The 57,671-nt window shown below is 42.2% G+C and carries 54 protein-coding genes; 19 read left to right on the top strand and 35 right to left on the bottom strand.

Features of this window, described 5'->3' with window-relative positions; translation table 11 throughout:
* Window positions 1-71: 71 nt before the first annotated feature.
* From FB6_RS07205 to FB6_RS07190, 4 genes are all read right to left on the bottom strand, one after another.
* On the bottom strand, window positions 72-380 hold the full coding sequence (locus tag FB6_RS07205) for a hypothetical protein (RefSeq protein WP_174559359.1): 309 nt from the start codon (window positions 378-380) through the stop codon (window positions 72-74).
* Between the two features lie 202 nt (window positions 381-582).
* Window positions 583-1,902 carry an adenylosuccinate synthase gene (locus FB6_RS07200; RefSeq protein ID WP_174559358.1) on the bottom strand — a complete coding sequence of 440 codons (1,320 nt, stop codon included), beginning with the start codon at window positions 1,900-1,902 and terminating at the stop codon, window positions 583-585.
* A 76-nt stretch (window positions 1,903-1,978) separates the two neighbouring features.
* Window positions 1,979-3,145: an ATP phosphoribosyltransferase regulatory subunit gene (locus FB6_RS07195; RefSeq protein WP_174559357.1), complete on the bottom strand. Its 1,167-nt coding sequence runs from the start codon at window positions 3,143-3,145 to the stop codon at window positions 1,979-1,981.
* 309 nt (window positions 3,146-3,454) lie between these two features.
* A complete protein-coding gene (locus FB6_RS07190) occupies window positions 3,455-3,910 on the bottom strand; it encodes an Lrp/AsnC family transcriptional regulator (protein WP_174559356.1) in 456 nt (151 codons plus the stop codon).
* A gap of 143 nt (window positions 3,911-4,053) precedes the next feature.
* On the opposite strand from FB6_RS07190, the gene FB6_RS07185 reads away from it, so the two are divergent.
* The gene (locus FB6_RS07185) at window positions 4,054-4,800 is read left to right on the top strand and encodes an AzlC family ABC transporter permease (RefSeq protein ID WP_174559355.1); all 747 of its coding nucleotides are present in this window, start codon (window positions 4,054-4,056) and stop codon (window positions 4,798-4,800) included.
* Window positions 4,797-5,096, top strand: a complete 300-nt coding sequence (locus FB6_RS07180) for an AzlD family protein (RefSeq protein ID WP_174559354.1) — start codon at window positions 4,797-4,799, stop codon at window positions 5,094-5,096. Before FB6_RS07185 ends, FB6_RS07180 begins: the two co-directional genes overlap by 4 nt.
* Before the next feature lie 16 nt (window positions 5,097-5,112).
* Here FB6_RS07180 and FB6_RS07175 read toward each other — a convergent pair whose 3' ends face one another.
* The gene (locus FB6_RS07175; protein ID WP_174559420.1) at window positions 5,113-5,418 is read right to left on the bottom strand and encodes a hypothetical protein; all 306 of its coding nucleotides are present in this window, start codon (window positions 5,416-5,418) and stop codon (window positions 5,113-5,115) included.
* A 545-nt stretch (window positions 5,419-5,963) separates the two neighbouring features.
* Window positions 5,964-6,989 (bottom strand): type I glyceraldehyde-3-phosphate dehydrogenase, encoded by a 1,026-nt coding sequence (locus tag FB6_RS07170; protein ID WP_174559353.1) that lies wholly within the window; start codon window positions 6,987-6,989, stop codon window positions 5,964-5,966.
* 425 nt (window positions 6,990-7,414) lie between these two features.
* Here FB6_RS07170 and alaS point away from each other — a divergent pair, with 425 nt between their 5' ends.
* From alaS to csrA, 3 genes are all read left to right on the top strand, one after another.
* Window positions 7,415-10,108, top strand: coding sequence for an alanine--tRNA ligase (gene alaS / locus FB6_RS07165; RefSeq protein WP_174559352.1), 2,694 nt, complete (start codon window positions 7,415-7,417; stop codon window positions 10,106-10,108).
* 66 nt (window positions 10,109-10,174) lie between these two features.
* A complete protein-coding gene (locus FB6_RS07160; protein ID WP_174559351.1) occupies window positions 10,175-11,455 on the top strand; it encodes an aspartate kinase in 1,281 nt (426 codons plus the stop codon).
* Between the two features lie 252 nt (window positions 11,456-11,707).
* On the top strand, window positions 11,708-11,971 hold the full coding sequence (gene csrA / locus FB6_RS07155; protein WP_174559350.1) for a carbon storage regulator CsrA: 264 nt from the start codon (window positions 11,708-11,710) through the stop codon (window positions 11,969-11,971).
* Between the two features lie 102 nt (window positions 11,972-12,073).
* Here csrA and rnhB read toward each other — a convergent pair whose 3' ends face one another.
* Together rnhB and FB6_RS07145 are read right to left on the bottom strand one after the other, a co-directional pair.
* The gene (gene rnhB / locus FB6_RS07150) at window positions 12,074-12,652 is read right to left on the bottom strand and encodes a ribonuclease HII (RefSeq protein WP_174559349.1); all 579 of its coding nucleotides are present in this window, start codon (window positions 12,650-12,652) and stop codon (window positions 12,074-12,076) included.
* Window positions 12,653-12,724: 72 nt separating this feature from the next.
* Window positions 12,725-13,114 carry a hypothetical protein gene (locus tag FB6_RS07145; RefSeq protein ID WP_174559348.1) on the bottom strand — a complete coding sequence of 130 codons (390 nt, stop codon included), beginning with the start codon at window positions 13,112-13,114 and terminating at the stop codon, window positions 12,725-12,727.
* Window positions 13,115-13,346: 232 nt separating this feature from the next.
* Between FB6_RS07145 and FB6_RS07140 the strand changes: the two genes are divergently transcribed.
* Window positions 13,347-13,901 carry a cytochrome b gene (locus FB6_RS07140; protein ID WP_174559347.1) on the top strand — a complete coding sequence of 185 codons (555 nt, stop codon included), beginning with the start codon at window positions 13,347-13,349 and terminating at the stop codon, window positions 13,899-13,901.
* A gap of 66 nt (window positions 13,902-13,967) precedes the next feature.
* Here the strand turns inward: FB6_RS07140 and FB6_RS07135 are convergent, their stop codons facing one another.
* From FB6_RS07135 to yaaA, 5 genes are all read right to left on the bottom strand, one after another.
* The gene (locus FB6_RS07135) at window positions 13,968-14,327 is read right to left on the bottom strand and encodes a hypothetical protein (protein WP_174559346.1); all 360 of its coding nucleotides are present in this window, start codon (window positions 14,325-14,327) and stop codon (window positions 13,968-13,970) included.
* Window positions 14,328-14,412: 85 nt separating this feature from the next.
* Complete coding sequence (locus FB6_RS07130; protein ID WP_174559345.1) at window positions 14,413-15,414, bottom strand: adenosine deaminase; 1,002 nt, start codon at window positions 15,412-15,414, stop codon at window positions 14,413-14,415.
* 80 nt (window positions 15,415-15,494) lie between these two features.
* Complete coding sequence (locus FB6_RS07125) at window positions 15,495-16,817, bottom strand: NCS2 family permease (RefSeq protein ID WP_174559344.1); 1,323 nt, start codon at window positions 16,815-16,817, stop codon at window positions 15,495-15,497.
* 375 nt (window positions 16,818-17,192) lie between these two features.
* Window positions 17,193-17,351, bottom strand: coding sequence for a hypothetical protein (locus FB6_RS07120; protein WP_174559312.1), 159 nt, complete (start codon window positions 17,349-17,351; stop codon window positions 17,193-17,195).
* Window positions 17,352-17,581: 230 nt separating this feature from the next.
* Window positions 17,582-18,364, bottom strand: coding sequence for a peroxide stress protein YaaA (gene yaaA, locus FB6_RS07115; RefSeq protein WP_174559343.1), 783 nt, complete (start codon window positions 18,362-18,364; stop codon window positions 17,582-17,584).
* A gap of 124 nt (window positions 18,365-18,488) precedes the next feature.
* Here yaaA and FB6_RS07110 point away from each other — a divergent pair, with 124 nt between their 5' ends.
* Entirely contained in the window at window positions 18,489-19,118 is a 630-nt protein-coding gene (locus FB6_RS07110; RefSeq protein ID WP_174559342.1) for an alpha/beta hydrolase, read from the top strand.
* 162 nt (window positions 19,119-19,280) lie between these two features.
* On the opposite strand, the gene FB6_RS07105 is transcribed toward FB6_RS07110, so the two are convergent.
* The 4 genes from FB6_RS07105 to pheA form a co-directional block, all read right to left on the bottom strand.
* A complete protein-coding gene (locus tag FB6_RS07105; RefSeq protein ID WP_174559341.1) occupies window positions 19,281-19,658 on the bottom strand; it encodes a hypothetical protein in 378 nt (125 codons plus the stop codon).
* A gap of 109 nt (window positions 19,659-19,767) precedes the next feature.
* On the bottom strand, window positions 19,768-22,017 hold the full coding sequence (locus FB6_RS07100; RefSeq protein ID WP_174559419.1) for a bifunctional prephenate dehydrogenase/3-phosphoshikimate 1-carboxyvinyltransferase: 2,250 nt from the start codon (window positions 22,015-22,017) through the stop codon (window positions 19,768-19,770).
* Between the two features lie 3 nt (window positions 22,018-22,020).
* Window positions 22,021-23,127, bottom strand: a complete 1,107-nt coding sequence (gene hisC, locus FB6_RS07095) for a histidinol-phosphate transaminase (protein ID WP_174559340.1) — start codon at window positions 23,125-23,127, stop codon at window positions 22,021-22,023.
* Window positions 23,128-23,195: 68 nt separating this feature from the next.
* On the bottom strand, window positions 23,196-24,305 hold the full coding sequence (gene pheA / locus FB6_RS07090; protein WP_174559339.1) for a prephenate dehydratase: 1,110 nt from the start codon (window positions 24,303-24,305) through the stop codon (window positions 23,196-23,198).
* A gap of 605 nt (window positions 24,306-24,910) precedes the next feature.
* On the opposite strand from pheA, the gene FB6_RS07085 reads away from it, so the two are divergent.
* Window positions 24,911-25,429: a type 1 glutamine amidotransferase domain-containing protein gene (locus FB6_RS07085; RefSeq protein ID WP_174559338.1), complete on the top strand. Its 519-nt coding sequence runs from the start codon at window positions 24,911-24,913 to the stop codon at window positions 25,427-25,429.
* A gap of 87 nt (window positions 25,430-25,516) precedes the next feature.
* Here the strand turns inward: FB6_RS07085 and FB6_RS07080 are convergent, their stop codons facing one another.
* Both FB6_RS07080 and FB6_RS07075 read right to left on the bottom strand, forming a co-directional pair.
* On the bottom strand, window positions 25,517-26,659 hold the full coding sequence (locus FB6_RS07080; protein ID WP_174559337.1) for an acyl-CoA dehydrogenase family protein: 1,143 nt from the start codon (window positions 26,657-26,659) through the stop codon (window positions 25,517-25,519).
* 151 nt (window positions 26,660-26,810) lie between these two features.
* A complete protein-coding gene (locus tag FB6_RS07075) occupies window positions 26,811-28,157 on the bottom strand; it encodes a dicarboxylate/amino acid:cation symporter (RefSeq protein ID WP_174559336.1) in 1,347 nt (448 codons plus the stop codon).
* 440 nt (window positions 28,158-28,597) lie between these two features.
* Here FB6_RS07075 and FB6_RS07070 point away from each other — a divergent pair, with 440 nt between their 5' ends.
* Window positions 28,598-29,611 carry a glycosyl transferase family protein gene (locus FB6_RS07070; RefSeq protein WP_174559335.1) on the top strand — a complete coding sequence of 338 codons (1,014 nt, stop codon included), beginning with the start codon at window positions 28,598-28,600 and terminating at the stop codon, window positions 29,609-29,611.
* Between the two features lie 322 nt (window positions 29,612-29,933).
* Here FB6_RS07070 and FB6_RS07065 read toward each other — a convergent pair whose 3' ends face one another.
* Window positions 29,934-30,200, bottom strand: a complete 267-nt coding sequence (locus FB6_RS07065; protein ID WP_174559334.1) for a YeaC family protein — start codon at window positions 30,198-30,200, stop codon at window positions 29,934-29,936.
* Between the two features lie 3 nt (window positions 30,201-30,203).
* Window positions 30,204-31,145, bottom strand: coding sequence for an NAD(+) kinase (locus tag FB6_RS07060; protein ID WP_174559333.1), 942 nt, complete (start codon window positions 31,143-31,145; stop codon window positions 30,204-30,206).
* A gap of 408 nt (window positions 31,146-31,553) precedes the next feature.
* Between FB6_RS07060 and mrcB the strand changes: the two genes are divergently transcribed.
* Window positions 31,554-33,950 carry a penicillin-binding protein 1B gene (mrcB, locus tag FB6_RS07055; RefSeq protein WP_174559332.1) on the top strand — a complete coding sequence of 799 codons (2,397 nt, stop codon included), beginning with the start codon at window positions 31,554-31,556 and terminating at the stop codon, window positions 33,948-33,950.
* A 15-nt stretch (window positions 33,951-33,965) separates the two neighbouring features.
* The gene (locus tag FB6_RS07050) at window positions 33,966-34,568 is read left to right on the top strand and encodes a tetratricopeptide repeat protein (protein WP_254592208.1); all 603 of its coding nucleotides are present in this window, start codon (window positions 33,966-33,968) and stop codon (window positions 34,566-34,568) included.
* Between the two features lie 68 nt (window positions 34,569-34,636).
* Here FB6_RS07050 and FB6_RS07045 read toward each other — a convergent pair whose 3' ends face one another.
* On the bottom strand, window positions 34,637-35,536 hold the full coding sequence (locus FB6_RS07045) for a thiamine phosphate synthase (protein ID WP_174559331.1): 900 nt from the start codon (window positions 35,534-35,536) through the stop codon (window positions 34,637-34,639).
* Window positions 35,537-35,796: 260 nt separating this feature from the next.
* On the opposite strand from FB6_RS07045, the gene hemP reads away from it, so the two are divergent.
* Window positions 35,797-35,967 (top strand): hemin uptake protein HemP, encoded by a 171-nt coding sequence (gene hemP, locus FB6_RS07040; protein WP_174559330.1) that lies wholly within the window; start codon window positions 35,797-35,799, stop codon window positions 35,965-35,967.
* Window positions 35,968-36,094: 127 nt separating this feature from the next.
* Here the strand turns inward: hemP and FB6_RS07035 are convergent, their stop codons facing one another.
* Window positions 36,095-37,852, bottom strand: a complete 1,758-nt coding sequence (locus FB6_RS07035) for a GspE/PulE family protein (RefSeq protein WP_174559329.1) — start codon at window positions 37,850-37,852, stop codon at window positions 36,095-36,097.
* A gap of 257 nt (window positions 37,853-38,109) precedes the next feature.
* Between FB6_RS07035 and FB6_RS07030 the strand changes: the two genes are divergently transcribed.
* Complete coding sequence (locus FB6_RS07030) at window positions 38,110-39,360, top strand: MgtC/SapB family protein (protein ID WP_217427328.1); 1,251 nt, start codon at window positions 38,110-38,112, stop codon at window positions 39,358-39,360.
* Here the strand turns inward: FB6_RS07030 and tsaA are convergent.
* The gene (tsaA, locus tag FB6_RS07025; RefSeq protein ID WP_174559328.1) at window positions 39,357-40,079 is read right to left on the bottom strand and encodes a tRNA (N6-threonylcarbamoyladenosine(37)-N6)-methyltransferase TrmO; all 723 of its coding nucleotides are present in this window, start codon (window positions 40,077-40,079) and stop codon (window positions 39,357-39,359) included. The genes FB6_RS07030 and tsaA overlap by 4 nt on opposite strands.
* Window positions 40,080-40,184: 105 nt before the next feature.
* Here tsaA and FB6_RS07020 point away from each other — a divergent pair, with 105 nt between their 5' ends.
* Window positions 40,185-40,964 (top strand): ferredoxin--NADP reductase, encoded by a 780-nt coding sequence (locus FB6_RS07020; RefSeq protein WP_174559327.1) that lies wholly within the window; start codon window positions 40,185-40,187, stop codon window positions 40,962-40,964.
* Window positions 40,965-41,353: 389 nt separating this feature from the next.
* On the opposite strand, the gene FB6_RS07015 is transcribed toward FB6_RS07020, so the two are convergent.
* Window positions 41,354-41,992 carry a cation transporter gene (locus FB6_RS07015; protein WP_174559326.1) on the bottom strand — a complete coding sequence of 213 codons (639 nt, stop codon included), beginning with the start codon at window positions 41,990-41,992 and terminating at the stop codon, window positions 41,354-41,356.
* A gap of 82 nt (window positions 41,993-42,074) precedes the next feature.
* Between FB6_RS07015 and FB6_RS07010 the strand changes: the two genes are divergently transcribed.
* Window positions 42,075-42,488: a MerR family DNA-binding protein gene (locus FB6_RS07010; protein WP_174559325.1), complete on the top strand. Its 414-nt coding sequence runs from the start codon at window positions 42,075-42,077 to the stop codon at window positions 42,486-42,488.
* A gap of 1 nt (window position 42,489) precedes the next feature.
* Here FB6_RS07010 and arsH read toward each other — a convergent pair whose 3' ends face one another.
* The 4 genes from arsH to FB6_RS06990 all read right to left on the bottom strand — a co-directional run bounded on the left by arsH (window position 42,490) and on the right by FB6_RS06990 (window position 45,287).
* Window positions 42,490-43,194 (bottom strand): arsenical resistance protein ArsH, encoded by a 705-nt coding sequence (gene arsH / locus FB6_RS07005; protein ID WP_174559324.1) that lies wholly within the window; start codon window positions 43,192-43,194, stop codon window positions 42,490-42,492.
* A gap of 99 nt (window positions 43,195-43,293) precedes the next feature.
* Window positions 43,294-44,349: an ACR3 family arsenite efflux transporter gene (gene arsB / locus FB6_RS07000; protein ID WP_174559323.1), complete on the bottom strand. Its 1,056-nt coding sequence runs from the start codon at window positions 44,347-44,349 to the stop codon at window positions 43,294-43,296.
* A 125-nt stretch (window positions 44,350-44,474) separates the two neighbouring features.
* Window positions 44,475-44,948: an arsenate reductase ArsC gene (locus FB6_RS06995; RefSeq protein ID WP_174559322.1), complete on the bottom strand. Its 474-nt coding sequence runs from the start codon at window positions 44,946-44,948 to the stop codon at window positions 44,475-44,477.
* A 15-nt stretch (window positions 44,949-44,963) separates the two neighbouring features.
* Complete coding sequence (locus FB6_RS06990; protein ID WP_174559416.1) at window positions 44,964-45,287, bottom strand: metalloregulator ArsR/SmtB family transcription factor; 324 nt, start codon at window positions 45,285-45,287, stop codon at window positions 44,964-44,966.
* Window positions 45,288-45,451: 164 nt separating this feature from the next.
* Here FB6_RS06990 and trhP point away from each other — a divergent pair, with 164 nt between their 5' ends.
* Together trhP and FB6_RS06980 are read left to right on the top strand one after the other, a co-directional pair.
* Complete coding sequence (gene trhP, locus FB6_RS06985; protein ID WP_174559321.1) at window positions 45,452-46,849, top strand: prephenate-dependent tRNA uridine(34) hydroxylase TrhP; 1,398 nt, start codon at window positions 45,452-45,454, stop codon at window positions 46,847-46,849.
* A 9-nt stretch (window positions 46,850-46,858) separates the two neighbouring features.
* Window positions 46,859-47,113, top strand: a complete 255-nt coding sequence (locus FB6_RS06980; protein ID WP_174559320.1) for a YfhL family 4Fe-4S dicluster ferredoxin — start codon at window positions 46,859-46,861, stop codon at window positions 47,111-47,113.
* A gap of 243 nt (window positions 47,114-47,356) precedes the next feature.
* Here FB6_RS06980 and ahpF read toward each other — a convergent pair whose 3' ends face one another.
* From ahpF to FB6_RS06960, 4 genes are all read right to left on the bottom strand, one after another.
* Window positions 47,357-48,922 carry an alkyl hydroperoxide reductase subunit F gene (gene ahpF, locus FB6_RS06975; protein WP_174559319.1) on the bottom strand — a complete coding sequence of 522 codons (1,566 nt, stop codon included), beginning with the start codon at window positions 48,920-48,922 and terminating at the stop codon, window positions 47,357-47,359.
* Between the two features lie 242 nt (window positions 48,923-49,164).
* Window positions 49,165-50,076, bottom strand: a complete 912-nt coding sequence (locus FB6_RS06970; RefSeq protein WP_174559318.1) for a hypothetical protein — start codon at window positions 50,074-50,076, stop codon at window positions 49,165-49,167.
* Window positions 50,077-50,150: 74 nt separating this feature from the next.
* A complete protein-coding gene (locus tag FB6_RS06965) occupies window positions 50,151-51,278 on the bottom strand; it encodes a toxic anion resistance protein (protein WP_174559317.1) in 1,128 nt (375 codons plus the stop codon).
* A 62-nt stretch (window positions 51,279-51,340) separates the two neighbouring features.
* Window positions 51,341-52,129, bottom strand: coding sequence for a tellurium resistance protein (locus FB6_RS06960; protein ID WP_174559316.1), 789 nt, complete (start codon window positions 52,127-52,129; stop codon window positions 51,341-51,343).
* A gap of 356 nt (window positions 52,130-52,485) precedes the next feature.
* On the opposite strand from FB6_RS06960, the gene FB6_RS06955 reads away from it, so the two are divergent.
* Both FB6_RS06955 and FB6_RS06950 read left to right on the top strand, forming a co-directional pair.
* Complete coding sequence (locus FB6_RS06955; RefSeq protein ID WP_174559315.1) at window positions 52,486-53,736, top strand: YncE family protein; 1,251 nt, start codon at window positions 52,486-52,488, stop codon at window positions 53,734-53,736.
* A gap of 100 nt (window positions 53,737-53,836) precedes the next feature.
* The gene (locus tag FB6_RS06950; protein ID WP_174559314.1) at window positions 53,837-54,304 is read left to right on the top strand and encodes a hypothetical protein; all 468 of its coding nucleotides are present in this window, start codon (window positions 53,837-53,839) and stop codon (window positions 54,302-54,304) included.
* A gap of 98 nt (window positions 54,305-54,402) precedes the next feature.
* Here FB6_RS06950 and FB6_RS06945 read toward each other — a convergent pair whose 3' ends face one another.
* Both FB6_RS06945 and FB6_RS06940 read right to left on the bottom strand, forming a co-directional pair.
* Window positions 54,403-56,088, bottom strand: coding sequence for a ShlB/FhaC/HecB family hemolysin secretion/activation protein (locus tag FB6_RS06945; RefSeq protein WP_174559313.1), 1,686 nt, complete (start codon window positions 56,086-56,088; stop codon window positions 54,403-54,405).
* 3 nt (window positions 56,089-56,091) lie between these two features.
* The coding region (locus tag FB6_RS06940; RefSeq protein ID WP_254592207.1) for a YDG domain-containing protein at window positions 56,092-57,671 on the bottom strand (1,580 nt) is incomplete at its 5' end.

The following is a 57,671-nucleotide window of genomic DNA, read 5'->3' as shown; positions in this document are numbered from 1 at the left end:
AATTATATGTAATAGTGAATGAGGTTTAAATTAATAATATATCCATAATCATATCATTTATGTAAACGATCCTATTTAAGAACCTGAAAACTAAGCCAATAAATTAGACATAAAACATTGAGTCCCAAATATAGCCGACAAAGGGGTTTAATTTTCTGCTCCAATTCGTCATTTTTTCTCTTTAAAAATAAAAAGGCATTTTGTATCAGCACAACAGGAACCAAAATACATGCAATGATTACACTTAATCCTATAAAGGCTGCATTAATAATAGCAGGGTCTTGGGTTTGTGCCTGAATGATCAGCATGGCAATGGTCGGTGCACCCCCCATTGCAAAAAGTAATGAATAAAACATCGTGGCTGATATGTTTTTATGCATCATGCATAACCTTGTATTTCTTTTGTATTGGTTATTCTAGCAAGTGCCAATTCATTAAACAGTATGACTGAATGCAACTTTAGTCGGGCAAAACCCGAATTTTCGATGCACTTAATATATTCTTCCTCTATTTTCTATGTCTGATAGACATAAAAAAGCCCCGCAATGGCGAGGCTTTTTTGGCATCTAGTTAAAGCTGAAATTAAGCTTGAAATGGATGACGTAAAATCATGGTTTCTTCACGGTCAGGACCAGTCGAAATGATGTCGATTGGACATTCAATTAACTGCTCAATACGTTTGATGTAGTTGATCGCATTTTGTGGCAATTGATCTAAAGATTTTGCACCAAAAGTAGATTCAGACCAGCCTGGCATAGTTTCGTAGATTGGTTTTAAAGTTTCAAATGCAAGCGCATCAGAAGAACCAACACAGCCAGAATCTGCATCTTCATAACCTACACAGATTTTCACTTCTTCCAAACCGTCAAGTACATCAAGCTTAGTCAAGCAAATACCTGAAAGTGAGTTAACATCTACAGAACGACGTAGAATTTCAGCATCGAACCAGCCACAACGACGTTGACGACCAGTAGACGCACCAAATTCAGCACCTACAGTACCCAAGTGTTTACCAATCGCATCACCTGTGTCGTTCGCAGCATCATAAACCAACTCAGTTGGGAATGGACCTGAACCCACACGAGTCGTGTACGCTTTGGTAATACCGAGTACATAGTCTAGGTGTAATGGACCTAGACCTGAACCTGAGCTTACGCCACCAGCAGTGGTGTTTGAAGAAGTCACATACGGATATGTACCGTGGTCTACGTCAAGAAGTGAACCTTGCGCGCCTTCAAACATGATGTTTTGACCGTTTTTACGGTAGTTGTGAAGCTCGGTTGTAACATCAATCACAAGCGGAGCAACAACTTTACGCCATTCGTCACAAAGCGCTAAAACATCTTCAACTTTAACCGCTTCTACACCGAAGAATTGAGTCAACTGGAAGTTATGGTATTCAAGCAGCTCTTCAAGTTGAGCTTTAAGATGTTCACCACCACGAACCAAGTCAGCAACACGGATTGCACGGCGTGCAACTTTATCTTCATACGCAGGGCCAATACCACGACCAGTCGTACCAATTTTTGCATTACCACGTTTTTTCTCACGTGCTTGGTCAAGCGCGATGTGGTGTGGAAGAATCAATGGACAGTTTGGAGAAATACGTAAACGTTCACGTACTGGCACGCCTTCTTTTTCAAGAATGTCCATCTCTTTAATCAGTGCTTCAGGTGAAAGAACGACACCATTACCAATTAAGCACAGTACGTTTTCACGTAAAATACCAGATGGAATGAGGTGTAATACAGTTTTCTTACCACCAACCACAAGAGTATGGCCTGCGTTGTGTCCGCCTTGATAACGAACTACCGCAGCCGCTTGATCTGTGAGCAGGTCAACGATTTTACCTTTACCTTCGTCGCCCCATTGGGTACCGAGTACCACAACATTCTTGCCCATAATAGCCTCATTGCATCATGCTGTTAAAATTGAAAACCTGAATCTGCGACCCGTGAATGGATCCGTATTCAGATCATTAAATCTGTTCGACTTTCCATGCCCCGGCTGCATTCACCAATTGGTGAGTCGCACCTGGAACCGAGTTTAAATCATCATCACCTAACAATTGAATTACACTAAAGCCTTGGCCACGTGTATCTGCAATTGCTGCAAGCAAATCTGCTTGTGTACCTTTAGGTGCAACCACCACAGTCGCTGTTTCAAACTGGCCAGCACTGAGTGCATATAAGTCACAACTGAAACCGGTTGCCGGACGTGCACGACCAAAGTGCTCGCCAATGCCATCATAACGACCACCTTGAGCCAGTGGTGCTGCACGGTTGGGTGCATATACGGCATACATTAAACCAGTGTGGTAGTGATATGAACGCAGTTCTACAACATCAATACCAATATGCAAGTCTGGCCAACGAGCCTGAATTTCAGACTGGGTGGTTTTGACTGCATCAAATGCTTGCTTGAATGCATCATCCGCCAGAATTTCAGCACTTAAATTGGCTTGTAACGCTGCTAAATCACTGGCATAGCGACCGAGCGCGTAAAAATCTGCACCAAATTTTAATTCTTGAGTAAATTCAGCAAGTTCAGGCAGTGCTTTACGTTGATAAAGATCAGACAGTTGACGTTCAACTGCTTTGGTTAATCCCGCATGTTTCACCAGGCTACGGAATAAGCCGACATGACCTAAATCTAAATGGATGCCTTCAGCAAAACCTGCTGTCTTGAGCAAGTTCAGCATCACGTCAATCATTTCGACGTCAGCATCAATACTGTCTGAACCAAACAGTTCTGCACCTAACTGTAACGGTGCACGAGTGGTATTAAACCCTTGAGGTTTGGTATGTAAAACCGTTCCTGCATAGCAGTAACGAGCCACACCTGCTACTGGATGTACATGCGCATCAATACGAGCCACTTGTGGTGTCATATCGGCACGCACACCGAGCAAGCGACCTGAAAGCTGGTCGATCACTTTAAAAGTGGCTAAGTCTAAATCTTGATTCGATTCTGAAAGAGAAGATAGAGATTCGATGTATTCAATAAATGGCGTGTACACCAATTGATAACCTCGAGATGCGAGGAAATCGAGTGCGGCACGACGCAAAGTTTCAATCACTTGCGCCTGTTCTGGTAATACATCAGCTACACCATCAGGTAATAACCATGTCTCTGAAATGGGCATGTTGTAAACCTAAATTCTTGTCAGCGCGGAAGTAATCCGCATAAAAAAATCGGGAGCACACCCGATTTCTCCTAGTCTAGCACGATCACTTTAGCTGTGCACCTGACTTTTTTCAGATTTCTGCTATTTTTCCGAACAATTATAAATGCTGTGGAAAAGCACGTAGCTTGAATTTTAAGCATTGTCTGCAACACATACAAATTCAGGAAAAAGAAGGAAGAAGCTGAAGGTTCAAACTCAAATCACTTAAATCAAAATCTGCCGGATCAAGCGACCTATTCGCAAACAGTCGTCCATTAAATTGCCCTGTCAATCTAAGGGCAATTCCGTGGTCTGTTTAATCTTTTGCAAGGGAATTTCAGTTTTTACATTCTGAATACTGTTAATTTTATTTAAACGCTGAATCTGAAACTGCCGATAGGCATCCAAATCTGCCACCACAATGCGCAGAAAAAAATCACAATCGCCGGCCATCAACTGACACTCAACCACTTCCGGCATATCCTGAATGGCATCAACAAAAGCATTAACCGTTTTTTCATCCTGCCCTTTCAGCCAGATTCGGGCAAAGACTGTCAAACCCAGATTGAGTTTTTGCGGATGCAGTAAAGCCACATATTTTTCAATAATGCCATCGTCTTCAAGCTGTTTGACCCGGCGCAAACAGGGCGAAGGCGACAATCCAACCCGTTGTGCAAGTTCATTATTTTGCAATTTTCCATTGCGCTGCAAAGCCTGCAATATTCTTTTATCAGTCTGATCCATGTCAATTAAAGCACTTAATTTCAAATAATCTTCAATTTTAGCAATTTTATATTAAACTCAAAACATATTAAGCTAAATTCAACGCCAAATTTCAGCTCAACCTTTCTAAAATACTCTTCCGGTTTTGCACTTTGGACACAGTCATGTTGATGTTTAGAAATACCCGCTCTGATTTGACCTCAACTGAACATATGATTGAGTTTCAGCGCGGACTCAAAACATCCGTGCCGATGCTGCTGGGTATTATTCCCTTTGCGCTGGTTCTGGGCGCGCAAGCCACCCAAAAAGGATTGTCCTCACTTGAAGTGCCGCTATTAACTGGACTGAATTTTGCCGGAGGTTCTGAATTTGCCATCTTGGAAGTCTGGACCAATCCACCAAATGTTTTGATGCTGATGTTCATTACTTTTTTGGTGAATAGCCGACATTTGTTAATGGGCGCCAGTTTGGTGCCCTATCTGCGTCATCTACCGAATAAACAAGTTTTGCCGACCCTGTTCTTTATGGTGGATGAAAGCTGGGCGGCCGCCTATGCTGATGCCGAACAGAAAAAGCATTTGGGTTTAAATCGTGCGTTTAGCCTGCCCTACTACGCGGGTCTATGCTTTGCCCTGTATTTAATGTGGATCAGCTTCACCACCTTAGGTGCGTTGATTGGTCCACTGCTGGGGGATGTACATCGTTTTGGCTTTGATATGGCATTTGCGGCAGTGTTCTTGGTATTGCTAGGTGGTATGTGGAAAGGCGTGGCTGCCGCGCGTCCATGGTTGGTGAGCCTGATCACTGCTGCTCTAGCTTATCTATACCTGCCTGCAGGATGGTATGTACCGATTGGCGCTTTGTGCGGGATTGCTTCTGCATTTTTGTTTATTCAGGAAGACGCAGCATGATTCATAGTAGCACTGTCATCGCCATCATTCTGGTTGCAGCAACCACCTATTTAACCCGTATTCTCGGCTACTTATTGCTTAAAAATAAAACCCTCAGCAATAAGCAACGTAAAATTATGGAAGTTGTTCCCGGTTGTGTGCTGATCTCGGTCATTGCACCTTATTTTGTCAAAGACAATCCTGCGGACATGATTGCGATTATCATCACTTTACTGGCGGCTTCGCGTTTTTCACTTTTGCCGACCGTAATCATTAGCATGTTAAGTGCAGCCCTGCTCAGAGCAGTTCTGATTTAACTGCAACCCTACACATTTAAGGATCAGGCTGCACGGCCTTTGCCAAAATACCCACCAGTTCAGCATTTTGCTGTTCCACCTGTTTCAGTTTATGGCTGGTCTGATCAAGCACTTCTTGCTGGGTATGCATTTTTTTAGCCAAATCCTGCATGATTTCCAGCGTTTTCTTCAGATTCTCTTCCAGATGAATCACTTTTTCTTCGAGTTGTTGATTCAGCGGATTTTCAGGCGTCACTATATTTTGACTGGAAAATTGCGCCCAGATCAAAAAAATCACGGCTATTGCTAAAAGGAGAATAAATCCCCAGATAATCACTAACATAGACATTGCTCTTCTTAGAAAATCATGACTCACTATCATACTGAATCAATGAGATAAAATTAAAAAAAACTTATAATTTTAATCAGCTAATCAAAGCCCTAGATTCAACTTCACTTTTATTAGTTTTATAAGATTGTATTGTTATAAGTATTTATCCAGTCAAATGATCAGAAATTGGGTTATACCGTAGGTATCATGCAAATAGAACCAGATTTCTCAGCGATCTACATCAACCTAATTAACTCAACCATTCTAATCACTCAAATAACAAGTCTATATATTTATATAGACTTAAGAAATCAGGAACATCGAATCAACCATATCGATCCGATGTTTATTTTCAAAAAGCGCAAGCCTAAGCATTCATCCTACTAAAGCCATATGCCTGACTCAATGCTAAAACGATCGAGTCAGGAGAGTTTAATATAACTGCACTTCCGCACTTCAGGGCACGACCAAACGCTATCTCTGCAACAAAAAGCCATAAAGACCAGATGTGTATAGATTAAAAAATAATCATATAACAAATATAGCCCAGTTGAGTTTCAAGATGTAAATGATTCACACAAGTCTAGTAAACGGTTGGCATAGCCCCATTCATTGTCATACCAGGCAAAGACTTTAGCCTGATGCCCCACCACCATGGTTTGACTTAAATCTACAATCAAGGAATAAGGTGAATGGTTAAAGTCAGACGAAACCAAAGGCTCATCGGTCACATCCATAATTTCGGCATAATCGTACTGTGCGGACTTAATCAAAACTTCATTGATTGTATGTGCAGTGATATGTGACTGTGAAATAAAGGTTAAATCGATTGCCGCGACATTAATGGTCGGAACACGAATGGAAAAACCATCGATCCGGTCTTCCATTTTCGGCATCACCCGTTTTAATGCCCCTAAGGCTGAAGAGGTCGTCGGAATAATATTCTGTCCAGATGCACGGGCACGACGCAGATCACGATGCGCATGATCCAGAACCGACTGATCTGCGGTCACGGCATGAATTTCGGTCATCAATGCAGTGTCTATCCCAAAGGCATCATCAATGATTTTAACCAAAGGCACCAAAGCCTGAGTGGTACAGGACACGCTGGAAATAATCTGATCGGTGGCTTTGACTTCATGGTGATTCACGCCATAGACAATTGCAGCATCGACGCTGTCAAATGGTGCAGCCCCAATAATCACCCGTTTTGCACCTGCAGTAATATGCCCGGTGGCAGCGGCACGAGAACGGAATAAACCGGTACATTCCAGCACGACATCAATATTTAACAGATCCCACGGCAAACATTCCGGCTGTGCCTGACAGAATACCTGTACTTTTAATTGTGCGAGGCCTGCAGCAATATGCAGGAAAATCTGTTCATCTTCCACAAGCACATCGACTTTACCTTTAAAGCGTCCATGCGTGGTGTCGTATTTAAACAAATGCACCAGTGTTTCTACATCTGCAACATCGTTAATCGCTACGATATCAAAATGAAAATCCTTGGGATTTTCAAACCAAGCCCGTAATACATTGCGACCAATTCGCCCGAAACCATTAATGGCTACTCGTTGCATCAGATATCCTTAACTCTTGGGTAGATGTAAACACCTGCCTATGTTAATGGATTTTAACCAAATCCCGATACCATTTATTCATGTCTGTTGATCAATATCGTGACTTCCTAATCACCTATCTCTTTTCATCGGCATATTTCATGGCAAATCCTGACTAAAAATGATTAATTCAAATATTCACTCAACCCTTCATCAAAATTTTGCTATGACACTTAAGGAGAAATTCCAGAATTTAGCCCCAGAAGCCCGCACAGCAAATGCACAGAATTGTCATTAATTCACCTGAAAATGATTGGTGCATGCGGCTTTTTCCGTTATAATTTGGCGTTTTAAAATTTTAAGCCCAGTGTGCTGGGGCAGTTTATCTTCCATGAAAATGCCCGGTACACTACTAGCCAATACGAAATATATGGAGTGACTTGGTTGTGAGTACTCGTTTTATGACATCAGCTGAAATTCGCGAAGCTTTTTTAAGCTACTTTGAATCGCAAGGGCATACACGTGTCGCGTCGAGTTCACTAGTACCAGCCAATGACCCGACTTTACTGTTCACCAATGCCGGGATGAACCAGTTTAAAGACTGCTTCCTGGGTTTGGAAAAACGTGATTATGTGCGTGCTACAACTTCACAAAAATGTGTCCGCGCAGGTGGTAAACACAACGACTTAGATAATGTCGGCTATACCGCTCGTCACCACACCTTCTTTGAAATGTTAGGTAACTTTTCATTTGGTGATTACTTCAAACGTGATGCCATTAAATTTGCCTGGGAATTTTTAACCGGCGACAAATGGTTGGCTCTGCCTAAAGATAAGCTTTATGCCACTATTTATCATACTGATGATGAAGCATTTGATATCTGGAACAAAGAAATTGGTCTAGATGCCAGCCGCATTATCCGCATTGGTGATAACAAAGGCGAAAAATACGCATCAGATAACTTCTGGGCAATGGGTGATACCGGTCCTTGTGGTCCATGCTCTGAAATCTTCTTTGACCATGGCGACCATATCTGGGGCGGCCTACCAGGTACACCAGAAGAAGATGGCGACCGTTTCATTGAAATCTGGAACAACGTATTCATGCAGTTCAACCGTACTGCAGATGGCGTACTCCACCCTCTTCCAGCACCGTCTGTAGATACTGGTATGGGCCTTGAACGTATTTCTGCAGTTTTACAACACGTAAACTCGAACTACGAAATTGACCTGTTCCAAAACTTGCTTAAAGCTGCTGCTGAAATTATTGGTCTAGATACCCAAGCGCTTGAAGCTGCTGCAGCTGAGAAAAATACACCTGTTCAATATCCTGCATCACTTAAAGTGGTTGCCGACCATGCACGTTCATGCTGCTTCTTAATTGCAGATGGCGTGAATCCTTCGAATGAAGGTCGTGGTTATGTACTGCGCCGTATTATCCGTCGTGCAGTTCGTCACGGTAACAAATTGGGTGCAACCGGTTCATTCTTCTACAAAATGTTGCAACCGTTAATTGATGTTATGGGTGCTGCATATCCTGAACTTCAAGCCAACCAAGCACGTATTGAAGCACAACTGCTTAAAGAAGAAGAACAATTCGCGAAAACTTTAGAGCAAGGTTTGAAATTGCTTGAAGGCGAACTCGCTAATCTAAAAGGTTCAGTGATTCCGGGTGAAACCGTATTTAAACTGTATGACACTTACGGCTTCCCGACTGACTTGACTGCTGACATCGCACGTGAACGTGATTTAAGTATTGATGAAGCCGGTTTTGAAGTGGAAATGGCAGCACAACGTCAACGTGCACGTGATGCCGGTAAATTTGCCATCGACTATAACAGCATTGTGAAAGTTGAAGGTGAAACTCAATTTGAAGGCTATGAAGCCACTCAAGGCCAAGGTCAAATCGTTGCCATTTATAAAGATGGTGAGCAGGTTGCCGAAGTGGTTGAAGGCGACGAAGCCCTCATCGTATTGAACCAAACCCCTTTCTATGCAGAAAGCGGCGGTCAAGTAGGTGATACAGGGATCTTCAAAAACGAAACCGGTATTTTTGAAGTTCAAGACACGAAAAAATCTGGTGGGGCATTTGTCCATCAAGGTATCGTGACAATGGGTAACCTCAAAGCTGCTCAAAATGTTGAAGCAATTGTGAAAGCAGACATCCGTGAAGCAACTTCACGCAACCACTCTGCAACTCACTTGTTACATGCTGCCCTTCGTCAAGTATTGGGTACGCACGTACAACAAAAAGGTTCATTGGTTGCCAGCGAGCTTCTACGTTTCGACTTTGCCAACGACCAGCCTGTGACTTTCGAACAGCTTCAAGAAATTGAGCGTATTGTTAACCGCGAAGTGATTGCCAACACTGCTGTTTCAACTGAACTTTTAGACATCGAAGCTGCCAAAGAAAAAGGCGCTATGATGTTGTTCGGTGAAAAATATGGTGATGAAGTACGTGTATTGTCTATGGGTTCAATGATTGACGAGAAAAACTTCTCGATTGAACTGTGTGGTGGCATTCACGTAAAACGCACTGGCGATATCGGCCTGTTCAAAATTACTTCTGAAGGCGGTGTTGCAGCAGGTGTGCGTCGTATTGAAGCGGTGACAGGTACCAAAGCGGTTGAAGTTGCACAAAAAGCGGATCGAGACATTCATGCAATTAACGACTTATTGAAAGCACAAAAAGATCAAACTTTGGAAAAAGTTGAATCTTTGGCTCACACCGCTTCTAGTTTGCAAAAGCACATTGAACAGCTTAATCAAAAATTGGCGAACTTCCAGGCTGCTGAACTTTTAAGCCAAGTTCAAACTGTGGCAGGTCGTCAAACTTTAATCACCACCGTTCAAAATATGGATGCGAAATCACTTCGCAACCTGCATGATGGTGTGAAATCTAAATTGGACAATGCAGTGATCGTGCTTGCAGGTGTAGAGGGTGACAAAGTCAGCCTGCTCGCTTCTGTAGCAAAAGATTTCACTGCAAATATTAAAGCAGGTGACATTATCAAACACTTGGCTACCGAACTCGGTGGTAAAGGTGGTGGTAAACCTGACTTGGCACAAGGTGGCGCGCCACTTGACGAGAAGTTTGCATCAGTAATGGCAGGTTTAACAGCTTGGCTTGAAGCAAAATAAAACTTCACCTTTTGTGTAACTGATCCTGAAAAGGTAATTCAGGATCATGGCTTTTATGGAACAACTATGGCATTAATCGTTCAAAAATATGGCGGTACCTCTATGGGCACTCCCGAGCGCATTCTCAATGTTGCTCGTCGTGTAAAGCGCTGGCATGACCACGGCCACAAGGTGGTGGTAGTTGTATCAGCAATGAGTGGCGAAACCAATCGCCTGCTTGCTTTAGCGAAGGCCATTACCGAAACCCCTGATCCACGTGAGCTTGACCAAATGGTCTCTACCGGGGAACAGGTTACGATTTCTATGTTAGCAATGGCGCTCAACTCTATTGGTGTTGAAGCAAAGTCGCTTACTGGTCGCCAAGTTGGCATCAAGACAGACAGTGCATTCACGAAAGCGCGTATCGAAGCAATCGATACCGATGTGTTAACTGAAAATTTAGATGCAGGACGCGTGCTGGTTGTTGCCGGTTTCCAAGGTTTTGATGCTGATGGCAACACCACTACTCTAGGTCGTGGTGGTTCTGATACTTCTGGTGTAGCCCTTGCTGCCGCATTAAAAGCAGATGAATGCCAGATTTATACAGACGTTGATGGTGTTTACACTACTGACCCTCGTGTTGCACCAAAAGCCAAAAAAGTTGATCGTATTTCTTTTGAAGAAATGCTGGAAATGGCATCACTTGGTTCTAAAGTTCTGCAAATTCGCTCTGTAGAATTTGCAGGTAAATACCAAGTGCCTTTACGCGTATTATCAAGTTTTGATAATGACGATGATGGCGCATTCGACGAAGAATTCAAACAGAACGTCGGTACACTAATCACCACTGAAGCGGAAGACAACATGGAACAACCAATCATCTCAGGTATCGCGTTTAACCGTGACGAAGCAAAATTAACTATTCTTGGTGTACCGGATAAACCGGGTATTGCTTCAAACATCCTTTCACCTATTGGTGATGCCAATGTTGAAGTGGATATGATTATCCAAAATGTTGAAGAAGATGGTACAACTGACTTCACATTTACAGTGAACCGTGGTGAGTTACCAAAAGCAAAAGCCATTCTTGAAGCTACTGCACAAGAAATTGGTGCACGTGAAGTAGCTACCCGTTCTGATATTGTTAAAGTGTCAATCGTGGGTGTAGGCATGCGTTCACACGCGGGTGTAGCAAGTAAAATGTTTACTGCACTTGCTAAAGAAGGCATCAACATCTTAATGATCTCTACTTCAGAAATCAAAATTTCTGTGATCATTGACGAAAAATATCTTGAACTTGCAGTTCGTGCCCTACACACCGCTTTCGGTCTAGACCGTGAATCCGGCGAATCAAGCGCACGTGCTTAATTTGTAGGACAACAAATTTTAGTCATTGTTTGACAAAATTTGCGAAATACTACAAAAAGAACAGAGCCACTATAGTTTTTCTTATAGTGGCTCTGTTATATTTGTAACCGAGGATTTTTGAAAATATTAACAGAATTGTTTGTGGTCAGCTTCTTGACACATGATTCTGATAATATTATCTATGATACTAAGGTTGTGTCTTTTAAATTTTTAAAATCAATTGCACGTTTAGCGTTTTGCAAGGAGATAAACATGCTGATTCTAACCCGACGTGTCGGTGAAACATTAATGATTGGGGATCAAGTCAGTGTTACTGTACTTGGCGTAAAAGGTAATCAGGTACGTATTGGCGTAAATGCTCCAAAAGAAGTATCCGTTCATCGTGAAGAAATTTACCAACGAATTCAACATGAACGCGCTATGCACGAACACCTTCAGCATCTCGATCAGGATTATCAACCTTCTTATGAAGAAGATAATTTCCAACAGAATACCTCGAATGACTTTAATCGTTAAAACATTAAATGTTGTTCTAATAAAGCGGCTATCTAGCCGCTTTAAATTTATCTGGCCCTAGATTTATCTGATCCTAGATCGTAAGAATTCACTGTTTAGGACTTAATTTTGCTCTAGCAAGGCCAAGGCTTTTTTCACCGGTGCATAGCTGCGACGATGCTGGTCAATCACTCCATGTTCAGCAATCGCATCAAAATGTGCTTTGGTCGGATAGCCCTTATGTTTAGCAAAGCCAAATTGTGGATACTGCTGATCCAGCAACACCATTTCACGGTCACGGACCACTTTTGCCAGAATGCTGGCTGCTGATATCTCCGCATGAATCGCATCTCCGCCTACCACTGCATCACAGCTTACAGTAAGACCCTGCGGGACTTTATTACCATCAACCAGTACATGTTCAGGTTGGATATTTAAAGCCTCCACAGCGCGTCGCATGGCCAGTAATGATGCTTGCAGAATATTGATCTCGTCAATTTCCTCATGACTGGCTTCTGCAATCGCCCAAGCCAAAGCTTTCTCTTGTATCTCTACGAATAATTTCTCACGTTTTTTTTCAGTGAGCTTTTTAGAATCATTTAAGCCTTCAATCGGGTTATTCGGATCTAAAATAACAGCAGCAGCAACCACCGAGCCCACTAAAGGGCCACGCCCTGCTTCATCCACGCCAGCAATTTTCATGACTTGTTTATCCTAAATTTTTACTAAAAAAACAGGCTGAACAAGTCAGCCTGTTTATTACATTACTGATTATTAATTTACTGCTTCAGCAACACAAGCATTAATCGTTTTAGTCACTGCATTTGAAACAATGGTATTACGTGCAGCCGGATCAATTGCCGCAGTCGCCAAATCTACCGCAGTCACGCTTTGTGGTGCTTTATCACTCACACAACCACAAATTTCTGTTTGAATATTTTGCTTTTGAGTTGCAGTCATTAATTTGGTTGCATTTTGCCATGCAGCAATATTATTCAGTTCAGTTGTACATTTTGCATTGATTGCGATTTTAATCGCAGCAGTACCAAGTTGTTGTGTGGTTGATTGCGCTGTTGTAGATGTCGTACCTGTAGTTGTATTAGTTGCTACACATGCAGTTAAAGCCAAAGATAAAGGAGCGAGCACAGCAATAAGTTTTTTCACAGTTTAGTCCTGAGTTATAAATCTGTTGGGCATATTTTGCCGAAACTTTTCTCAGGAAGAAATGTATATTTCAAATGAATTTTTATTGCATGAATTATCTGTTGAAAAAAACAACAGTCTTCAGTGTTGCAAGAATTATACGCTTCGTTCTATATTCATTATTTTTAAAGATGTGCTATTTGATTAGCATACCCTCCAACTTTCACTTTTAAAATAACATGTTGGTTATGACATGAAAAATACGCCACAATACTATACCCGCACCGCACAGCTACTCCACTGGCTCATGGCTGTAATTTTTATCGCTGCTTGGGGAATCGGTTTTTATAGCGGAAACTTTTTAAGTTATGATGTGGATGGCAGTTTTAAAGGTCAAGTGATAGGCCTGCACAAAAACATTGCGACTACCATTATCTTTTTAGTTGTAATTCGCATCTTCTGGCGCTATACCCATCCTGTTCCAGCCTTGCCCGGCACCATGTCTCCACTCATGAAAGTCTTGGCACATCTGGGCCATTTAGCCCTCTATTTAATGTTGTTAGCCTTACCAATTACCGGCTGTTTATTTAGCTGGAGCGCAGGACATCCTGCACCGGTATTATATTTATTCGAAATTCCACGTTTAGTACAAGAAGACCCGGATATTTTAGAAATTGTAAAACCTGTACACATTTATTTGTCCTGGTTTGCCGGTTTACTTGTTGTCGGCCATATTGCCGCAGCCTTGAAACATCATTTTATTGATAAAGATAATGTCTTGCGCAGCATGACCCGCCAAGCCAAATAATTTATTTCCATTCATAAAAAAGCCGCATCTGTATATCAACAGATGCGGCTTTATTAGATTTGAATCTTAATTCAAGGCATCTTGAGCACAGCCTTTTATGCTGTTCATCACTGCCTGTTTCATCAGACTATTTTTGGCAGATTCACTCATCGATGCCATTGCTAACTCTTTGGCTGAGATATCCTGCAATGCATGTTCACTTACGCAACCACACACTTGTTTTTGTACTGTTGCTTGCCGCTCTGAGCTCATAAACAACGCTGCGGATTGCCAAACTTTTGAATCATTTAATTCACTTTTACAGCCTTGCTCAATTACTGGTTTCAACATTTTTTGGGTTAATGAAAAATTTTTATCTGTGGCAAAGACCGATACAGAACAAGCCAGCAGACTGATAATAAATACCCAACAAACACTCTTTTTCACATTAGAACCTAATATTTAACACCCGGTTATTCAGCCACCCCATACATGAAGCCGCTGAATCCAAAGCATATATCCAGACCATCAATTACATCAAAGCATCAATTTCTTTAGCCCATTTCTGTTTTTCAGCAGCCGAAATAAACGATGCTTCAAATGAATTTTTAGCCAATTGCTTCAACTCATCATTGGACAGATCCAAGGCTTTTGTAATTGCAATGAAATTATCATTCATATAACCGCCAAAATAAGAGGGATCATCTGAATTGACGGTCACATGTACGCCTTGCTGCAACAGACGACGAATATTGTGCTGTGACATATCATCAACGACGCAAAGCTTTAAGTTACTGAGCGGACATACAGTCAGTGGCATTTTCTCAGCAATTAAACGTTGCATGAGTTTCGGATCGTCTTCTGAACGCACGCCATGATCCACACGGTTTACTTTGAGCAAATCCAGTGCTTCCCAGACATACTCAGCTGGACCTTCTTCACCTGCATGTGCAACCACCAAGAAACCATGTTCACGGGCTTTGGCAAATACACGTTCAAATTTAGATGGTGGATGCCCAACTTCACTTGAATCCAGTCCCACAGCAATAATTTTGTCTTTATAAGGCAAAGCCTGTTCAAGAGTTTCAAATGCCGCTTCTTCGGACAAATGACGTAGGAAGCACATGATTAAATGCGAACTAATACCAAACTTCGCTTTTGCATCATCACAGGCACGTTTTAAACCATTAATCACGGTTTCAAAAGCAATACCACGATCGGTATGGGTTTGCGGATCAAAGAACATTTCAGTATGCACAACTTTATCTGCCGCACATTTTTCAAAATATGCCCAAGCCAGATCATAAAAGTCCTGTTCATGAATCAGAACATTGGCACCCGCATAATATATGTCTAAAAATGACTGTAAATTATGGAAGTTATAAGCTTGTCTAACTTCCTCTACAGATTTATACGGAATATCAATATAGTTACGTTGAGCAATCTCGAACATAAGTTCAGGCTCAAACGTTCCTTCAATATGTACGTGTAACTCTGCTTTGGGCAGCGCTTGAATAAGCTCAAGTTGATTCATATCTTATCCTTATAAAATCTTTTTTCAAAAAATAAAAAAGGGTGCAAACTGAGTTTACACCCTATCCTGAATATGGTGAATTAGCCACCAAATACAGCAAATTTCAATGCCCAAAGTGCAGCAACAATCCATACCATATAAGGTACAGTTTTCGCTTGACCTGTCAGCAGTTTGATTAATGCGTAGCTAATAAAGCCCATCGCAATACCATCTGCAATTGAATAGGTAAATGGCATGCATACGATGGTTAAAAATGCAGGAACAGCTTCAGTGATATCATCCCATTCAATGTTGACGATACCTTGAATCATTAACACACCCACAAATAACAATGCAGGTGCTGTCGCAAAACTTGGAACTGATTGTGCCAAAGGTGCCAAGAATAAGCACAGTACAAACAATACAGCCACAACCACAGCAGTCAAACCTGTACGACCACCGGCAGCAACACCTGCAGACGATTCAATATAAGGTGTGGTTGAAGATGTACCCAATGCCGCACCAGCAACAATCGCAGTCGAGTCAGCAAATAATGCCTTTTTCAAACGTGGTAATTTACCATCTTTGAGTAAGCCGGCACGATGTGCAACACCTACCAAGGTACCGGTCGAGTCAAATAAATCTACCAGGAAGAATACAAAAATAACCCCGACCAGACTGGCTGTGAATAGGCCTTCAAAGTCCATTTGCAGGAAGGTTGGAGCAATAGAAGGAATTGCACCTACGACACCTTTAAACTCGTTCAAGCCCATTGCGGTCGCAATAGCGGTAATCACCAGAATACTGATAATAATTGCACCACGAACTTTAAAATGATGCATCACCACAATCATTAGGAAGCCAAGCAAAGTCAGCAATACGGTCGGTTGTTTCAAGTCACCCAGACCTACAAGCGTAGCTGGATTATCAACAATAATACCTGAATTCTTTAATGCAATTAACGCAAGGAATAAGCCAATCCCGCCTCCAATCGCAAATTTCAGTGACATTGGAATGGCATTGACAATCGCTTCACGAATTTTAAACATGCTGATTGCAATGAACACCAGACCAGAGACAAATACCGCAGCCAGTGCTGTTTGCCATGGCACACCCATGCCCATACACACTGAATAGGTAAAATAGGCATTGAGCCCCATACCTGGTGCAAGAGCGATTGGATAATTCGCAATCAATCCCATCACCAAACAACCAATAGCGGCTGCAAGACAGGTTGCGACAAAGACAGCCCCATGATCCATCCCGGTTTCGGATAAAATCATTGGATTGACAATAATGATGTAACACATGGTTAAGAAAGTAGTTACACCTGCAAGAACTTCTGTACGAAAACTGGTTTTGTTTTCGCTGAGCTTAAATAAGCGTTCCAGCATATTCTCTGAAGATGGATTAGGAGTCGTCATGACTTTACCCCTGTAAGTAAACTTTATGCCGTCAGCACGCTACAAAATTAATGATCCGGTCATTCAATCATCATTAATTTTGTAGATGTCCCAGCCATGGATATGCCAATATTTCCATTCAAAAACATGTCTATGAAGAGTTTTTCACTCACATCCAAATGCACAAATGAAGAAAAACTATCAACAAAAAAGCTGCATATCATTGATGCAGCTTCTTGAACTAAAGATTAAAATTCTTAGTCTATAAAAATTTTGATCCCGTTTTTGATAGTGGCAAATTATATCACAATGGTTTTTATTGTTTCTAAAATTTATTTCTAATTAAATTTCAACTAACTAGTCAGATATTTTAAACTATAAGTCAAAAATCAAGAATTAAAGCTCTTTCGGCTTTAAAATAAACTGATCAGAAGAGTCTGTCATCATGATTTCAACCTGATCACCTAAAATCATATTGTGCGGATTAGTATCCACAATATTTAAGGACTGATGGGCATCCTGAATGACCTGCTCCAATTCCTGTCTTTTTTTCATTTGCGAATCCTGATACACAGCATAACCCAGTATCAGAACTGAAAAAATAAAGATAGGAATTAACAACTTTCTCATAAGAAAATATTATTGTTCAAAAAACTTTTCCTTATCATATCAAAAAATAATAAAAAATGTGATGTGATCACAACATTTTCGCTCTTATTTTCATTATTCAATTCAAAAAAAAACCCTGATAAACATCAGGGTTTTTTATTTTTAGAACGATTAGGTTAAGCCGCGTGTTGCTCGTCTCGTTTGAATACCAGCTCCCCTTTTAATGAGCTGTCTGCATCAAAATAATAGCCATCCGTATTGAAGGATTTTAAATCTTCAGCTTTGTTCAGCTGATTTTCAATCATATAACGGGCCATGAGACCGCGGGCTTTTTTCGCATAAAAGCTAATCACTTTATATTTGCCGTTTTTCTGATCTAGAAATACCGGCTTAATGATTTCAGCTTTAATCTTGCGTTCAATGACCGACTTATAATATTCATCCGAAGCAATATTCACCAAAAGTTCGGAATTAGCCTGTTCCAGATCATGGTTGATTAACTGGGTAATTCGATCGCCCCAGAATTCATATAAATTATGTCCACGCGGATTTTGCAATTTGGTGCCCATTTCCAGGCGATATGGCATCATCAAGTCTAAAGGACGTAACAATCCATAAAGCCCTGATAACATACGCAAATGCTGTTGTGCATAGGCAATATGCTGGTCATTTAATGCATACGCATCCAGACCGGTATAAACATCCCCTTTAAAGGCGAATAAGGCCTGACGAGCATTAGAAAAATTGAACTCCGCTTGCCAATCATGAAAACGAGCAACGTTTAACTTGGCAATTTTTTCGCTCACACTCATCAAATTGGCGATATCTGCAGCAGACAGTTTACGACTAACGTCTACAAGTTCTTGTGAATGTTCTAGCAATCTTGGTAATGTATGCGCATCGGTTGGAAGTGCAGATTCGTAATCTAAAGTCTTAGCAGGAGAAATTAAGGCGAGCATGAATAACCTGATCAAAAAATAATTAAACAAACTATAACAGTAGGATTATTTTATTTCCAATTTGTGTTTTTACTGAACATTATCGGTAAAATATCTGATTCTCCTGTTATTAGTCGGTTGTGACATGTCCGAGCAAATTTTCATTCAAGGTCCTGCGGGTCAACTGGAAATTTTTGTTGATTATCCTCAGGGTGAAGTGAAAGGATTCGCGGTAGTGACTCACCCGCATCCACTTCAAGGTGGCACGCCACAACACAAAGTCCCTGCTCTTTTAGCACAAATGTTTTTAGAACGTGGTTATGCAGTCTATCGCCCCAGCTTCCGTGGTTCTGGTCAAAGTGCCGGGGTACATGATGAAGGCAACGGCGAAACCCAAGATACTATGCAGGTGATTCAATACGCACGTAGTCTTCATCCAAACCTTCCATTTTACGCAGGTGGCTTTAGTTTTGGCGCAAATGTAATGACAAAATGCTATGCGCTGCTTCCTGTAGATCAACAACCAGTGCAAACCATTTTATGTGGTTTACCTACCACAACAGTTGCTGGTGTACGCCATTATGTAACACCCCATATTAAGGGTGATATTTTATTTATCCATGGTGAAGAAGATAATATCACCCTGTTATCTGATCTCATTCAGTGGGCTAAACCACAGCGCCATCTAATTACCGTTTTACCGGGTGCTAACCATTTCTTTACAGGTTATTTAAAGCAATTACGTGTTGCAATCTCTCGTTTCTTAATTGCCTGATCAATTTAAAAATTAGAAAGACCATTCAAGTGATGGTCTTTTTTGTTCATTACTAATTTTATTTTAGACGATAAAAGCACTTATCTTTGCTGAGCTTTTAAATTTAACCAGACTGATAAATCCAAGAAGTAGCATATTAAGAATTCAAGCCTATATTTATGCTTAACCCTTCCATTTAAACTCACTAAAGGATTCATCTTCTTTCAAGGTATTTTCAACAGCCTGGGCCAATTGATTCAACAAACTCTGCTCTGTAATTCGATCTAGCCAATCCTGCCCTTCCTCTGGGTATGAAGTAATTTCACACACTAAATGCCCTTCTGCATCATGACTCTGGCAAGTGACCGATAGAGGCAAGGATTGATTATCTACACTCACTGCAACCTGATCACCACTTTGTGACAAGGTCTGAAAACCGTATTGACCCAACTCTTTAGATAAAAGATCTGCAACATATTCCTGAGTTACGTGGCAATCATTGGATTGCTGCGACACATGATTATGCTTTTCACAGTTTGCTGTAAATTGTAATTTTCTCATCTCTACATCCAAAGACATTTTTATTGTATGGTTTTAGAATAAGCAATTAAAACAAAACAGCCAAGCAAAAGCTTGGCTGTTGTCTAACAAATAGACAAAATTAGACTAATTATTCACTCACCTGAATTGGCAAGCCTGCTTGATTCGCAAGTTCAGTGAAGGTTGGGAAACTGGTGGCTACCGTTTCAGTGCCAACAATTTTAATTACACCTGAAGATCGTAAACCCGCCATACTAAAACTCATGGCAATACGGTGATCATGATGTGATTCAATTTCACCGCCGGTAAAGATTGCAGACCAGTCACCTGCTTTACCCTTACCTTCAATGATGATGCCATCTTCAGTTGGCGTGCAGTCGATGCCCATGGTTTTTAAGCCATCGGCCATCACTTGAATACGATCTGACTCTTTCACGCGAAGTTCGGCAGCACCAGTCAAAATGGTTTGACCTTCAGCACAGGCTGCGGCAATAAACAGTGCCGGAAATTCATCAATCGCTAGTGGCACCTGATCTTCTGGCATATGAATGCCTTTTAAAGTACGTGTGCCACGAATGCGAATGTCTGCAATCGGTTCACCGCCGGCAATACGTTCGTTTTCTACAGTAAGATCGGCCCCCATCTGTTTCAGGATTTCAATCACCCCGGTACGGGTCGGGTTAATGCCTACCGCTTCCAAAGTAACATCCGAACCTTCTGTGATTGCCGCACCCACCATAAAGAATGCAGCCGATGAAATATCGGATGGCACCTGAATTTCAGTACCCACCAACTTGCCTCCACCTTGTAGTGAAATGCGGTTGCCTTCGGTTTTCACCTTATAACCAAAAGCGCGCAACATGCGTTCAGTATGGTCACGGGTCGGTTCCGGTTCAGTCACTGAAGTTTCACCATTGGCCCATAGACCTGCCAGTAAAATCCCTGATTTCACCTGAGCAGAAGCCATAGGCAAGTCATAATGAATCCCTTGCAGATTCTGACTACCAGTAATAGATACCGGCGGAGTACCACGTTCACCTGTGGTTTGAATCTGCGCACCCATTTCACGAAGTGGTTTGGCAATCCGCTCCATCGGACGTTTAGACAATGAAGCATCACCCGTCATCACCGAATCAAACTGCTGCGCAGACAGCATGCCTGAAAGCAGGCGCATTGATGTACCAGAGTTCCCCATGTATAGAGCACTTTTTGGCGCTTTTAAACCATTGATACCAACGCCATGAATGGTCACTTCACCATTTTTAGGGCCTTCAATACTCACGCCCATATCACGAAACGCTTGCAAGGTCGCCAATGCATCCTCACCTTCTAGAAAACCGGTAACATGGGTAGTCCCTTCGGCAATCGCACCAAACATGATGGAACGGTGTGACACAGATTTATCCCCTGGCACGGTAAATTTACCCTGGAAATTTTTCTTACCCGGTAAAATCGTAAATTGCTGTGTCGTCACTTTATTTTTCTCCATCAAGGGTCTTTTAGCGAGCATGTGATTGAAATGCTGGCGTGCTGCCTGAGCATGTCCCAGTAATCCCATCAATGCTTGTGAATCTTCGTCTTCAATCAGTTTACGGATTTGGGCGAGTTGATGCTCAAATCCATCTACAGCATTTAAAATTGCTTTTTTATTGGCAAAAAAGATGTCATGCCACATCTGTGGATCACTGGCGGCAATTCGCGAAAAGTCTCGAAAACCGCCTGCAGCATAACGGAAAATATCTAAATTATCTTCACGGTTGGCCAATTGCTCTACCAAATTGAAGGCCATCAAATGCGGAAGATGGCTGGTATGGGCCAGCACTTCATCATGCTTTTCCACATCCATGCAAATCACTTCCGCTTTGGCCGCCTGCCACAGTTGAATCAGTTTCTGTACTGCCCAGTCGCCACTGCTCGGTAGCGGGGTTAAAATCACTTTATGATTGGCAAATAAATCAACTTTGCCGGCATGCACGCCAGTATGTTCTGCTCCGGCAATCGGATGACCCGGCACAAAACCACTTGGTAACTGTTCACCATAAACCGCTTTGGCTGCATCCACGACATTACCCTTGGTACTGCCCACATCGGTAATAATGGTGCTATCAGACAGATAAGGTTTGATGGTTTGCAGCACTTTTTGCGTTGCACGTACAGGCAGGGCTAAAACCACCAGATCCGCACCTTGTACCGCATCTACAGGATTGCTATAACCGGCCTGAATCAGGCCCAGAGCTTTGGCATCGTCCAAGGTTTTCTGTGAACGTGTAGATGCAACAATTTGCTTTGCCAGATTTTCAGCAATCATCACACGCGCCAGACTTGAGCCAATTAACCCAAGTCCAATAAATGCAACTTTTTCAAACAGTGGCTGAGACATCACTTAAACATTTTCCTCTACAGCATTGGCTGTTAAATCAAGTACTTTCGCCAGGGCTGTCAGGAACTTCGCATTTTCCGCTTCAGTACCAATGGATACGCGAAGATGGTTTGCAATCCCCACCGGACGCACAATTACACCTTGTTTGAGTAAGGCATTAAAAGTGGCTGCCGGATCGGCCTGTACATCGACCAAAATAAAGTTGGCACGTGAAGGCACATAATTTAAGCCCAGCGCATCAAAGCCCTGTTCCAGTTGCTTCATGCCGGCTTTATTTACAATACGCGATTGTTCAATAAAGTCTTCATCTTTCAGTGCCGCGACAGCTGCGACCATCGCCAGATGATTGACATTAAACGGTTGACGAATACGGTTTAAATAATCCGTCACTTCTGCCGATGCTAAAGCAAAACCAACACGAAGTGCAGCTAGGCCATAGCATTTAGACAAGGTACGGCTGACGATGATATTAGGATATTGCTCTAGGAATTTCAGGCTGTTGAAATTTTCCGGGAAATATTCCACATAGGCTTCATCCAGAACAACGATGACATTGGCCGGAACTTTTTGCATGAAGGCTTCAAATTCAGCTTCTTCAAACCAGGTTCCGGTTGGGTTGTTTGGATTGGCAATAAAGACCAGTTTGGTATTGTCTTTTATTGCAGCAGCCATGGCATTCAGGTCATGCGCAAAACCTTTAGCAGGCACTTCAATCGCTTCAGCATTAATCGCTTGAGTCACCAAGGCATACACAGCAAAGGCATGCTGGCTATACACCACAGAGTCGCTTGAAGAAACAAATGCACGCGCAAACATTTCAAGCAAGTCGTTTGAACCATTCCCCAAAGTAATCCGGTCAGCAGTCACCGCAAATTGTGCTTGAATCTGGTCTTTTAAGATAAAACCACCACCATCTGGATAGCGGCCAATTTCAGCCAGTTCAGCTGCCACAGCCTGTTTGACTTTGTCAGAACAGCCCAACGGGTTTTCGTTCGAGGCTAATTTGACAATATCAGTAATCCCTAACTCACGCTCAAGTTCACTAATAGGTTTACCTGGTTGATAAGGCTTTAACTTTGAGATGCCTTCATTGGCAGGGACAAACGACATGTTACTCTTCCAGCTATTTCAAGTGATAAAAGGGATCGGTTTAAAATTAAACCGATCACCAGAGTGATTTATAAAACTGCAATCGGATATGAACCCAATACTCGAACTTCTTTCACCAAAGGACGAATTTCTTCAATCGCTGCTTTGACATTGTCCTGATCGACATGGCCTTCCAGGTCAATGAAGAACACATAGGCCCATTTTTCCGGCAATGCAGGACGAGTTTCAATACTGGTTAGACTAATGTTGTGTTTGGCAAACGGTGCCAAAATTTCAAGCAAAGCACCGGCACGGTCATGTGCAGAAATTAATAATGAAGTTTTGTCATTACCACTTGGCGGCACTTTTTCACGGCCAATTACCAAGAAACGTGTGGTATTTTCCGGATTATCTTCAATATTGCTGTGCAAGATTTCCAGGTCATAAATATTGGCAGCCACTTCTGAAGCTATTGCAGCGGAATGCCATTCATTACGAATACGGCGTGCCGCTTCGGCATTTGAACTTAAGGCAACACGTTCAACGCCTGGATAATGTGCATCTAACCAGCCACGACATTGTGCCAAAGTCTGCTGATGGGCATAAATCTGTTTAATGCTGTCTTTACGGGTATTCGATGACACTAAAAACTGGTGATGGATACGCAGTTCAACTTCACCAATTACGTTTAAGTGTGAAGATTTAAAGCAGTCCAGCGTATGATTGACCACGCCTTCAGATGAATTTTCTACCGGCACCAAACCATAATGCGCACTACCTGCTTCGACTTCACGGAACACTTCATCAATGGTTGGAAGTGGACGGACAAGGGCATCCTGACCAAAATGTTTCAGTACGGCTGAATGGGTATAAGTACCGACAGGCCCCAAGAACGCAATACTTTGTGGCGCTTCTAGAGCCAGACATGCCGACATGATTTCGCGGAATAAACGCGCCATAGTCACATCCGACAACGGGCCTTCATTACGTTCCATAACATTACGTAAAACTTGTGCTTCACGCTCAGGACGGTAAAACAATGGATTCTCTTCAGCAGCAAATTTTGCTTTTGCGACCGCTTCAGCCAGTTTTGCTCTTTTATTAATAAGCTGTTGAATCTGTTGGTCTACAGAATCAATATCCTGACGGATTTGAGCCAGATCAAGAGAAGTCGATGTGTTTTGATCGTCGTTGATCATTGTTATGTTGCCCTTCAAAAACGTTATGCAAACAGTATAACAATAGTTAGCTTTCAAATGTTACGCAATAAGACTTTGATTGATTCAGTCTTAAAAACATACAGTTGATTTAATCAGCAATTTTATTGCTCAAGCTTTTGCCCGGAGTATTGAAAATGGATCAGCTTTTGCCAATTCGTTAAAAAGGCACCACAGCTGTACATTTATCACTCAGCAATCTGGCTGCCAATTTTATGTCATTTCCTGAAATAAACTTATCGGTATTTATCAATAAGCTCATCGTTAAAAACGCTTAATGAAAAGCAGATTTATTCCTCTTAAAATACTGTCAAAACTGCCCAACTGTATACAGAGTCACTAAATCCATAGGTATTTTGAAGGCCTTTACAAAATCAGTCATCGGAAAAATTCCGTGTACTGGACTTTGACACATGCAGAAACAAAAGTCTTTAGTTTAATTTTTTAATGCTTACAACCAGTTAAAAATAGCTGCAGAGCTTTATTTACGGGAGTTTCACATATGCAAGAGTTATTTACCAAACTCCATCACAAAAGTTTAATGTTTGCTCTATAGTCTTCTAAACAAAGCAATTCGGAGAATAAAAATGTCAAAAAGAATCGCGGTTTTAGTGACACATGATTTTGAAGATGTGGAATATCTGGAACCGGTGCAAGCCTTTCGTGCTGCACGGCATAGTATTTTAAATATTGAAAACAAAGCCGGTAACATTGTCTATGGTCATAAGCGAAAATCGGCCGTCACTATTGACCAAAGTATAGATGATGTCACAGTGCATGATTTTGATGCTTTGCTCATTCCTGGAGGGTATTCTCCCGACCGGCTCCGTGGCGATGAGCGTTTCGTAGATTTTGTGCGTAAATTTGCCAATGCACAAAAACCCATTTTAAGCATCTGTCATGGTCCGCAGCTCCTGATTACTGCCAAAGTCGTAAAAGGCCGTTTAATGACCACCATTAAAACCGTCGCAAAAGACCTGATTAATGCCGGTGCGGTCTATTATGATGTCGGTGTGGTCAATGATAATAATCTGTATATCTCATCGCGCTCACCGGATGATTTACCTGCTTTTATAGAAGAAAGCCTCATGGTGCTGGATCAATAAAAAAGCACCCTTCAAAGTCAGACCTGGTGTCCAGCTTTCAGGGTGCAATTCTATGTGATTCTTTTTATCGAGCCTCTTATTCAGGAATTAACGCCCTAATAGACTACGCGCCACAATTTCTTTCATAATTTCATTGGTTCCGCCATAAATACGCTGAATACGTGCATCTACAAAGAATCGTGAAATTGGATATTCCGTCATATAACCATAGCCACCAAACAGTTGTAATAAGTTATCGGCGATTTTCATCTGCATATCGGTTGCAAAGCTTTTTAAAGCTGCGGCTGTTTCCACATCCAGTTTGCCTTGCATATATAGCTCAACATTCTGGTTATAAAATGCCGCGGTCGCCTGTTCGTCAATTTTTGCCTGCGCCAAAACAAAACGGGTATTCTGGAATTGGCTAATTGGCTGACCAAAGGCTTGACGTTCTTTAACATAAGCAATGGTCACATCCAATGAACCACGGATTGCTCCAATGGCTGTAGAGGCAATGGCGGTACGTTCACGTGGCAATTCCTGCATTAAGTAAGCAAAACCCTGACCCGGCTGGCCCAGCAATTGATCCTTCGGCACTTTAATATTGTCAAAGAACAATTCAGAAGTGTCTTGTGAATGCAGACCAATCTTGTTGAGGTTGGTGCCCTTCTTAAAGCCTTCCAGATGCGTATCCAGCAGCAATAAAGACACGCCTTTGGCACGCGCCTGAGGATCAGTTTTTGCTGCCAATACCACCAGGTCTGCATGCTGACCATTGGAAATAAAGGTTTTTGAACCATTTAACAGGTAGTGGTCATCTTGCAAAATGGCACTGGTTCGCATGGCTTGCAAGTCTGAACCCGCACCCGGTTCGGTCATGCCAATTGCACCCACCACTTCACCCGTCACCATTTTTGGCAACCAGTATTGTTTTTGTTCTTCTGTACCAATATGCAGGATATACGGCGCTGCAATTTCAGAATGGCATGAAATTCCGGTCGACAGCGCACTAAATCCGGCACGTGCAGATTCTTCCACCAGCATCAGTGAATAATGGGTAGGTACCCCATAACCGCCATATTCTTCCGGCACATCAACACACAAGAAACCATTTTCACCCAGCAGATTCCATACAGAACGCGGCATAATGCCTTGCTGCTCCCATTGCTCATAATGCGGTGCAACATGTTCATTCATAAAGCGTTTGAAGTTGTCACGAAATAGTTCTAAATCAGCATCATAGGCCAACATATAGCATCCTTGGTTTGAGTTGTTGTATTTTTTCCTTCTCTCCATCCTATTTATTTTATGCACATTTGTCATGCACTACTGGCTTTATATTTTATGACTTTAAGGTCAATAAAAAAGGAAGCCGAAGCTTCCTTTTTAAAATCAGAAACGATTAAGCGTGTGCTTGATTCGCTTCTTCCTGCATTTTTTGGTCAACCATTTCCGGGTTATTTAATGCTTCATTTAACCGAGCTGTGTCTAATTGACCCACCCATTTCGCAACCACAATAGTCGCCAACGAGTTACCAACCAGATTGGTCAAGGCACGTGCTTCAGACATGAAACGGTCAATACCCAAAATCAAGGCCAAACCAGCAACTGGAATATGTCCCACTGCTGATAATGTTGCAGCCATAACAATGAAGCCAGAACCGGTTACACCCGCCGCACCTTTAGAAGAGATCAATAACACCGCCAAAAGCGTAATTTCATGCGTAAGGTCAAGCGGTGTATTGGTTGCTTGAGCAATGAAGATCGCAGCCATGGTCAGGTAGATAGAGGTACCATCCAGGTTAAATGAATAACCGGTTGGAATCACCAGACCGACCACTGATTTTTCACAACCAGCAATCTCAAGCTTCTTCAACATACGTGGAAGTACGGATTCAGATGAAGATGTACCCAGTACAATCAATAACTCTTCGCGAATCATACGAATCATTTTCAAGATACTGAAACCGCAGAAGCGCGCGATACTACCCAAGACAATGAAGATGAACAGTAAACACGTAATATAGAAACAGATGATCAGCTGAGCTAACTGAGCCAATGAACCAATACCATATTTACCAATGGTAAATGCCATCGCACCAAATGCCCCGATTGGTGCCAACTTCATAATCATGTTTACAATATTGAAGAAAACATGAGAGATTTGATCGACAAATTTAAGTACAGGCTTACCAGCATCGCCCAGTTTATGCAGCGCAAAACCAAATAGCATTGCAAACAGTAAAACCTGCAGAATTTCACCTTCAGCAAATGCACCCACCACAGTATTCGGGATGATATTCATCAAGAAATCCATGGTCGATTGCGAAGCACCTGATTCTACATATTTAGAAATTCCTGAAGTATCTAAAGATGCAGGATCAATATTCATCCCAACACCCGGTTTTGCAATATTAATCACAAGTAAACCGATAATTAGTGCCAGTGTAGAGACCACCTCAAAATAAAGCAGTGCAATACCACCTGTTTTACCCACAGATTTCATGCTTTCCATACCCGCAATACCACTCACGACAGTACAGAAAATCACTGGTGCAATAATCATTTTGATGAGCTTGATAAACGCATCACCTAATGGTTTTAATTGCTCACCCAAGCCTGGCACGCTTTGCTTAACGCCGTCCACAATTACAGATGAACTTGGGGAAAAATGCCCGACAATCACACCTAAAATGATGGCAACAATCACTTGGAAATAAAGCGACTTATAGATTGGTTTTTTAGCCATAAGATTACTTCTTTATATATTTCAAAATAGAAATATTCAATTTTTGCCTATTCTTACGAATACACAGCCCTTAACCCTTTTGTACAACGACAAAGGAAATAAAAAGTATTGAGTTCACTCAATACCCGAGTACAAAACAAAATGTTTTATAAAATGATCATCATGCACTGTTCAAACTTCCAGAGAAATCCAAAGTGCCGAGATCAGGAGGATGAATAAGAAAAACTAAATAATTTTACCTACAGTTTAAATTTTACCTAATTTTTTTAAGGCTATGCGGACCGTATTGTTAAATTTGTTTAATATATAACCACTATGGATTAGACCTTAGTCGAAGCATGAAAAAATACTTTTATTAAATTATGCTGCAATATTTCATCTATGTTTATAAAATAGGATTGCAGCCATTTTTACGTCCTACACAGGTGAACTGATCGAATATGCAAACCAAAAGAAATATCTATAAAGACTTTGAACATCCTTTTGCACAATATGTCCGAATTGTGGGTAAAGGAAAAAATGGTGCGCGCTCCCTGAGTTTTGATGAAGCTTATCAAGCTTTTACCATGATCTTGAAAGATGAAGTTCTGGATGTCCAGCTGGGAGCATTCCTGATGCTCTTACGTGTAAAAGAAGAGTCAGTCGATGAACTGGCAGGTTTTGTCCAGGCAACCCGCGATCAGCTCAATTTCAAAGCATTAGATGTCGATTTGGACTGGTCCTCATATGCAGGCAAGCGTAAACATTATCCATGGTTTTTATTGGCCGCACTGACTTTGGCACAAGCAGGTTACAAGGTAGTGATGCATGGTGCATCTGGACATACCATTAACCGTCTGTACACCGAACAGGTCTTAGAATATCTGGGTTACCCAATTTGCCAGAATGACACCGATGTAGAACAACAACTACACGAGCGCAATTTTGCCTATATTCCTTTAGATGTCATCTCCCCTATTTTAAGCGAGCTGATTGCGCTAAGAAATGTCATGGGCCTGCGCTCCCCAATTCATACTTTGGCCCGCCTGATTAATCCATTCAATGCCAAAGCCACCATGCAGGCGATTTTCCATCCGGCCTATCGTGGTTCACACCAGCAAGCAGCCTTTAAACTGGGTTATCAAAATAGCGCAGTGATTAAAGGTGAAGGTGGCGAGTTTGAACGTAATCCAGATGCCAAAACCTTAATTTGTGGCATTAAAAATGGCGAATTGTACGAGCATGAATTGCCAAAACTGACTGAAAACCGTAGTCCTGTGGAAGAAGAACTGGATTTAGCTGTATTTAAAGCGGTGTGGGAAGGCAAACAGCATCATGAATACGGGGAAATTGCGGTTCCTGAAACCATGGGCATTGCGCTTTACACTATGGGGGCCTGTGATTCTTATGAAGCAGCGATGTTAAAAGCCAGAGAGCTTTGGGCAAATCGTTTCTCAGTTAATGTTTCTAAGTGACTATTTTGAACTTATTCAATTTATTTGACCTATATATGTTTAGACAAGAATAATATTGAATCTAATCTTCTTATTTTCAAATTTAAAATAACATTTAATCACATGAGATCGGCAGGACGCCGATCGTTGGGCTGTGATACAAGGATGTATCATCAGCACAACAAAGGGTTTTGTTTACTTTTGCCCTATCAAAAGTAAAAATATGCCTACACAATGCCTTTTGAAGGCTTGATACTGAATGTGGCCGTGATGCACTTTGATTGAAACCAACTTCCAATAAAAAAAAGACACCTGAGTGTCTTTTTTTCTACAAAACCAATATTTAAACAAAACGAATCGGTTTAAACTCTGGTTCTTCAACATGCGAATCGCAATGTTCATCTTCTTCTTTGGTACCACGGTCAATATAACCGCTACGTTCAGTTTCAGGTAAGTTTTTCACTTCCCAGGCAATCACTGCCTGCATGCAAATTTGACGTTGCTCTTGAGTCAGTTCAACACCATTCGGCCATTTGCCAATTTCAACGGCTGTTTTTAAACGCGAAACAATTTCAGGATCGAGTACAGCCAACATTTGTTCAATATTCATCATTTAATCCTGCTGTTGTAAAGAGTCAAAATCTTGATTCCAACCAAGTTTGGTACGACATGCCATAAAGAAATCATAACCTGGTGGATGAAGTAAATTTAATTTAAATGGATGCTTACGAATATGTAAACTATCCCCAACGCTAAGTGAAACACTGTTTTGACCATCGGCACTGACCATGGGCAATACACGGTTTTCACGAATCATGATCTTAATTTCACTATGTCCACCAACCACAATTGGACGCGAAGACAGCGTATGTGGATGCATTGGGACTAAAGAAATCGCATCCATCCCGGGATGGATAATCGGTCCGCCACCAGATAGCGCATAAGCCGTAGAACCGGTAGGTGTAGACACAATCAAACCATCACTATGCTGACGATAGACATATTGACCATCAATATTCAGCTCGAAGTCAATCATATGCACCGACTTGCCTGAATGCAGCACCACATCATTCAGGGCGATGGCATCATAAATGGTTTCACCTTTGGAACGTATTTCCATTTCCAGCAAGAAACGGCGATCCAGCTGAAATTCACCTTTGAGCACCTGATCCAGTTTAAAGATGACTTCTGTCGGTTTGATATCGGTTAAAAAGCCCAAACGACCACGGTTCACACCAATCACCGGCGTGTTGTGTCTCACTAAGGCACGCGCGGCATGAAGTAAGGAACCGTCCCCCCCCACCACAATCACCAAATCAACCACTTCACCCAGCAAACTGCGACTCACCGTTTGAGTATTGCTATAAGGCACCAAAGCTGCAGTTTCTGAATCAAAAACAGGATGCAGGCCTAGGCTTAAAAGATGGTCATGAATGAGACTTAAAGTTTCCACTACGGAGGATTTATCTGGACGTCCTATTAGTCCAATGTTTCGAAAAGTCTTATGTGAAATTTGCACCTGAGTCATCGCTCCGCTACGATTCATGCATATCATAGCATTAACCCCATTAATTTAAAAAAACTTTAACCATGGCTATTGCTAAAGATCAAGCACAGCAAACTTGACAAAGATTTTATTGGACTCTGATGCTTAGGCTAAATTTGCTTTTATTAAAAAAACAAAGCTTGATGTTTTATGATAAAAATCAGCAAGTTTAAAAGAGCATTCTTCCACATTTTCCAGACAATCTTTAAGTCATGTAGATCTGCTTTAAAAACAATGCATTCTTTTAAAATGCCTACCTCGTTATCAAAACAACATCTTGCATAAAATCAAGAACTAATTAGCCATTAATTTGACCAGTTTTTCCTGATATTTTATCGTCAGTCACAGATTAATTATTGCAAAAATCTGAAAAGCTTCGCATGATTAGCACAATTTATTTGGATCTTACAATAATTGATGAAGTCTGAACGCGGTATCGGTTTATTGGCCTTTATTTTTTCAATATTAGTCATTGGTGTTTTCGTCGTTTTTAGTATCTATTTAATCCGGATGGATAATATTGTACGCAATAAATTTGAGGGACAACGCTGGGATATTCCTGCAAAAGTTTTTGCTCGTCCTCTAGAGATCTATAATAATGCGCCGGTAAACCAGGCAGACTTCACTCAAGAGCTCAAACTTCTCGGCTATAAAAGTGCTGATGGCTATACCCAATCAGGCAGTTATGTCACTTCCGGTGATGCTTTATATGTCCATACCCGTGGTTTTGACTTTGGTGACAGTGTTGAACCCGAGCAGGTTTTAAAAGTCTCTTTCGCGAATAACCAGATTACTGAAGTCAGTGCAACCAAACCATCATCTACCGGTATTGCCCGTTTAGAACCTTTATTGATTGGCGGTATTTATCCGCAGCACAATGAAGACCGTGTACTGATTAAACTCAATAGTGTACCTAAACCACTGATTGAAGCATTGATCTCGACAGAAGACCGTAATTTCTACCACCACCACGGCATCTCTGTTCGCGGCACGGCACGTGCATTGGTCAGTAATATCACCGGTGGTAAGCGTCAAGGTGGTTCAACCCTGACACAGCAATTGGTGAAAAACTTCTATTTAAGCCCTGAAAAAACCTTAAAGCGTAAAGTCAATGAAGCCTTGATGGCGATGCTGATTGAGCTGCATTATGACAAAGATGAAATTCTGGAAGCTTATCTGAACGAAGTGAATCTGGGTCAAAATGGCAGTTACTCCATTAACGGTTATGGTCTGGCTTCCCAGTTTTATTTTGGTTTACCCTTACGTGAACTCAATATTGCCCAACAGGCCTATTTAGTCGGTCTGGTTCAAGGACCATCACTATTTAATCCGTGGAAGAATCCTGAAGGTGCAAAAAAACGTCGCGATATTGTGTTGAATAATATGCTGGTGATGGGATATTTAAATCAACAGCAATATGAACAGGAAGTTGCGCGTCCATTAAACGTCATTGCCAAACCGACTTTAGGCCCTGCCCGCTTCCCAGATTTTATGGATATTGTCCGTCGACAATTGCGTACTGAATATCAGGAAAGCGATTTAACCAATCAAGGCTTAAAAATCTTTACCACGCTCGATCCTATTGCACAGACTCAAGTACAAGAAGCCTTTAAAGCCTCAGTTTCACGTTTGGCCAATGCCAATCCAAGAAACTTAAAAGACTTACAAGGTGCGGTTCTAATTTCGCATCCGGAAAATGGTGAGCTGGTTGCTGCTGTCGGTTCTACTCAGGACTTCACTGGTTTTAACCGTGCCCTGGATGCAAAACGTCAGGTTGGTTCACTACTTAAACCGGTAATTTATTTAAGTGCTATTGAGTCTGGACGCTATAACTGGGCAAGCCCAATTGAAGATAGCTCGATGCATATTCAAAGTGAGGGTAAAACCTGGACGCCGAAAAACTATAGCGGCGGTGAACATGGTGTAGTGCCTATGGCAGAAGCCTTGGCCAACTCCTATAACCTTTCCGCAGTACGTTTAGGCCAGGAATTTGGTATTTCAACCTTTAGTAATCACCTGAAAAAATTTGGTGTGACCTCAGAAATTCCAAGCTATCCATCAATCTTCCTGGGTGCGATTGATATGTCACCTATGGAAGTGATGAGTATTTACGGCAATTTTGCGACTGGCGGTTTCAAATATCCAATCAAATCCATTCGCTCGGTGGTCGATTCCAATGGACGCCTGCTCGATCGTTATGGTCTGACCCCTCAACAAACCATCGATGCTTCTGCGGCCTATATTTTGAATTATGGTTTGCAGCAAGTGATGAGTTCAGGTACTGGCCGTTCAGCGTATAGTAGTTTCCCTGCCGATTTAAAACTGGCTGGTAAATCAGGCACCACCAATGATACCCGTGACTCATGGTTTGCAGGTTATTCCGGCAATTATTTAAGTGTGGTCTGGTTAGGTTTAGACAATAACAAAGTCACTGGTTTAACTGGTTCTTCTGGTGCACTGCCGGTGTGGATTAACGTGATGAAGCAATTACGTCAAAAACCGGTCAACTTGCGTCAAACCGAAAACGTGCAATGGCAATGGATTGACCGTTCAACGGGATATTTATCAGCACAAGGCTGTGAAGGCGCAATGTATATTCCTTTGCTACGCAGCAATATGCCACGTCAGGCTACTGGTTGTGGCATGCCACATTATCAAGTTGAGCCCACTTACAATCCTGATACTGAAAACAATCAGGCACCAGCAGATCAAAACGATAGTATTGAAAACTATATCCGTGAAAGTGACACTGAGACTCCAGGTGATACTTCAAATAACAATAAGGTTATTTCAAGCGGCAGCTTTGATAATTAGTGGTGAAAACTCAGAATGAAGTTTGTATTCAAAATCGATAAAAAGTGGCTGATTGGTCTGGGCATGATGGGTTTGGTAGGCTGTCAAAGCCTGCCAGCACCTGAAACTAAAACTGCGCCCAAACCGGCCCCTGCGGAAAAGAAGGAAATCAAAACTCCTGACGGTGTGATTATTACCCCGTACGAACGTGAAGAAATTCAACGTAAAAAAATGCAGGTGGTTGTTCCGGACCAAAAAACCAAGCAACAGTTTGAAGATGGTCGCCAGCTGCCCGCTTTTCAGAAATTAATGCAACAAACCCAGCTGGCCTATAAACAGGGACAGTGGAATAAAGCCGAGGCATCAGCGCTTCAGGGACAGTGGAATAAAGCCGAGGCATCAGCGCTTCAGGCACAGCGCCTAGCCCCACAGTCTGCTGAAACTTTTTTGTATTTGGGCTTAATTGCCAATCAAAAAAATAAACCTGCTAATGCCGAAGCTTTGGCACAACGTGGACTCAGTTATGCGCAAAGCAATGCTATGAAAAGGCAGCTCTGGTCAGTGATTTTAAAAGCCGGGCAACTGCAAAAGAACACCAAAACCGTTCAGCAAGCACAAAAGGCATTGCAAGGCTTATAATTTTAAACCTAGACATTCACAGCTGTATTGAGCTTTCATAGGTTATAGTTCAATACATCTGACTGATTTTATAAAAAACGCATTCCGGCAATGCCATAAGCGCCCTGCTCTTGGGCAATGGCCAAATCACCTTCTTGCATTCCCCCTAAGGCAAATACGGGCATATCTACTTGTGTAACCCAGTTTTTAAACTGTTCCCAGCCCAATGCTTCCACATCTGGATGCGTGGCTGTCGGCAGCACCGGACTTAACAGAATGGCATCACAGCCCAACTGCTGCGCCTGTTGCATCGAAGCCAGATCATGGCAGGCTGCAATGTAACGTTTGCCTAATTGCAAATCATCCGGTTTCAAAGCCATCAACTGAGACTGTTTTAAATGAATTGCAGCAATGGCCTGCTGCTGGATTGAACCGAGTTGCTGATAAATGTCAATATTCACAATCAACTGCGACAACTGTTCTACACTGAGCTCCGCCAGTTCAACAATCTGTTGCTGAGTTCCCTCAACACGCCAATATATTAATTGATCTGGTTTTAATTGTTGCAAGTCACTCAGCTGCGCTGAAATTTTGATTTGATGCGGCCAGTACAAACGCTGCAGCATGCTTTGATTGGCTTTAGGAAAATTCAAATTCAACAGTTCATCCCGGCTACACCACGTCCATGGCTGCTGAATCTCATTTAATAAAGCCGTAGACACCATGGCATGGAAGACATGTAGCTGAACAATAACATCTTCATATTCATGGCAGATCAGATCAAAAGCATGCCAGTCATGTAGCCCAATACCCACCTCTTCATATATTTCACGGCGGCATGCAGCCAAAGGTGTTTCGCCTGCTTCAACTTTTCCTCCCGGAAATTCATGCTTATTGCCCTGATGCTGTTTTGCTTCACGCCAGCCAACCAGCACTTTGTTCTGATGCATCAAAATGGCAATTGCAACATGAATCGTGGGTTTAGACATTTCGTACTCCTTCACGTGAAAATATTAGGGTCTGTTGACATTTCATAAATGGCTTGCGTTGTAGGCTAAAATTAAGCAGACAAGGAATGAAATGTAAAGAATGGTGGTTCCATTTTTAAATTTCATGACGAAGTCTCAACAGACCCTATAAAGTGTAAGCAAATTGAAGTTTTTTATAAAATCTTAAATAATTTATTGACAGGCCTATTCGATAATGATTATCATTTAAAACGTTCACTATATACCACGGAGTCGACGGAATGAACGCACCATTTAGCCTATTTACACGTAACCATGAAGCAGCTCACTCACTACCTATGTTGCACTCAAACAACCTGTTTTCCCTAGGCAGAGAAATTCGAATCATGCATGCTGGTGAAGAATACCGTTTACGTTTAACACGTAACAATCGACTCATTTTAACCAAATAAAAAAATAACAATCCCATAATAATAATCGTGGAAATCAGCAGTATGGACTCAAACCATACTGCTTTTAAATTATAAAATTACTTAACATGACTATTGATTGGAATCCTGCTTTATATCTGAAGCATGATCAATTTAAAGGTACTACTCTGAGCACTTCTTCCAGAGTCGTTATACCCTCCAAAACCTTGCGTGCACCTGCAATACGCAACGGTTCAACCCCTTCTTTCTTGGCTTGTGCACGTAATTGATTTAAATCGGCATTGGCCCCAATCAACTGTTTGGTATTCAAACTTAAAGGCATAAATTCATAAATGCCAACACGTCCTTTATAACCGGTATGGCGACATTCTTCACAACCGACCGCCTGAAACACAAAGTTTGGCATTTCAAGCGAATACTCAAAGGTCAAATGCTTCCACTCTTGCTCGTTAATAAAAGTTTCTTGTTTACAGTGTGGGCAAAGTTTTCGCACCAGTCGCTGCGCCAGCACGCCTAAAATGGTCGCTGCAGTTAAAAATGGCTGTATGCCTAGGTCATGTAAACGGGTCAAGCTCGACGGGGCATCATTGGTATGCAAGGTAGATAACACCAAGTGACCAGTTAATGCCGCCTGAATCGCCATATTAGCAGTATCCTGATCACGAATCTCACCGACCATAATAATGTCCGGGTCTTGACGCATCAGCGCACGCACGCCATCAGCAAAACCTAACTCAATACCCTGATTGACCTGCATCTGGTTAAAACTCGGTTCCAGCATCTCGATCGGGTCTTCAATGGTACAGACATTCACTTCTTCAGTTGCCAGCTGTTTCAGCGAAGAATACAGCGTGGTGGTTTTACCCGAACCGGTTGGACCAGTCACTAAAATAATGCCATGACTATGTGAAGTCAGCGCCTGCCAGTCATTTAGCAAACTACCTTCAAAACCCAGTTGCTGAAAACTTCTGACCAAAACTTCCGGGTCAAAAATACGCATCACCATTTTCTCGCCAAAAGCGGTCGGCAAGGTCGATAAACGTAGTTCTGTTTCCTGTCCTTTCGGAGTTCGGGTTTTTAGTCGTCCATCCTGAGGTTTGCGCTTTTCAGCCACATTCATACGGCCTAGAATCTTAATCCGTGAAATCACCGCAGTTAGGGTATTGGCCGGCATTTTATAAATAGTATGTAACACCCCATCAATACGGAAACGAACCTTGCCGGTATCTTTACGCGGTTCCAGGTGAATATCACTGGCACCCTGCTCAAAGGCAAACTGCAACACCCAATCCACCAATTTGACAATGTGTTGATCATTGGCATCCGGATTTTGGGTATCACCCAGTTGCAATAGTGCTTCCACCCCTTTGTTGTCACGGTCGTAGGCAGTGGATTTTTGTGAGGAGTTAACTGCACGGCTGACCTGATAATATTCCACCAGATAGCGCTGTAACTGATCCGGACTGAGTAACACGCGCTGAATTTTTTTCGGTGCAATGGTGTGTTCCAGATTGGCGACCCATTCAGTTTTGAACGGTTGATCGGTTGCTATCAGGACCTTATCTGCCTGAATTTCAACGGCCAAAATTTTATTCCGCAAGGCAAATTCTTGCGACATGATACTGGTCAGTGCCTGCACATCTGCTTTTAGCGGATCAATAATATAAAAAGGAAGCTTAGCTTTATCCGCAATCCACTGACATAGCCGGTTTAAAGTCAAGGTACTTTGCGGATGCGCCTGATCGACCAGATTAAAGTGGGCAATCCATTGTAAAGGATGCCATTTCAGTTGCTCACGCTGACGATGTGTGGTTTGTATCAGTAGCTTATTGCGCTCGGTAATACGTCCATCTTTTTGTAGTTGTTCTAAACACCACGAAGTATCCATTTCAAAATTAAAATTCATTGTTCTAAGCCCCAAAACATAAGCACACTATAGCAAACTAAATCACAACCCGCCTTAGTCCGTTTTACAAAAAAATCAGCCCAATTCACTCTTAAAATTAGTTGCTGGAATTGCTTATTCAAAAGCAAACTATAGCGTGTTTTCATCCCCATTACTCTTTTACTTTCGGACATTTATAGCCAATAATGCTAGAGATGCTGCTTAATTAAGCAGCTGAGTTTATATAGCCCAATAACTGGATTATCTCTGTGAATAATATGCTGAATCTGTCACTTCAAAGCACATCCTTTCAAGCCTTGCTAATGATTATGGCAGCAGCATTGGGCTGTGGTTTACTGATTGGTCTAGAACGTGAACGCAGCAAACAACGTGAGAATCAACATAGTTTTGCCGGTGTTCGTTCATTTGTCATCTGTGCTTTGCTAGGGGCATTATGTTTCACCTTTGGCAATCTCTTTGGCCTGATGGGAGCGATTATTGTCGGGGGAATTAGCATTTTTTCACTGAAGAACCAGTTTCAAGACCCTGGCGTTACCACCGAACTGGCTTTCGTCATGACCTATTTCATTGGTGGGCTATGTATTTGGAATATTACCTTGGCGGCAAGTTTATCAGTGGTGCTGACCGTCATTTTAATGATGAAACATTCCATGCACGGTTTTGCAGGAAAATGGATTACTGAATCAGAATTTAAAGATGGTTTGTTTTTACTGGCCCTGATTTTAATTGGTTTGCCACTGACGCCAAATACACCTTTATGGGGTGCCGTGCTGAATCCACATATTATTTTAAAACTCCTAACCCTGATTCTGGTTGTACAGGCCTTGGCACATATTGCCAAACGTTTACTTTCAACTAAAAGAGCGCTGATTCTTTCATCTGTTGCATCCGGATTTGTGTCCAGTACAGCCACCATCGCGCATTTAGGTATACAGGTTCGTAACGGCGAAGCAAATGCAGAGTCCAATGCTGGTGCAGCCCTGATGTCCTGTATTTCCACTCTGGTACTGTTACTGATTATTGTTGCCGGACTGTCTTTGGCTTGGTTCAAGGTTTTAATTCTGCCTTCACTGCTAGCGATCGGTATTTTAATCCTGTGTGGATTATGGCTTTTACGACATGCTCAGCCGGTTGAAAAAATAGAATCTAGCGACAGTCGGATGTTTAGCCTGAAAGAAGCTGCAATTATTGCGGGGACTTTAACCGCTATTCAGGCCGGTGTGTATGGTCTGGGGCTTTTACTGGGTGATGCCGGTTTAATTGCAGGTACTTTTTTGGCTTCGCTGTTTGAAATTCATGCAGCGATGACTGCGGTGGTGGTTCAAGGTGAACCAGCCAATACGTCCTTACTCTATGCCATTATTATTGGTCTAGCTGCACATGCAGTTTCCAAATCAATTAATGCAGCACTCACAGGCGGATTAAATTTTGCCCTTTATTTTGCTCCCATACAGATTTTACATATGCTGGCTTTAATTGGTGTGCTTTGGTGGTTGGTACAGCACTAAACTGAAAGTTCAACAATTGCTAGTATCGTAATGGCATCAAGTCCTACTCTAAAACTGACATCAAAATGAGCGAAATTCATTGTATAAATCCGCTTTGCATCATCCTGATAGGCAGGTCTTGGATCTAGCGATAACACTTGTTCCAGTTCATGCACAATTCGGTGATCTAACTTTTGCTGTTTAAGTAAATCCTGCTTTTGCACTTCCGCATGATCTGACCAGATTACCGCTTTGCGTTCTGGCTCATCCTGTGCATAACCACTTTGTGCATCTATCACGGCATCTGAATATTGAATATAAGGTTTAATGTCTAAAACAGGTGTGCCGTCTAATAAATCACTGCCTGTGACATAGACCCGCACCGATTTACCGACTTTTTTTACCTCTTTTAGTTGCACGACCGACAAACCCATCTGGCTTGGACGATACATGCTGCGTGTCGCAAATACGCCTATTTTCTTGTTCCCCCCCAAACGCGGTGGACGGACTTGCGGGCGAAATTTTGGATTTTCCTGTTGATGCTTATTGTCATGAAATTGCCAGATCAACCACAAATGACTGAATTCATTGATTCCCTCAAATGCCAGCAAATCATTATAAGGTTCCACCATCTCGATATAGGATTCCACTTGCACCAGATTGGGCTGTCGTGGAATACCAAATTTTTCTTTATAGGGAGATTTCATATACCCGATTATTGGCATATTCAGTTCGTTCATAATCACTTTTTCTGATAAGTTCAATTAAATATATTCAGTTTATCGAGAATGTTTTTAGATTAGAATAGTAAGCTGTTCTAATTTGATAATTTATTGAGACCTTTAATGGCTGCTTTCAACGTCGAAAAGATTACTCACGTACACCACTGGAATGACACATTATTCAGTTTTAAAACCACTCGCGATACTGCACTGCGTTTTAAAAATGGTCAATTTGTGATGATTGGTCTTGAAGTGAATGGTAAGCCTTTAATGCGCGCTTATTCGATTGCCAGCGCTAACTATGAAGAAGAGTTAGAGTTTTTCTCTATTAAAGTTCCAGATGGTCCTTTAACTTCTATCTTGCAAAAAGTAAAAGTTGGCGATGAAATCCTGGTTTCTAAAAAGCCTACAGGTACATTGGTTCTTGATGACTTAAACCCGGGTAAAAACTTGTACCTTCTTTCTTCAGGTACTGGTCTTGCTCCGTTCCTGTCTGTCATTCGTGACCCTGAAACTTACGAACGCTTTGAAAAAATCATCGTCGTTCACGGTACACGTTTTATTTCAGAATTGGCTTATCAAGATTTAATTTTGAATGAAATTCCAAATCACGAGTTCTTCGGTGAGTTGGGCGCTAAAGAAAAATTAGTGTATTACCCAACTGTAACGCGTGAAGATTTCCATACTCAAGGCCGTGTAACAACTGCGATTGAAACTGGTCAATTGTTCGAGAAAATCGGCCTGCCACGTTTCAACCCAGAAACTGACCGTGCAATGCTTTGCGGCAGCCCTGCATTCCTTGATGACGTTGCTGCACTTCTTGACCAGCATGGTCTGAAAGAATCACCTAAAATGGGTGTTCTAGGTGACTACGTAATTGAACGTGCATTCGTTGAAAAATAAGATTTTGGTTTAAATATCAATATCAGAAACCGAGGTTTAGGCCTCGGTTTTTTATTATTCTATTTTTAAATGAAAACAAGTTTTTTGTAGCCACAAAATTATAAATAGATTTTTGTCCGTATTGGATTCATAAGTGTGGCATGAATACTAGAACTTTCCCATCCCTTGCGCTGCATTTTAATACAGTGCTTAAAACTGGCTCAGGATGTACTGTATGAAAAAACTAAAGGTTTTTCTTATGAACTCAAAATATATTTTTAGGCACTCATTTCAACCTTCCAAAATTACAGATATTAGCTATACAACAGCATCATAATGCAATCCATCAAATGATGGCCGTACTGATTCAAAAAATCTAATATTAATAATTTTTGTTTATAATAAAAGGTCTATTGTTTATGGATATGTACAACAGGCTTACTTTCTCTGCGTTCTTGCAATGCCCGTTGAATCACCTGATAACCACCGATTAAAGCCAGAAGTGAAATCACCACAGCGACAATTAAATCGGGATATAAACTGCCTGTACCAAAAACCCCCACGGCCGCAAGAATAACAGCAGCATTGCCGATAGCATCATTTCGGCTACAAATCCAGACTGAACGCATATTGGCATCCCCATGCCGATAAGCATATAACAATGCCGCAGAGACCAGATTGGCAAGTAATGCCAGTACCCCAATCGCTCCCATGGTAATTGCTTCGGGTGGAATCCCTTTCATATAAGCGTAAATGGTTTTACCAATCACGACAAAGCCAAATGTTGCCATGACAATACCTTTCATCAAGGCAACCGTGGCACGCCAATACAGACTGACCCCCATCACAGCAAGCGAAATGCCATAGTTCACAACATCGCCAAAGAAGTCCAGAGCATCCGCCCAAAGTGCCGAAGAATGTGCATAAGCGCCCCCAATCAGCTCCACCACAAACAACGTGAGGTTAATGATCAGGGCAATCCACAAGACCTTGCGGAAATGTCCATTCGGTTTTTGAGGTGCAGGTTCATGACTACAAGTACATACCATTGACAACGCCCTCTAGCTTCATTCATAAAAATAATTGTATTATTTTTTATTCAAAACTATGGACTAACTCCAAGGTCAAGGCATGAAAATAGTAAAAAATTATTTAATTAAAGACATCGCCCATAAAACCCAGCTGAGTACAGACACCATCCGTTTTTATGAAAAAAAGCAGCTAATTCAACCCAGTTTTCGTGCAGACAACAATTATCGTTATTATGATGATGAAACCCTGAAACGACTGGTGTTTATCAAACGTTGCCGTGCACTGGATATGTCCCTAAAGGACATTGAAACCCTGATTCAGCTGGAACAGCAGCCACATCAGGGCTGCCAGAGGGTCAATGAACTGATTGATGAGCATTTAATGCAGCTGGAACAAAAAATTGCCGAATTGCAAAAGTTCCAGCTGCAACTGCAACAACTCAGACAGTCCTGCTCCAGCCAGACCACAATTGGTGATTGCCAGATTTTAAAGCAACTCGAAGCGGCTGAATAAATCAGATTGATTTTTGATTCACCCGCTTAGACAGCTCTGCTGCGGATTCCTTACGTTCAGAATAGCGATCGGTCAGATAGGCTGACTGTCCACGTGTCAACAAGGTGAACTTGTACAATTCTTCCATCACATCGACAATGCGGTCGTAATAACTGGATGCTTTCATCCGGCCATCTTCATCAAATTCCAGAAAGGCCTTCGCAATGGAAGATTGATTGGGTATGGTGATCATGCGCATCCAGCGTCCCAAAATACGCATTTGATTCACGGCATTAAACGATTGTGAACCTCCACTAACCTGCATCAAAGCCAGGGTTTTACCCTGCGTGGCACGAATAGCACCTGCCGCCAATGGAATCCAGTCAATTTGTGCTTTAAAAATAGAACTCATTGAACCATGCCGTTCCGGTGAACACCACACCATGCCTTCTGCCCAAGCCAGCAATTGATGTAATTCCTGCACTTTCGGATGTGAAGTTTCCGCATCTTCGGGTAATGGCAGTCCTTTGGGATGAAAGATTTTTACTTGCGCGCCAAAATGTTCCAGAATCCGGCCGGCTTCCAGTACGGCCAACCGGCTATAAGAACGTTCACGATTTGAACCATAGAGCAATAAAATTCGTGGCGGATGAGTCAGCACCTTGGCTTGAACCTGCTCAAATTCAGGTGTCGGCAATAGATCTAAATCAATATTTGGTAATGACATTGTCTGCTCACCTTTATGCGATGAATATTCTCCATGCTTCTCTCTTTGAGAGCGCTGGGGGAGAGATTTAAAAAAATAATTTAATTCGTAAATGGCCGACTAATCAGCCATAGTGGTTTCATGACAATAAAACTTTTTACGCAGCCATAGTGAAACACCGACCAAGGCAATCAGCACCGGCACTTCAACCAAAGGCCCAATAATAGTGATAAAAGCTACCGGTGAAGCCAGTCCAAAGGTGGCAATTGCCACTGCCAGCGCCAGCTCAAAATTATTCCCCGCTGCGGTAAAGGAAATGGCCGTAGTACGTGGATAGTCATTGCCCATCCATTTACTCAGGAAGAAACTGATCAGAAACATCAAGACAAAATAGATGCTCAATGGAATAGCAATCCGCAACACATCCATTGGCAAACTCACCACCTGTGCACCTTTCAGGCTAAACATTGCCACAATCGTAAATAGCAGCGCCAACAGGCTGAGCGGACTGATCTTGGGAAGGAACTGCTGTTGATACCAGTCCAGACCTTTTACTTTGACCAAAACAGTACGGCTTAAAAAACCCAGTAAAAACGGAATACCCAAATAAATTAAAACTGCCTGGCTAATGGTCCAGAAACTGACCTCAATGACTTGCCCAGCAACGCCAAAATATGGCGGCAAGTAACTTAAAAACAGCCAGGCATAGGTACTAAAGAATAAAATCTGAAAAATACTGTTAAACGCCACCAATGCCGCAACATATTGGTTATCGCCACAGGCCAGATTATTCCAGACCAGCACCATGGCAATACAGCGTGCCAAACCAATTAAAATCAGGCCGGTCATGTATTCCGGATAATTGTGCAGGAAGATGATGGCCAGTCCAAACATTAGACATGGTGCAATCAGCCAATTTTGTACCAAAGAGAGCACCAAGGTCGATTTATCCTGAAAAACTTGTGGCAATGTCTGATAATCTACTTTGGCCAAAGGTGGATACATCATCAAAATCAAACCGATCGCAATGGGTAAATTCACCGTGCCCATACTCATTTGATTTAAGCTGTCCGAGACCTGCGGCATATAAATGCCAATACCAATACCCAAAGCCATAGCGATAAAAATCCATAAGGTCAGGTTCCGGTCCAGGAAAGATAGTTTAGCGGTCGACATCTGCAACTCTACTTTTTAAATTTACCATCAGATAAAAATCCATCTCCCCCTGCCAAGCAATCCCTACCCAACAATGCGACTTGGCGTTAAAAAGCAAAATTCAGGAGAAGGTCCGTATTCAAAATTTAAGCAATGAAGGAAATTTTATGCATTTCTTCAATCAATTGATCACGACTTAGGCGATTGACATCCAAAGCAAAGAAGGCATCCAGACGCCGGTTAATATGTTCTACCGTGTGCATAAAGGCCTGTAATTTTTCCTGTTCCGGCACATCCAGATGTGATGGATCTTCCAGCCCCCAATGCACTTTAATGGCATTTCCCAGATACAAAGGACAGGCTTCCTGCGCCGCGGAATCACATACGGTCACCACAACTTGCGGATTAAACTGCTCACACTCTTGCATGTTTTTGCTATAGAGCGTCTCGGTCGAAAAATTCAAACTTTGCAAGGTTCTGAGCGTTAAAGGATGCACTTGACCAGAGGGCTGACTGCCGGCACTGCAGGCACCGAAGCCTTCAGGCGCCCGCGCATTAAACAAGGCTTCGGACAAAATGCTTCGGCAGCTGTTTCCAGTACATAAAAATAGAAAATTCATTATTATTCCAAAGACTTATTCACAACAATTTAAGGATTCACAACTTGATGAATTGACCAAATCGAAACGCTGATCTTCCGCAGCGATACGGTTTAAAACATCCAGACACCATGCCGGTAATTGATCATGCAGACGGTAATACACCCACTGCCCTTGGCGCCGATCTTGCACAAGCGCTGTGCTACGTAACAGCGCCAAATGCCGTGAAATTTTTGGCTGACTCAAATCCAGCGTTGCAGTGAAATCACAAACACAGCGTTCGCCCTGTTTCACCATCAACATCAGAAGATCCAGGCGCGTTTGATCCGCCAGACATTTAAAAAATTCGACCTGATCCATAAGATATCTGTATATACGTATTTTCATATATATTAACCCATCCAATGTGACATTTCGATGACCCTGTCACAAAAAGTGGTGGTTAATTCCGAGCTTTTTACTGGGTTGAATCATTTTTTTAGATCCCTACAATAAAGCCATAGTTTTTTTATGCCTTTAACGACATGACCATTTCACACGTAACTGAACTACTCTCTCCTGCTGGCTCCCTTAAAAACATGCGCTATGCCTTCGCTTATGGCGCAGATGCAGTCTATGCAGGTCAGCCACGTTACAGCCTGCGTGTGCGCAATAATGCGTTTGATCATGACAATCTGAAAATCGGCATTGCCGAGGCACATGCCTTGGGTAAAAAGTTTTATGTGGTGGTTAACATTCAGCCGCATAATTCCAAGTTAAAAAACTTTATCCGCGATTTAGCACCGGTGGTGGCCATGCAGCCTGATGCGCTGATTATGTCTGACCCCGGCTTAATCATGATGGTGCGTGAACATTTTCCAGACATGCCGGTGCATCTGTCTGTTCAGGCCAATGCAGTCAATTGGGCCACGGTAAAATTCTGGAAAAACATGGGACTCACCCGCGTGATTTTGTCACGTGAACTATCTATTGAGGAAATTGAAGAAATTAAAAATAACGTGCCGAACATGGAAATTGAAGTTTTCGTGCATGGCGCGTTATGCATGGCTTATTCCGGTCGTTGCTTACTTTCAGGCTATATGAACAAACGTGATGCTAATCAAGGCGCTTGCACCAATGCGTGCCGCTGGGACTATAAAATTCACGAGGCAGCTGAAGATGAAACTGGAGATGTCATTCCAGTTCAACAAATTGAAGAATCATCATGCTGTCAAAACAAAAATGCCGATGAGCAACACGCCCTACAACAACACCAATTTGGCGAGCCGGTTTTATTACAACGCAATGAAGAAGACATGTTTGCAGCAGAAGAAGACGAACATGGCACTTACTTCATGAACTCTAAAGACCTGCGTGCGGTACAGCATGTCGATCGTTTAACCCAAATGGGCATTCATTCCCTGAAGATTGAAGGTCGTACCAAGTCCTATTTCTACTGTGCCCGGACGGCACAAATCTACCGCAAAGCCATTGATGATGCACTCGAAGGTAAACCTTTTGATCCATCACTGATGACCCAGCTGGAAGGCTTAGCGAATCGTGGTTATACCGAAGGTTTCCTGCGTCGTCATGTGCATAGCGAATATCAAAATTATGAAAGCGGTTCATCGCGTTTTGACCATCAGCAGTTTGTCGGTGAAGTTCTGGAACGCAATGGTGACTACATCAAGATTGATGTGAAAAACCGTTTTGTGGTCGGTGATTCTTTAGAATTGATGACCACTTCAGGCAATATTACCTTTGAATTGACTGAAATTTTAGACAAAAAAGGTAATGCAATAGAGGATGCCAAAGGTTCAGGTCATATCGTAGAGATTCCTGTTCTTGCCGATGTTGACATGAACTATGCCCTGCTAATTCGCAACCTGCCGCATTCAAGCACTGATATTTCAGCTTCGTCTTTGGCGTATCAGGCCGTTTAAGGATTTGCTATGGCTTTATTGATTACCGATAAATGTATCAACTGCGATATGTGCTTGCCTGAGTGCCCGAATGAAGCCATTTATGAAGGAACAAAGATCTATGAAATTGATGTGAACCGCTGTACCGAATGTGTCGGATTTTATGAGCATCAAACTTGTGTGGCCGTGTGTCCAATTGAGTGCATTATTCCGCATCCTGAATATGCAGAAACCCAAGAAGAATTAATGCATAAATTTAATGCACTGAATTTGCTAAAAAATTAATTTTGTCATCATATTGGAATAATTTTTGCTTATTGTTAGACAACAACCTTGGGGAATTAAAATAATAAGACGGTAAAACAAAAAATGTAAAAGATAATAATAGAAATGGCAGCGATAAAAAAAAAGGAACCCGGTGTTAGCATCCAAAGTTCCTGTAAAATAAGAATATTGAGAACAACAATATTCAAAAAATAAATCAATGATAAAGATCAGTGTGCTTGGGGACACACTGATCTTTTTCTTTTACTGCCCAGAACGGATCATGTAATCAAAAGCAGACAGTGATGCTTTGGCACCTTCACCAGTAGCAATGATGATTTGCTTATATGGTACTGTGGTACAGTCGCCGGCAGCAAATACGCCCTTCACATTGGTTTCGTTGCGTTCGTTAATCATGATCTCGCCACGGTTGCTCAGTTCAACTTTTGAGGCTTTCAGGAAATCGGTGTTCGGCAACAAACCGATTTGCACGAAAATCCCCGCCAATTCAACTGTGTGCTCTTCATCAGTGGCACGGTCTTTGTATTTCAAAGCTGTGACTTGTGAACCATCACCCACAACTTCAGTCGACAAGGCATTTTTGATCACGGTGGTGTTCGGCAAGCTGTTGAGTTTGTCTTGCAGCACCTGGTCTGCACGCAGTTTGGTATCAAATTCCACCAAAGTCACATGCTCGACAATCCCTGCCAGATCAATCGCCGCTTCAACACCTGAGTTACCGCCACCAATTACCGCAACACGTTTACCTTTGAACAAGGGACCGTCACAGTGCGGGCAGTAGGCCACACCACGGGTTTTATACTCTTGCTCACCCGGCACGTTCATTTCTCTCCAACGGGCACCGGTGGACAGGATGATAGTTTTGGATTCCAGTTTAGCGCCGTTTTCCAACGTCACTTCCACCAGACCATTCACGGTTTCATCGGCACCTTTAATGGCAGACACTTTTTGCAGGTTCATGATGTCTACGCCATATTGACGAACATGTGCTTCCATCTCTGCGGCAAATTTTGGACCTTGGGTCTTTTGCACCGAAGTGTAGTTTTCAATGTCCATGGTGTCCATGACCTGACCACCAAAGCGTTCCGCCACAATCCCGGTTTGAATGCCTTTACGTGCGGCATAGATCGCTGCAGTATTGCCTGCAGGTCCACCACCAATTACCAAGACATCAAAAGCAGCTTTGGCATTGAGTTTTTCGGCATCTTTGGCTGCTGAGTTGGTATCCAGTTTGGCAATGATTTCTTCCAGTGTCATACGACCCTGACCGATGTGGTTGCCATCCTGGAACAGCATCGGAACCGCCATAATTTTGCGTTGTTCCACTTCGTCCTGGAAGAACGCACCATCAATCATGGTCGCAGTTGTACCCGGATTGTTAATCGCAATCAGGTTCAAGGCTTGCACCACATCTGGACAGTTATGACAGCTCAGTGAGACAAACACTTCAAAGTCGGTGCTGATGTTCAAGCTTTTAATTTGAGCCAATACTTCATCAGACACTTTTGGCGCATAACCAGACACTTGTAACAAGGCTAGAATCAACGAGGTAAATTCATGCCCCATTGGCAAACCGGCAAAGAAGACACGCGGCTGTTCACCGGCTTTCGCCACTCCAAAGCTAGGCGCACGTTTGTTGCTGCCATCAAAGCGTGCAGTGACTTGATCAGACAGCGCTGCAATTTCTGTCACCAGTTCTTTGATTTTGTCAGATTTGTCTGAGCCATCTAAAGTCGCGACAAGTTCAATCGGGCTTTCTAAACGTTCTAATAAGGTTTTCAGTTGTGCTGAAGTGTTTTGGTCTAACATGCTAACGTCTCCAAAGGAGTAAGTATTTATTCGATAAGAGAATGATAATGAAATTAAACAAATAGGTAAAACAGTTTGTTTTTATATTAATAATCGTTTTTTTGAATTTTAATTTTATGCGTACCATTAAATAGGCATTTCAAGCTTCTCTTTCCTGCTCTGAAGTATATGACATAATTTGATACTTAGATTTTCAGATAAAAGAAAAGCCCCTATTTTCAGAGCTTTCCTTTGTGCATATATCATGTAATTTTATGTTCAATGCGCTGAATACGCTCTTTAAAACCTTTGGCCAAAATAAATAAAATCAAACTTAAAAATCCAGTTAAAAATATAAATGCAACTATCAAAACTTGCATAACCGAACTGAGTTGATCGGCTTGTTGCACCTGTTTTTCCACACTTGCAGCCATCGGGGTCAAGGTTTTTCCATACAGTTGATGTTGCATGGTCCATAACTGTTCCGGCTTAAAACCATATTCAATAAAAGCTGGATCTATTTTTTCCGCTTTAACCAAAGCCAGTACCTGTGGAATGGCCGCATCTTTATCAACCGGTTTATGCAATAGTGCAGCTTGAGCCAGCAAATAAGCCTTTACGGGCGCATCAAGGTCTGAACGCTGTAAATCCTGTGCCAACTCGCTTTGCTGAATATTTTTATCGTACTGAATGGCTTCAGCATAGACATCATGCTCATCATTTAAATCGTATTGCAGATAGGTCAGACCTGACCACAACACGATAAATGCAATCAGCCAGCCAACAAACTTCAAAATAAAAGACTGAAAACGGATATAAAAGAAACGGATTTTCTTTAAAAAATGAATGACAAAAAATGCCCCAATAAAAGACACCAACAGTTTGAGAATCAGCCAGCCAAACCATGACAACAGATTGCTAAAATAGTCCGTGTGCTGACTCAGCTCGGCAAGATTGGCATCTACACTCATAGGCATATGCAGCTGTTGCAGTTCCGTGCTCAGACCAAAAAAACTGTAGACAAAATCCTGCTGTAAAACGAATGCTACGATAGATGCCAGAAAAAAGCTCGCACTGCAAATACCCAACAACATCAGATTGCGTTGCCGCTTTTTCAGCAGCACCACACCTGATTCAATCTGTTGCGGATTCACAGCATATTCATCTAAAGGCAAACCTTTTCTCCTCAACTGCAAGCCATCAGCTTAACTGCACGATTAAGATTGATTTACATCACTATTTGACATTGCTACTTGCTATCACTGTGACTTGATTCAATCACCAGCTGATTCAGATTTTCCTGCAAAGCACGTAAGCGCGTAGTAGCCTCAGCGCGTTTTTGCATGCCTTCTTTTTGCACCTGAATCACGTCATTTACTGTTTTAATGAGGGTGTTTTGCACATGTTCAAGCGTTTCGATATCAATTACGGAACGCTGATTGGCTTTGGCGGTATCCACCGAGTTCTGATGCAACAGATCCGCATTACGACGCAACAGGTCATTGGTCGCATCATCAATGCTATTGGCCAGCTGTACACTGTTTTTTTGCTCATGCAGGGAAATCGCCAGACTGATCTGGTTTTTCCATGCAGGCAAGGTAATATTTTTAATGGCATAAAATTTGTCGACCAGCATCAGGTTATTGGACTGAATAATTCGGATCATGGGCAAGGTCTGCATGGCTGACTGCTGCAAGACCTGCAAATCACTGACCCTTTTTTCCAGATTATTGGCGAGGTGATTGAGGTCATAAACCTTTTGTACTACTGTCTGATCCTGAGTTTGTGTGTTTAAGGTTGCAATTTGCTGCTGAATTTCCTGTTCTTTCAGTTTACCCGCCGCAATATAAACACCCAACTGTTTGTATTCATCCTGCACCCCCTGAAACATTTTATCCAAGGTATCAACCCGGGCTTTAAGTCCCGATTGTGAAGTTTCAATCTCTTTCACCAACACATCAATTTGCTCTTTGGTGCTATTAAAATTTTGATCGAAACTTTGCTTGGCCCCTTTCATTTTACTGATCAGATTGCCAAAGAAACCTGAACTCTTTTTCTTGTTTAAAATACTATTGGTATTTAATTGCTGTGCAACCTGTACCACCTGATTCAGCTTTTGCCCAGTGGCATCCAGCTCTTTATTTTGAACCAGATTGAGCAGTTCATCGGTATAGCTTGATGTTTTGCTGGCAATATTTTTACCATACTCCGCGACTGCCGCATGATTCATGGCTGCCAATTCTTTATGTGCATTCATCACTTCATTGAAGTCTGAATCCTGCAAACCTATTTCTTGTAAATTCAACTGTTGAAATTTTTGCTGAACTTCGCCTGCGTTCACTTCAGCAGGAAGATCTTTGTGTTCTAAATCGGTCATATTTCACCTGAATATAAGAATCTGTTGACATTTTATAAATGGATTGCCCGCAAATCTGATGCTTAATGTGTAGACTTCTGTAATGATTTTCTTAAAGTTTTGATCAGATCCTCTCGGCTATTATCCAGCTTTTCCAGTTCAATTGCCGAATGGCTTTGATTGCTTTGTTTAACATGATATTGCCACGCCGGAATCAGCACCTGCTGCGCTTCTTTAAAACGATCCAGCAAGGTAAAAGAGAGCTGATGAGATAATTGCATTTGTGTAATTGCAATATCATTACTGGCCTGCAAGGTTTGTAATGAATAGATTTTTTTAGACAATCTTTCAGAAAAATTATCGAGCGGATGCTGATTTTTCACGAAATTTGGATATTCCTGCAAGAATTCTTGCGCCGCCAGAATATAACCTGCCATATGTTCACGATGCCCTATCAGTTGCTGAAAACGTGCCTGTGACTTCTGAATTTCAATCTGCAATTTTTGGCTTAAATGATTGGCTCGCGTTAGCAGCTGATCCAGATTTTTATAATACTGCACCTGCCCCGAATCATATTCCAGATCTATCCCCAACCATTTTTGCACACGATTAAATTTACGCACTTTTAAGTATTTTTTTGATTCCGCCAGCGCCTGAATCAACTGCTCTATGGTTGAACTCAATTGCTGGGTCAAATGTGGATCTACTCCATTCAGTAATACAGACTGAGCCTGAATCACAGCATCGGCATAATGATTCAGCCGATATTGATCATTCAATAATGGAACCAAATCATTGCGCTGAATGGAAAGAACATTGGCCCGATTTACTTCAATGTCAGTCAAAGGAACAAGAGTATCTATCTGAGACATAATATTAGAAACTCAATAAAATCATTTTTATAGTACGACTTTTATACAAAATATCATGTAGTATTTTGCAATTTTTATCCGCTGAATATATTCAGTCCAATTCAATTTTCTGCATATTACCATCCAGCACAATTCGTCGGAAAATTCATCCATACTATTCATTTAAATATTTGATTATTAATATTTTATAAAAATTAAAATTTCTTTATTTTACTCTAAAAAATTTTTTTGTCGGATTATCACAGACTTGTTGGATGAATTCTTTATCCTATAGATCTGCACATACAAGGAGTATGTAGCAGTGATAAAAATATGAATAAAAAAAACCTTTATGGAAATAAAATTGGAATACTGAAATGAAAAACAAAAACTTATTTTTAAAATGGACGATAAATCTATTTCTCGCCTCAAGCGCATGTGCAGCAATCACTACCCATGCTGCAAGTTCTACGCTGCCTGCCCCGCCAAATAGCCAACAAGTCTTTTTTGTGGGGAATAACTGGGATGGAACTGTCACTGTCATTCGACCATCGCAGGACTATGCCAAGATCGGGGTGATTAATATGGTTCCTGATCGTTCAGAACGCTTAAAAGAAATTTATCTGAATCCGGTCAAACTAATTGCCTATAGCTATATTCGCAATACCGCTGGTGAAGGCAATGACCAGCTGGTGGATGACATGTATTCAACGCCAGATGGCAAATCTGTGGTGGCATCGCGCCCGAGTTTTGCCGATGTCGTGTCGATTAATATCGCGACAGGAAAAATAAACTGGCGTACTCCGGTTGAAGGTTTCCGTGCCGATCACATGGCGGTTTCACCTGATGGTCAGCGCTTAGCAGTATCTGCATCTTCGGGAAATGTGGTGCATGTGCTGGATATTAATAGCGGTAAAGAATTGGGGCGCTTTGCCACCGGTGACAAACCGCATGAAAATATTTTCTTTAATGGCGGCAGCAAAATACTCAACTCGGCTATTGGAAATGTCGAAACAGCCATGGATGCTGCATGGCAAGATTTCACCAAAGGTAAACGCTACATCACCATTGCCGATGCCAATACTTTTAAAGTGCTCAAGACCATTGATTTCCGTCCTGCACTAGATGCCGTTGGCCGCAAGGATTTATCCAATGCCGTACGTCCTATCGTGTTTAGCCCGGATGAAAGTAAAATTTATGCGCAGGTTTCCTTCTTTAACGGTTTGGTTGAATACGATCTGAATCAGGATAAGATCACCCGCATTGCCCAACTTCCTGGTAGCTCAACCATTCCTTCTGATCGTACCAAATGGGTGAATGACTCACGCCATCATGGTCTTTCTATCAGTGCGGACGGAGCTAAACTCTGTGTTGCTGGTACCATGGATGACTATGCCACAATTGTAGACCGTGCAACGTTAAAAGCCGGAAAACTGATTGCCGCCGGTAAACCTTACTGGGCAACACAAAGCCCAGATGGCAAAAGTTGCGTGATTTCAGAAAGTGCCAACGATGTAGTCACCGTGATTGATTTTGCGAGTGGTGAAAAATTACTCAGCGTGCCTGTAGGGAATCATCCACAGCGTGTGCGGATTGGTTATGCACCAGCTGGCTGGTCTACTCGGTAAAATACAATGAATGTTTCAAATTTATACATTCAGCACCACAGACCTGATTTTGAATTGGGTCTGTTGATGAAACCAAAATTAAATAAATAGAGTTTATCGCATGAACCGCACGCTACAACTGGGCAGTATCATTGGTTTAATGGTGGTATTGTTACTGGCCATTATCTATATCTTCAAGCCTTCCACATCTACTCAGATAAATACAGCAGAACCCATCGTAGATAATGTTCCTGCCATGAAAACTTCAGAACCAAACAAAACCCCATCCAAGCTAGATAATGCAACTTCAGAGCAAAACATTAATCAAAAAGAGTTGATTCAACAACGTGAGCAACTGTATAAAAAATTTCAGGATATAAATACGGCTTTAAGTCGTGGACAACAGCCAGATGCCGGTCAAATAAGTAAAATGCTAGAACAGCAAAAACAGCTGGTTCAATCAGGGATTGTTCCAGCGGATGAAGCCATTTCAAATGCGCAGTTTTTAAAGCAGATTTTACCCGTCATGCAGGCCCAGATTCATCGGCATATTCTGCAGTTAGAACAGCTTAGACATGGCGCTAAATAAACGAGTGACTTTAGAAAATATGAATAAGTATTTGCTCACCACATCAATATAGAAAAAGGGAGGCCGAAGCCTCCCAAACGCTACATAATATTTTAACTTTAGAAAGTTTTACGTACACTCAGCCAGTATTGATGATCATCACGATCCTGTAACTGTTCCGGCGTACTGCCTATCGGGAAAGCCACTTCAGCATTGGCCTGAATGTTCCACGCATTGCTCCAGCTCAAGCCCAGCCCTGCACTGCTGATCTGTACCTGATTTTCTCCAGTTACCCCTGCCCAGCGCTGTGCATTTAAACTGAGCTCCGCAGTATCAACAAAGACTTTGCCTCTGATTTGATTCTTTGCATCTGCAAATAAGCTTTGGCGTAATTCGGCCGTAGCCAAGTAGCCTGTAGATCCAGCAAACTGGCTCGACTCATAACCACGCACATTAAACGGCCCACCACCCAGATACTGTTCTGAACTGTCCAGATTGTATGGACTATATTGTCCATAGACTCCCAAATAACCTTGAGTACCTTTTGTACCCAGATTCTGTAAACGTGACAAGTTTAGGCTGGCGGTATAATAGTCTCCTGCCGTATTTGCTGTTTGTGCATCTAAAGCCGCGGCATCGCTATTTTTAAATTTCACCCGACCAAAACTAGTGGATGCACCATACTGGGTTAAACCACCACCCAAGAATGAATCAAATTGCGAACCATCCAGTCGTGCGGTCAGTACATCAATATTTCGGTGTTTAAAATACTGATTCAGCCTGATGTCATCTTCCAGCTGTTTATGGTCATATTGCAGTGTGAACAGCACTTCGGCATTGTTGCTCAGCAATGCCGGCTGACTAATAAATACGCTGGTCTGTGCGGCATTTCCTTCTGCCTGTAGCGTAGTCAGGTCTTTGCCCAGTTCATAATCCAGATAGGAATAACTGACACCTGCACGGGTGCCCATACCGCTCAAGGTAAAGGCATAGCCTGCACGGGCATAGTTCATGCGCTCTCCTGCCGTCAGGACATCCAGACTCATCTCATCTCCCAGACCTGCAAGGTTATAGGCCGAAATTCCCGCAGTACCACGGACACGACTGGTGTAGCGGTTACCAAAATTGTCTGCACCCAGATATCCGCTCAACATGGGGGTATTGACCACTTCAATATTCAACTGGCTGCTACCGACAGTTGCACCGGGGGTCAGGACATTGCGGGTACTGACTCCTTTTAAACGATTGAGCAGTTTTAATTGTTGCTGCATTTGATCGCTGTTAATGCGTTCACCCTGTTTCAGTGGGGCAATGGTTTGTTTCACCAACCAGTCCTGAGTACGGCTCTGGTTATCGATCACCGTCTGGTCGTAGTAGGCTTCCAGTACATTAATACGAACAATGCCCTGACTCAGGTTTTGCTGCGGCAGATAAGCACGGCTATAGGCATAACCGTGCTGTTGATAATACTGGGTAATGCGCTGTGCAACCTGCCACAGCTGATTCAGATTCAGTTGCTGGCCTTCTGCATCCACCACCAGCTGATGCAGTTGTGCGGTGCTGAAACGGCTGTTGCCGGCAATTTCAAATTTCTGTACTGCAATCTGTACATCAGTGGCATTTGGGGCAGTTGATGTCGATGGACTTTCAACCTCCACCGCTGCCTGAGGGGTCAGCAGCTGCTCTGGCTGCTGCTGTTGTAACAGTTGACCCGCATTCGGTGCAGGCGCTGCCTGACTGCCTGTTGCACATAAAGTTAAGCATGCACCAATTGATAAGGTGAGTAAGTTTAGTTGCTGTTTCATCAATTAGTGCTCCCCTGCAAGTGTCTGGATGCCTGAGGTATTGATTCCCCCTTGGCGTAATTCAATGTTGATGGTATTTATTGCATTATTTGTTTCTGGTAAGTAGCGTGGGCGTTTGAATTGGATCGCCTGCAAATACGCTGCTGGTGTCAGCAGAACGATATCGGCTGTGGTCAAGGCGGTTGTATCAAGCAGACGATAATTATGTGCATCTGCTCCGCCCAGACTCAGTCCGGAAATGCGTACTGTTTTGGTCTGCCCCGGTAAGGCATCATCAAACGCTCCGGTGGCTGTTGCAACACTCAGCTGATCACCTGCAACCATGCCATTGAACTGTGCCTGATCTGTATTCAGGGATGCTGCAGTTAATCCATCATAGTGTCGGTTATTTGCAGCAATACCGCTAATCGAACTGATATCAGCCTGACTAATATCGGCTGTGGTTTGTGCCGTGGTATTGACCAATTCATAGTTATGGGCATCTGCACCATTTAAGCTGATGTTGCTGATGCTGACCTGTTTAGCCGTACCGACATTTTTATTGTCAAATTGTCCACTGGCCGTTACCACAGCGAGTTGATCACCTGCGACCATGCCATTGAATTGTGCAGATGATGTATTTAGATCTGCCCCGGTTGTTGCATCATAAACTCGGTTATTAGCAGTAATGCCGCTGACCTGACTGATTTTGGCTTTGGTAATGTCCGCAGTATCAATTACAGTTGTTGAAGCAAGAACATAATTCCCTGCATCTGCACCGCTTAAAGTTAATCCATAAGTCGTCACCGTTTTGTCTATACCGACATTTTTATCGGCAAAGCTGCTACTTCCGGTTACAGTCAAGTTGTCATTGCTAATGCGATCATCAGTGAGGTTGACATGAACTGCTGTCGTACCATCATAAACTCGGTTTTGAGCATCACTGTTCACTGCTAGAGTGCGAGCCGTGATATCCGCAGTATCAGTTAAAGTTGTTGAAGCAAGAACGTAGTTCCCTGCATCTGCGCCACTCAAGCGTAAACCTGTAGCCGTTACGACTTTACCATTGGCGACATTTTTATCGCTAAAGTTCGCTGTGCCGTTTACGGTGACTACATCACCTGTAATACGGTCATCGCCATAGCTAACGATTGCTGATGTGCCTGCATCATAGACTTTGTTCTGTGCTGTCATCGTTGCTGTTAAAGTCGCAGGCGTAATATTCGCTTTTGTCGTAACAGGTGTAGAAGCAAGAACGTAGTTCCCTGCATCTGCACCGCTTAAAGTTAATCCATAAGTCGTCACCGTTTTGTCTATACCGACATTTTTATCGGCAAAGCTGCTACTTCCGGTTACAGTCAAGTTGTCATTGCTAATGCGATCATCAGTGAGGTTGACATGAACTGCTGTCGTACCATCATAAACTCGGTTTTGAGCATCACTGTTCACTGTTAGAGTGCGAGCCGTGATATCCGCAGTATCAGTTAAAGTTGTTGAAGCAAGAACGTAGTTCCCTGCATCTGCGCCACTCAAGCGTAAACCTGTAGCCGTTACGACTTTACCATTGGCGACATTTTTATCGCTAAAGTTCGCTGTGCCGTTTA

The sequence above is a fragment of the Acinetobacter bouvetii genome (assembly GCF_902753875.1).
GTDB classification, from domain to species: Bacteria; Pseudomonadota; Gammaproteobacteria; order Pseudomonadales; family Moraxellaceae; genus Acinetobacter; species Acinetobacter bouvetii_A.
Note: the sequence above shows the minus strand (reverse complement) of the source record. Positions and strands in the feature narration are given on the sequence as shown.

Coding starts and splice junctions, on each gene's coding strand:
- FB6_RS07205 (WP_174559359.1), bottom strand. CDS start 380: ATGCATAAAAACATATCAGCCACGATGTTTTATTCATTACTTTTTGCA.
- FB6_RS07200 (WP_174559358.1), bottom strand. CDS start 1,902: ATGGGCAAGAATGTTGTGGTACTCGGTACCCAATGGGGCGACGAAGGT.
- FB6_RS07195 (WP_174559357.1), bottom strand. CDS start 3,145: ATGCCCATTTCAGAGACATGGTTATTACCTGATGGTGTAGCTGATGTA.
- FB6_RS07190 (WP_174559356.1), bottom strand. CDS start 3,910: ATGGATCAGACTGATAAAAGAATATTGCAGGCTTTGCAGCGCAATGGA.
- FB6_RS07185 (WP_174559355.1), top strand. CDS start 4,054: ATGTTGATGTTTAGAAATACCCGCTCTGATTTGACCTCAACTGAACAT.
- FB6_RS07180 (WP_174559354.1), top strand. CDS start 4,797: ATGATTCATAGTAGCACTGTCATCGCCATCATTCTGGTTGCAGCAACC.
- FB6_RS07175 (WP_174559420.1), bottom strand. CDS start 5,418: ATGTTAGTGATTATCTGGGGATTTATTCTCCTTTTAGCAATAGCCGTG.
- FB6_RS07170 (WP_174559353.1), bottom strand. CDS start 6,989: ATGCAACGAGTAGCCATTAATGGTTTCGGGCGAATTGGTCGCAATGTA.
- FB6_RS07160 (WP_174559351.1), top strand. CDS start 10,175: ATGGCATTAATCGTTCAAAAATATGGCGGTACCTCTATGGGCACTCCC.
- csrA (WP_174559350.1), top strand. CDS start 11,708: ATGCTGATTCTAACCCGACGTGTCGGTGAAACATTAATGATTGGGGAT.
- rnhB (WP_174559349.1), bottom strand. CDS start 12,652: ATGAAAATTGCTGGCGTGGATGAAGCAGGGCGTGGCCCTTTAGTGGGC.
- FB6_RS07140 (WP_174559347.1), top strand. CDS start 13,347: ATGAAAAATACGCCACAATACTATACCCGCACCGCACAGCTACTCCAC.
- FB6_RS07130 (WP_174559345.1), bottom strand. CDS start 15,414: ATGAATCAACTTGAGCTTATTCAAGCGCTGCCCAAAGCAGAGTTACAC.
- FB6_RS07125 (WP_174559344.1), bottom strand. CDS start 16,817: ATGACGACTCCTAATCCATCTTCAGAGAATATGCTGGAACGCTTATTT.
- FB6_RS07120 (WP_174559312.1), bottom strand. CDS start 17,351: ATGAAAAAAAGACAGGAATTGGAGCAGGTCATTCAGGATGCCCATCAG.
- yaaA (WP_174559343.1), bottom strand. CDS start 18,364: ATGCTCGCCTTAATTTCTCCTGCTAAGACTTTAGATTACGAATCTGCA.
- FB6_RS07110 (WP_174559342.1), top strand. CDS start 18,489: ATGTCCGAGCAAATTTTCATTCAAGGTCCTGCGGGTCAACTGGAAATT.
- FB6_RS07105 (WP_174559341.1), bottom strand. CDS start 19,658: ATGAGAAAATTACAATTTACAGCAAACTGTGAAAAGCATAATCATGTG.
- FB6_RS07100 (WP_174559419.1), bottom strand. CDS start 22,017: ATGTCTCAGCCACTGTTTGAAAAAGTTGCATTTATTGGACTTGGGTTA.
- hisC (WP_174559340.1), bottom strand. CDS start 23,127: ATGTCGTTTGTCCCTGCCAATGAAGGCATCTCAAAGTTAAAGCCTTAT.
- pheA (WP_174559339.1), bottom strand. CDS start 24,305: ATGATCAACGACGATCAAAACACATCGACTTCTCTTGATCTGGCTCAA.
- FB6_RS07085 (WP_174559338.1), top strand. CDS start 24,911: ATGTCAAAAAGAATCGCGGTTTTAGTGACACATGATTTTGAAGATGTG.
- FB6_RS07080 (WP_174559337.1), bottom strand. CDS start 26,659: ATGTTGGCCTATGATGCTGATTTAGAACTATTTCGTGACAACTTCAAA.
- FB6_RS07075 (WP_174559336.1), bottom strand. CDS start 28,157: ATGGCTAAAAAACCAATCTATAAGTCGCTTTATTTCCAAGTGATTGTT.
- FB6_RS07070 (WP_174559335.1), top strand. CDS start 28,598: ATGCAAACCAAAAGAAATATCTATAAAGACTTTGAACATCCTTTTGCA.
- FB6_RS07065 (WP_174559334.1), bottom strand. CDS start 30,200: ATGAATATTGAACAAATGTTGGCTGTACTCGATCCTGAAATTGTTTCG.
- FB6_RS07060 (WP_174559333.1), bottom strand. CDS start 31,145: ATGATATGCATGAATCGTAGCGGAGCGATGACTCAGGTGCAAATTTCA.
- mrcB (WP_174559332.1), top strand. CDS start 31,554: ATGAAGTCTGAACGCGGTATCGGTTTATTGGCCTTTATTTTTTCAATA.
- FB6_RS07050 (WP_254592208.1), top strand. CDS start 33,966: ATGAAGTTTGTATTCAAAATCGATAAAAAGTGGCTGATTGGTCTGGGC.
- FB6_RS07045 (WP_174559331.1), bottom strand. CDS start 35,536: ATGTCTAAACCCACGATTCATGTTGCAATTGCCATTTTGATGCATCAG.
- hemP (WP_174559330.1), top strand. CDS start 35,797: ATGAACGCACCATTTAGCCTATTTACACGTAACCATGAAGCAGCTCAC.
- FB6_RS07035 (WP_174559329.1), bottom strand. CDS start 37,852: ATGAATTTTAATTTTGAAATGGATACTTCGTGGTGTTTAGAACAACTA.
- FB6_RS07030 (WP_217427328.1), top strand. CDS start 38,110: ATGCTGAATCTGTCACTTCAAAGCACATCCTTTCAAGCCTTGCTAATG.
- tsaA (WP_174559328.1), bottom strand. CDS start 40,079: ATGAACGAACTGAATATGCCAATAATCGGGTATATGAAATCTCCCTAT.
- FB6_RS07020 (WP_174559327.1), top strand. CDS start 40,185: ATGGCTGCTTTCAACGTCGAAAAGATTACTCACGTACACCACTGGAAT.
- FB6_RS07015 (WP_174559326.1), bottom strand. CDS start 41,992: ATGGTATGTACTTGTAGTCATGAACCTGCACCTCAAAAACCGAATGGA.
- FB6_RS07010 (WP_174559325.1), top strand. CDS start 42,075: ATGAAAATAGTAAAAAATTATTTAATTAAAGACATCGCCCATAAAACC.
- arsH (WP_174559324.1), bottom strand. CDS start 43,194: ATGTCATTACCAAATATTGATTTAGATCTATTGCCGACACCTGAATTT.
- arsB (WP_174559323.1), bottom strand. CDS start 44,349: ATGTCGACCGCTAAACTATCTTTCCTGGACCGGAACCTGACCTTATGG.
- FB6_RS06995 (WP_174559322.1), bottom strand. CDS start 44,948: ATGAATTTTCTATTTTTATGTACTGGAAACAGCTGCCGAAGCATTTTG.
- FB6_RS06990 (WP_174559416.1), bottom strand. CDS start 45,287: ATGGATCAGGTCGAATTTTTTAAATGTCTGGCGGATCAAACGCGCCTG.
- trhP (WP_174559321.1), top strand. CDS start 45,452: ATGACCATTTCACACGTAACTGAACTACTCTCTCCTGCTGGCTCCCTT.
- FB6_RS06980 (WP_174559320.1), top strand. CDS start 46,859: ATGGCTTTATTGATTACCGATAAATGTATCAACTGCGATATGTGCTTG.
- ahpF (WP_174559319.1), bottom strand. CDS start 48,922: ATGTTAGACCAAAACACTTCAGCACAACTGAAAACCTTATTAGAACGT.
- FB6_RS06965 (WP_174559317.1), bottom strand. CDS start 51,278: ATGACCGATTTAGAACACAAAGATCTTCCTGCTGAAGTGAACGCAGGC.
- FB6_RS06960 (WP_174559316.1), bottom strand. CDS start 52,129: ATGTCTCAGATAGATACTCTTGTTCCTTTGACTGACATTGAAGTAAAT.
- FB6_RS06955 (WP_174559315.1), top strand. CDS start 52,486: ATGAAAAACAAAAACTTATTTTTAAAATGGACGATAAATCTATTTCTC.
- FB6_RS06950 (WP_174559314.1), top strand. CDS start 53,837: ATGAACCGCACGCTACAACTGGGCAGTATCATTGGTTTAATGGTGGTA.
- FB6_RS06945 (WP_174559313.1), bottom strand. CDS start 56,088: ATGAAACAGCAACTAAACTTACTCACCTTATCAATTGGTGCATGCTTA.